General features: G+C 68.4%; 51 protein-coding genes (2 of these 51 cut by a window edge). 23 read left to right on the top strand and 28 right to left on the bottom strand.

Translation table 11 applies throughout. The annotated features are described in order from the left end of the window. The 3 genes in view from ELQ94_RS10150 to ELQ94_RS10160 are tightly spaced (at most 43 nt apart) and all read right to left on the bottom strand, a layout consistent with a single transcriptional unit that may run on beyond the window. Positions 1 to 494, bottom strand: partial view of a dipeptide/oligopeptide/nickel ABC transporter permease/ATP-binding protein gene (locus ELQ94_RS10150; protein ID WP_127049704.1) — the 5' end (the start) only. The gene continues 1,273 nt to the left of window position 1, outside the view; only the first 494 of its 1,767 coding nucleotides appear in the window; the start codon lies at positions 492 to 494; the stop codon falls past the left edge of the window. Continuing rightward, on the bottom strand, positions 491 to 1,432 hold the full coding sequence (locus ELQ94_RS10155; protein WP_127049706.1) for an ABC transporter permease: 942 nt from the start codon (positions 1,430 to 1,432) through the stop codon (positions 491 to 493). The genes ELQ94_RS10150 and ELQ94_RS10155 overlap by 4 nt, the downstream gene beginning before the upstream one ends. Before the next feature lie 43 nt (positions 1,433 to 1,475). Continuing rightward, on the bottom strand, positions 1,476 to 2,999 hold the full coding sequence (locus ELQ94_RS10160) for an ABC transporter substrate-binding protein (protein ID WP_127049708.1): 1,524 nt from the start codon (positions 2,997 to 2,999) through the stop codon (positions 1,476 to 1,478). Between the two features lie 217 nt (positions 3,000 to 3,216). Between ELQ94_RS10160 and ELQ94_RS10165 the strand changes: the two genes are divergently transcribed. Genes ELQ94_RS10165 through ELQ94_RS10175 form a run of 3 tightly spaced genes read left to right on the top strand, consistent with a single transcriptional unit; the run spans position 3,217 to position 5,994 of the window. Further along, on the top strand, positions 3,217 to 4,650 hold the full coding sequence (locus ELQ94_RS10165) for a GH1 family beta-glucosidase (protein ID WP_127049710.1): 1,434 nt from the start codon (positions 3,217 to 3,219) through the stop codon (positions 4,648 to 4,650). 28 nt (positions 4,651 to 4,678) lie between these two features. After that, the gene (locus ELQ94_RS10170) at positions 4,679 to 5,710 is read left to right on the top strand and encodes a LacI family DNA-binding transcriptional regulator (RefSeq protein WP_243696953.1); all 1,032 of its coding nucleotides are present in this window, start codon (positions 4,679 to 4,681) and stop codon (positions 5,708 to 5,710) included. Beyond that, positions 5,707 to 5,994 carry a hypothetical protein gene (locus tag ELQ94_RS10175; RefSeq protein WP_127049712.1) on the top strand — a complete coding sequence of 96 codons (288 nt, stop codon included), beginning with the start codon at positions 5,707 to 5,709 and terminating at the stop codon, positions 5,992 to 5,994. The genes ELQ94_RS10170 and ELQ94_RS10175 overlap by 4 nt, the downstream gene beginning before the upstream one ends. 195 nt (positions 5,995 to 6,189) lie before the next feature. On the opposite strand, the gene ELQ94_RS10180 is transcribed toward ELQ94_RS10175, so the two are convergent. The 4 genes from ELQ94_RS10180 to ELQ94_RS10190 all read right to left on the bottom strand — a co-directional run bounded on the left by ELQ94_RS10180 (position 6,190) and on the right by ELQ94_RS10190 (position 10,533). Next, entirely contained in the window at positions 6,190 to 7,554 is a 1,365-nt protein-coding gene (locus ELQ94_RS10180; RefSeq protein WP_166404721.1) for an HNH endonuclease signature motif containing protein, read from the bottom strand. Between the two features lie 208 nt (positions 7,555 to 7,762). Next, the gene (locus tag ELQ94_RS17685) at positions 7,763 to 8,047 is read right to left on the bottom strand and encodes a hypothetical protein (RefSeq protein WP_166404723.1); all 285 of its coding nucleotides are present in this window, start codon (positions 8,045 to 8,047) and stop codon (positions 7,763 to 7,765) included. An 83-nt stretch (positions 8,048 to 8,130) separates the two neighbouring features. Then, complete coding sequence (locus tag ELQ94_RS10185) at positions 8,131 to 9,831, bottom strand: hypothetical protein (RefSeq protein ID WP_127049716.1); 1,701 nt, start codon at positions 9,829 to 9,831, stop codon at positions 8,131 to 8,133. Between the two features lie 159 nt (positions 9,832 to 9,990). Further along, entirely contained in the window at positions 9,991 to 10,533 is a 543-nt protein-coding gene (locus tag ELQ94_RS10190; RefSeq protein ID WP_127049718.1) for a TetR/AcrR family transcriptional regulator, read from the bottom strand. A gap of 61 nt (positions 10,534 to 10,594) precedes the next feature. Between ELQ94_RS10190 and ELQ94_RS10195 the strand changes: the two genes are divergently transcribed. The 3 genes from ELQ94_RS10195 (at position 10,595) to sufU (ending at position 13,180) form a co-directional block, all read left to right on the top strand. Continuing rightward, positions 10,595 to 11,365 (top strand): SDR family NAD(P)-dependent oxidoreductase, encoded by a 771-nt coding sequence (locus ELQ94_RS10195; RefSeq protein WP_127049720.1) that lies wholly within the window; start codon positions 10,595 to 10,597, stop codon positions 11,363 to 11,365. Between the two features lie 61 nt (positions 11,366 to 11,426). Next, positions 11,427 to 12,737 (top strand): cysteine desulfurase, encoded by a 1,311-nt coding sequence (locus ELQ94_RS10200; protein ID WP_424977125.1) that lies wholly within the window; start codon positions 11,427 to 11,429, stop codon positions 12,735 to 12,737. Further along, positions 12,737 to 13,180, top strand: a complete 444-nt coding sequence (sufU, locus tag ELQ94_RS10205; protein WP_127049722.1) for a Fe-S cluster assembly sulfur transfer protein SufU — start codon at positions 12,737 to 12,739, stop codon at positions 13,178 to 13,180. Before ELQ94_RS10200 ends, sufU begins: the two co-directional genes overlap by 1 nt. A 192-nt stretch (positions 13,181 to 13,372) precedes the next feature. Here sufU and ELQ94_RS10210 read toward each other — a convergent pair whose 3' ends face one another. Both ELQ94_RS10210 and ELQ94_RS10215 read right to left on the bottom strand, forming a co-directional pair. Further along, positions 13,373 to 13,879 (bottom strand): methylated-DNA--[protein]-cysteine S-methyltransferase, encoded by a 507-nt coding sequence (locus ELQ94_RS10210; RefSeq protein WP_127049724.1) that lies wholly within the window; start codon positions 13,877 to 13,879, stop codon positions 13,373 to 13,375. After that, positions 13,876 to 15,477 carry a DNA-3-methyladenine glycosylase 2 family protein gene (locus tag ELQ94_RS10215; protein ID WP_127049726.1) on the bottom strand — a complete coding sequence of 534 codons (1,602 nt, stop codon included), beginning with the start codon at positions 15,475 to 15,477 and terminating at the stop codon, positions 13,876 to 13,878. The genes ELQ94_RS10210 and ELQ94_RS10215 overlap by 4 nt, the downstream gene beginning before the upstream one ends. Before the next feature lie 220 nt (positions 15,478 to 15,697). Here ELQ94_RS10215 and ELQ94_RS10220 point away from each other — a divergent pair, with 220 nt between their 5' ends. The 3 genes from ELQ94_RS10220 (at position 15,698) to ELQ94_RS10230 (ending at position 17,680) form a co-directional block, all read left to right on the top strand. Then, positions 15,698 to 15,901 (top strand): hypothetical protein, encoded by a 204-nt coding sequence (locus ELQ94_RS10220; protein ID WP_166404725.1) that lies wholly within the window; start codon positions 15,698 to 15,700, stop codon positions 15,899 to 15,901. 150 nt (positions 15,902 to 16,051) lie between these two features. Continuing rightward, complete coding sequence (locus ELQ94_RS10225) at positions 16,052 to 17,080, top strand: aldo/keto reductase (protein ID WP_127049730.1); 1,029 nt, start codon at positions 16,052 to 16,054, stop codon at positions 17,078 to 17,080. 216 nt (positions 17,081 to 17,296) lie between these two features. Next, entirely contained in the window at positions 17,297 to 17,680 is a 384-nt protein-coding gene (locus tag ELQ94_RS10230) for a DUF2185 domain-containing protein (RefSeq protein ID WP_127049732.1), read from the top strand. A 67-nt stretch (positions 17,681 to 17,747) separates the two neighbouring features. Here ELQ94_RS10230 and ELQ94_RS17750 read toward each other — a convergent pair whose 3' ends face one another. The 6 genes from ELQ94_RS17750 to lplAB all read right to left on the bottom strand — a co-directional run bounded on the left by ELQ94_RS17750 (position 17,748) and on the right by lplAB (position 26,888). Continuing rightward, a complete protein-coding gene (locus ELQ94_RS17750; RefSeq protein ID WP_424977128.1) occupies positions 17,748 to 18,506 on the bottom strand; it encodes a DNA-methyltransferase in 759 nt (252 codons plus the stop codon). A gap of 32 nt (positions 18,507 to 18,538) precedes the next feature. Beyond that, positions 18,539 to 22,363 (bottom strand): 5'-methylthioadenosine/S-adenosylhomocysteine nucleosidase, encoded by a 3,825-nt coding sequence (locus ELQ94_RS10240; RefSeq protein WP_166404727.1) that lies wholly within the window; start codon positions 22,361 to 22,363, stop codon positions 18,539 to 18,541. A 484-nt stretch (positions 22,364 to 22,847) separates the two neighbouring features. Beyond that, the gene (locus tag ELQ94_RS10245; protein WP_127049736.1) at positions 22,848 to 23,771 is read right to left on the bottom strand and encodes a hypothetical protein; all 924 of its coding nucleotides are present in this window, start codon (positions 23,769 to 23,771) and stop codon (positions 22,848 to 22,850) included. Between the two features lie 54 nt (positions 23,772 to 23,825). Then, a complete protein-coding gene (locus ELQ94_RS10250) occupies positions 23,826 to 24,368 on the bottom strand; it encodes a hypothetical protein (protein ID WP_166404729.1) in 543 nt (180 codons plus the stop codon). A gap of 472 nt (positions 24,369 to 24,840) precedes the next feature. After that, complete coding sequence (locus tag ELQ94_RS10255) at positions 24,841 to 25,794, bottom strand: DNA-methyltransferase (RefSeq protein ID WP_127050283.1); 954 nt, start codon at positions 25,792 to 25,794, stop codon at positions 24,841 to 24,843. A gap of 44 nt (positions 25,795 to 25,838) precedes the next feature. Continuing rightward, positions 25,839 to 26,888 (bottom strand): lipoate-protein ligase LplAB, encoded by a 1,050-nt coding sequence (lplAB, locus tag ELQ94_RS10260; RefSeq protein WP_127049740.1) that lies wholly within the window; start codon positions 26,886 to 26,888, stop codon positions 25,839 to 25,841. Positions 26,889 to 27,061: 173 nt separating this feature from the next. Here lplAB and bla point away from each other — a divergent pair, with 173 nt between their 5' ends. The 5 genes from bla (at position 27,062) to ELQ94_RS10285 (ending at position 31,493) form a co-directional block, all read left to right on the top strand. Next, positions 27,062 to 27,994: a class A beta-lactamase gene (gene bla / locus ELQ94_RS10265; RefSeq protein WP_127049742.1), complete on the top strand. Its 933-nt coding sequence runs from the start codon at positions 27,062 to 27,064 to the stop codon at positions 27,992 to 27,994. A gap of 94 nt (positions 27,995 to 28,088) precedes the next feature. After that, on the top strand, positions 28,089 to 28,670 hold the full coding sequence (locus tag ELQ94_RS10270; protein ID WP_127049744.1) for a hypothetical protein: 582 nt from the start codon (positions 28,089 to 28,091) through the stop codon (positions 28,668 to 28,670). A 75-nt stretch (positions 28,671 to 28,745) separates the two neighbouring features. Next, positions 28,746 to 29,669 carry an ROK family protein gene (locus ELQ94_RS10275; RefSeq protein WP_127049746.1) on the top strand — a complete coding sequence of 308 codons (924 nt, stop codon included), beginning with the start codon at positions 28,746 to 28,748 and terminating at the stop codon, positions 29,667 to 29,669. 147 nt (positions 29,670 to 29,816) lie between these two features. Next, positions 29,817 to 30,794, top strand: coding sequence for an NAD-dependent epimerase/dehydratase family protein (locus ELQ94_RS10280; RefSeq protein WP_127049748.1), 978 nt, complete (start codon positions 29,817 to 29,819; stop codon positions 30,792 to 30,794). Positions 30,795 to 30,887: 93 nt separating this feature from the next. Beyond that, positions 30,888 to 31,493: a hypothetical protein gene (locus tag ELQ94_RS10285; RefSeq protein ID WP_127049750.1), complete on the top strand. Its 606-nt coding sequence runs from the start codon at positions 30,888 to 30,890 to the stop codon at positions 31,491 to 31,493. A gap of 75 nt (positions 31,494 to 31,568) precedes the next feature. Here ELQ94_RS10285 and ELQ94_RS10290 read toward each other — a convergent pair whose 3' ends face one another. Beyond that, a complete protein-coding gene (locus tag ELQ94_RS10290; RefSeq protein WP_127049752.1) occupies positions 31,569 to 32,141 on the bottom strand; it encodes a TetR/AcrR family transcriptional regulator in 573 nt (190 codons plus the stop codon). Positions 32,142 to 32,239: 98 nt separating this feature from the next. Between ELQ94_RS10290 and ELQ94_RS10300 the strand changes: the two genes are divergently transcribed. From ELQ94_RS10300 to ELQ94_RS10310, 3 genes are all read left to right on the top strand, one after another. After that, positions 32,240 to 33,511, top strand: a complete 1,272-nt coding sequence (locus tag ELQ94_RS10300; protein WP_208007605.1) for an MBL fold metallo-hydrolase — start codon at positions 32,240 to 32,242, stop codon at positions 33,509 to 33,511. After that, positions 33,508 to 33,903, top strand: a complete 396-nt coding sequence (locus ELQ94_RS10305) for a carboxymuconolactone decarboxylase family protein (protein ID WP_127049754.1) — start codon at positions 33,508 to 33,510, stop codon at positions 33,901 to 33,903. Before ELQ94_RS10300 ends, ELQ94_RS10305 begins: the two co-directional genes overlap by 4 nt. 61 nt (positions 33,904 to 33,964) lie before the next feature. Further along, entirely contained in the window at positions 33,965 to 34,207 is a 243-nt protein-coding gene (locus ELQ94_RS10310) for a YkvA family protein (protein ID WP_127049755.1), read from the top strand. 81 nt (positions 34,208 to 34,288) lie between these two features. Here ELQ94_RS10310 and ELQ94_RS10315 read toward each other — a convergent pair whose 3' ends face one another. The 6 genes from ELQ94_RS10315 to ELQ94_RS10340 all read right to left on the bottom strand — a co-directional run bounded on the left by ELQ94_RS10315 (position 34,289) and on the right by ELQ94_RS10340 (position 39,285). Further along, a complete protein-coding gene (locus ELQ94_RS10315) occupies positions 34,289 to 34,930 on the bottom strand; it encodes an ABC-2 transporter permease (RefSeq protein ID WP_127049757.1) in 642 nt (213 codons plus the stop codon). Further along, complete coding sequence (locus tag ELQ94_RS10320; RefSeq protein WP_127049759.1) at positions 34,927 to 35,778, bottom strand: ABC transporter ATP-binding protein; 852 nt, start codon at positions 35,776 to 35,778, stop codon at positions 34,927 to 34,929. Before ELQ94_RS10320 ends, ELQ94_RS10315 begins: the two co-directional genes overlap by 4 nt. After that, positions 35,771 to 36,148, bottom strand: a complete 378-nt coding sequence (locus ELQ94_RS10325; protein WP_127049761.1) for a GntR family transcriptional regulator — start codon at positions 36,146 to 36,148, stop codon at positions 35,771 to 35,773. The genes ELQ94_RS10320 and ELQ94_RS10325 overlap by 8 nt, the downstream gene beginning before the upstream one ends. A 151-nt stretch (positions 36,149 to 36,299) precedes the next feature. After that, positions 36,300 to 37,130: a carbohydrate ABC transporter permease gene (locus ELQ94_RS10330; protein ID WP_127049763.1), complete on the bottom strand. Its 831-nt coding sequence runs from the start codon at positions 37,128 to 37,130 to the stop codon at positions 36,300 to 36,302. Continuing rightward, a complete protein-coding gene (locus ELQ94_RS10335) occupies positions 37,127 to 38,026 on the bottom strand; it encodes a carbohydrate ABC transporter permease (protein ID WP_127049765.1) in 900 nt (299 codons plus the stop codon). Before ELQ94_RS10335 ends, ELQ94_RS10330 begins: the two co-directional genes overlap by 4 nt. 8 nt (positions 38,027 to 38,034) lie before the next feature. Further along, positions 38,035 to 39,285 carry an ABC transporter substrate-binding protein gene (locus ELQ94_RS10340; protein ID WP_127049767.1) on the bottom strand — a complete coding sequence of 417 codons (1,251 nt, stop codon included), beginning with the start codon at positions 39,283 to 39,285 and terminating at the stop codon, positions 38,035 to 38,037. Between the two features lie 161 nt (positions 39,286 to 39,446). On the opposite strand from ELQ94_RS10340, the gene ELQ94_RS10345 reads away from it, so the two are divergent. The 5 genes from ELQ94_RS10345 (at position 39,447) to ELQ94_RS10365 (ending at position 47,680) form a co-directional block, all read left to right on the top strand. Further along, the gene (locus ELQ94_RS10345; protein WP_127049768.1) at positions 39,447 to 40,511 is read left to right on the top strand and encodes a LacI family DNA-binding transcriptional regulator; all 1,065 of its coding nucleotides are present in this window, start codon (positions 39,447 to 39,449) and stop codon (positions 40,509 to 40,511) included. Positions 40,512 to 40,901: 390 nt separating this feature from the next. Further along, on the top strand, positions 40,902 to 42,665 hold the full coding sequence (locus tag ELQ94_RS10350; protein WP_127049770.1) for a class I mannose-6-phosphate isomerase: 1,764 nt from the start codon (positions 40,902 to 40,904) through the stop codon (positions 42,663 to 42,665). 74 nt (positions 42,666 to 42,739) lie between these two features. Further along, complete coding sequence (locus ELQ94_RS10355) at positions 42,740 to 45,934, top strand: glycoside hydrolase family 38 N-terminal domain-containing protein (protein WP_127049772.1); 3,195 nt, start codon at positions 42,740 to 42,742, stop codon at positions 45,932 to 45,934. Positions 45,935 to 46,059: 125 nt separating this feature from the next. Beyond that, the gene (locus tag ELQ94_RS10360) at positions 46,060 to 47,253 is read left to right on the top strand and encodes a M20 metallopeptidase family protein (protein WP_127049774.1); all 1,194 of its coding nucleotides are present in this window, start codon (positions 46,060 to 46,062) and stop codon (positions 47,251 to 47,253) included. A gap of 169 nt (positions 47,254 to 47,422) precedes the next feature. Continuing rightward, on the top strand, positions 47,423 to 47,680 hold the full coding sequence (locus tag ELQ94_RS10365) for a hypothetical protein (protein ID WP_127049776.1): 258 nt from the start codon (positions 47,423 to 47,425) through the stop codon (positions 47,678 to 47,680). A 108-nt stretch (positions 47,681 to 47,788) separates the two neighbouring features. Here ELQ94_RS10365 and ELQ94_RS10370 read toward each other — a convergent pair whose 3' ends face one another. Further along, entirely contained in the window at positions 47,789 to 48,571 is a 783-nt protein-coding gene (locus tag ELQ94_RS10370) for an aldo/keto reductase (RefSeq protein WP_243696954.1), read from the bottom strand. Between the two features lie 195 nt (positions 48,572 to 48,766). On the opposite strand from ELQ94_RS10370, the gene ELQ94_RS10375 reads away from it, so the two are divergent. After that, positions 48,767 to 50,452 (top strand): dipeptide ABC transporter ATP-binding protein, encoded by a 1,686-nt coding sequence (locus tag ELQ94_RS10375; protein WP_127049782.1) that lies wholly within the window; start codon positions 48,767 to 48,769, stop codon positions 50,450 to 50,452. A gap of 772 nt (positions 50,453 to 51,224) precedes the next feature. Here the strand turns inward: ELQ94_RS10375 and ELQ94_RS10380 are convergent. The 5 genes from ELQ94_RS10380 to ELQ94_RS10400 form a co-directional block, all read right to left on the bottom strand. Continuing rightward, positions 51,225 to 52,130 (bottom strand): DNA-processing protein DprA, encoded by a 906-nt coding sequence (locus ELQ94_RS10380; protein WP_166404731.1) that lies wholly within the window; start codon positions 52,128 to 52,130, stop codon positions 51,225 to 51,227. 84 nt (positions 52,131 to 52,214) lie between these two features. After that, positions 52,215 to 53,090, bottom strand: coding sequence for an ABC transporter permease (locus tag ELQ94_RS10385; RefSeq protein ID WP_127049786.1), 876 nt, complete (start codon positions 53,088 to 53,090; stop codon positions 52,215 to 52,217). Then, complete coding sequence (locus ELQ94_RS10390) at positions 53,087 to 54,100, bottom strand: ABC transporter permease (RefSeq protein ID WP_127049788.1); 1,014 nt, start codon at positions 54,098 to 54,100, stop codon at positions 53,087 to 53,089. Before ELQ94_RS10390 ends, ELQ94_RS10385 begins: the two co-directional genes overlap by 4 nt. Before the next feature lie 96 nt (positions 54,101 to 54,196). After that, on the bottom strand, positions 54,197 to 55,813 hold the full coding sequence (locus tag ELQ94_RS10395; RefSeq protein WP_127049790.1) for an ABC transporter substrate-binding protein: 1,617 nt from the start codon (positions 55,811 to 55,813) through the stop codon (positions 54,197 to 54,199). Between the two features lie 114 nt (positions 55,814 to 55,927). Continuing rightward, positions 55,928 to 56,680, bottom strand: partial view of an aminotransferase class III-fold pyridoxal phosphate-dependent enzyme gene (locus ELQ94_RS10400; RefSeq protein ID WP_127049792.1) — the 3' portion only. 498 nt of this gene lie beyond the right edge of the window; only the last 753 of its 1,251 coding nucleotides appear in the window; the start codon falls outside the window, past its right edge; it ends in the stop codon at positions 55,928 to 55,930.

The raw sequence follows: 56,680 nt of genomic DNA on the forward strand, positions 1-56,680 counted from the left end.
ATGCCGAACATCGCCATGACGGGGATCGTCTGCGGCCCGATCGCCGCGATCACGGCCAGGAGGAGCACCATTCCAGGGATCGCGATGACGATGTTCGCACCCCAGCTCGACACGCTGTCCCACCACGAACCGTAGTAGCCGGCCAGCATCCCGGCGGGAACGCCGACGACGACGGCCACCACGAGCGTGACGACGGTGCCGATGAGCGTCAGTCGCCCGGCGAAGAGGAGCCGTGAGAGGACGTCGCGGCCCGCTCCGTCTCCCCCGAGGAGATGGCCGGCTTCCGGACCCTGACGCGCGAGACCGGGGACGACCTCGTTGGGTCCGAACGGCGCGAGGAGGGGTGCGGCGATGCTGACGACCACGACGAGGACCAGGACGACGAGCGACGCGAGAGCGAGCGGATTGCGCAGGAGCACGCGCAGGACACCGCGACGGGCAGGATCGGTGGCGGTCGCGGCGACCACTCCGGCGATCGGGGACGGGGAGGTCATGCGACACGCACCTTCGGATTGAGCCAGCCGTTCAGCAGATCGATGGCGAGGTTGACGACCACCACGACGAGGACCATCATCACGACGACGCCGATGACCTGGGGACTGTCGCCGCCGACCGTGGCGTCGAGCACCATGGAGCCGATCCCCGGCAGCGCGAAGATCCGCTCGATGACGACGGTACTGCCGAGAAGACTGATGAATTCGAGCGAGAGCACGGTGAGCCCCGCTGGAGCGGCGTTGCGCAGGGCATGCTTCAGCACGATGCTTCGCTCGGGGAGACCGCGGCTGCGCAGGGTCCGCACGTAGTCCTGGCTGAGCGTGTCGATCATCGCGCCGCGCACCTGCTGCGCTGTGGATGCGACGGAGCTCACAGAGATCGCCGTCACGGGCAGCACGAGCGCGAGCGCCCACCCGTCGGCCGATCGGGCGAACGGCACGTAGCCGGTCGCCGGGAACCAGCCGAGTGTGATGGCGAACGCGAGCACGAGGATGAGCGCGAGCCACACGCCCGGCATCGCGAAGCCCGCGATTCCGACGATCTGGACAGCACGGTCGATCCATCCTCCGCGGTACGCCGCGAACACTCCGAGGAGGACGCTCACGACCCCGGTGACGACGACAGCCGCGACGGCCAACGACAGCGTCACCGGGAGCCGGTCGAGCAACGCGTCCGTCACCGGCTGGAACGTCAACCAGGAACTGCCCAGATCGCCCCGGATCGCGTGCTGCAACCAGTCGACGTAGCGCGTGAAGATGTCGCGGTCGAGACCGAGCTCGGCGAGCTTCGCCGCGATCTGCTCGTCGGTCGCGTTCTCCCCGAGGAGGGTCCGAGCAACGTTCGTGCCGTTCGCGTTCAGGAGGAAGAACGTCGCCGTCGCGATCACCCACACCATCACGACTCCGGCGAGGAGTCTGCGCACGAGGTAGGTCAGCATGCCGCGTCGACCTCCCCCACCGTCGACGTGATCGTCGTCCCGCTCACGATGCTGGTGCGTAGTTCGCGATCGACGGGACGATCTGCAACGCCTGTGCATCCACGTCGACGCCCGCGGTCGAGAAGTAGACGGCGTCGGGGAAGTAGGCGGGGACGAACCAGGCCTTCTCCACGAAGAGCGTGTCGAGCGCCCGGTAGGCCTCCACCTGCGCGTCTCCCGACGTCGTCCGGATCAGGTCGACGGCAGCCTGGATCTCCGGGTCGGTGTTGCCGAGGGGGTTCCACGGCGCGTCGGACGCGCCCCAGAAGTTGATTCCCTGCCACGGGTCGCTCGACTGCAACTGGTACCAGACGGCGGCGTACTTGCCGGAGAGGTATTCGTCGTTGGTCTGCGCCTGCGGGACCTGCGCCCAGTCCACGGTGATCCCCACGGCGCCGAGCTGCTCGGTGAGAAGGGGCGAGAGGTTGGCGTAGACGGGTTCGGGGATGGTCATCGAGAATCCGTCGGCGTAGCCCGCCTCGGCGAGGAGCTCCTGAGCACGGTCTGGGTCGTACTCGTACGCGCCCTCGAGCGACTCGTCGTACGGTTCGGACTTCGGATTGAACACCTGGTTCGTGATCGTGCCGGACCCGTCGTAGAGGGTGTCGAGGATCGCCTCGCGGTCGATCGCGTAGTTCAGGGCCTGACGCACGCGCTCATCGGCGAGAGCGGGCACCATCGTGCCGTCACGGTCGAAGAGGAACAGGCCCTGGAAGCCGGGACCGGGGGACGTGGTGACCGTGAGGCCCGCGCCCTCCGCCTGTTCGGCGTTGATCGCGTCACCGGTGGCACCGTCCACCTCGCCGCTGCGGACGGCGTTGAACCGTGCGGTCGCGTCCGTGATCGGCTTGATGACGATGCGATCGTACGGATACGCCTCGGCGTTCCAGTAGTCGTCATTGCGCACGAACGTGTACTGCACCGTCTTGGTCGTCTCGGCCTCGTCGAGGACGTAGGGTCCGGTGCCAACCGGGGCGTCGGCGAGGGTCCCCGCATCGATCGAGTCGGGGCTGGCCATTGCACCACCGGGAAGCGCGAGCTGCCGGATGATGCCGGGATCAGGCTGCGTGAAGACGAGGTCGACACTGGTCGCCGAGTTCACGACGATGTCCGAGATCGCGGCGAATGCCACACTCGAGGTCCCCGTCCCCTCCCGGGTCGCCTCGATGTTCGCCTTCACTGCATCCGCGTCGAAGTCGCTGCCGTCCGTGAAGACGACGTCGTCGCGCAGCGTGAGGCTCAGCGTGGTCTGGTCGTCGTTCCACTCCCACTCGGTGGCGAGGTCCGCGACGTACTCGCCGTCCGGTGCGATCTGAATGAGCGTGTCGTAGACGGGCTGGTAGTACTGCACATAGTGCGCGTCTCGCGAATCTGCGGGTGCGAACGAGTTGATGTCCACGGCGCTCGCGAGCGTCAGGGTCTGTTCACCTCCCTCCGCTGAGTCGCTACCGGTCGAGCAACCGGCGAATGCGAGCGAGAGGGCGGCTGCTGCGGCGATCGTTGCTGCAGCTTTCCGACGACGAACCATGACGTACTCCTTCGTACAGGTGTGTGGCTTGCAGCCACCATAGGGGACATGTCCTTTAGGTGCAACGACCTATATGCCTTTTGTGCCGAGCGGCGAGGGGCAAGCGGCGAGCGGCGAGCGGCGAGCGGCGAGCGGCCGCACGATCCCGCACCCCTCCCGTGAGAGCGCTCTCCCGCGCGGTAGGCTTCATCCCAGATCACCGACAGCTGGAGCACCCATGAGCGACGACGCCCGCCGTTTCCCCGACCACTTCCTCTTCGGAGCGGCCACCGCCGCCTACCAGATCGAGGGAGCCGCCCACGAGGACGGTCGCACCGACTCCATCTGGGACGCGTTCAGCCGCGTACCGGGGGCGGTCATCGATGCGCACAACGGCGACGTCGCGACGGACCACTATCACCGCTACCGCGACGACGTGGCGATCATGAAGGAGCTCGGCCTCCAGACCTACCGCTTCTCCACGTCGTGGGCGCGCGTGCGGCCCGACGGCGGACCGGCGAACCCGAAGGGGCTCGACTTCTACTCGCGCCTCGTCGACGAGCTCCTCGGCGCCGGGATCAAGCCGTGGCTCACCCTCTACCACTGGGACCTTCCGCAGGCCCTCGAGGAGCGTGGCGGCTGGACCAACCGCGACACCTCCGAGGCCTTCCGCGACTACGCGATGACGGTGCACGAGGCCCTCGGCGACCGCGTCGACGTGTGGACGACGCTCAACGAGCCGTGGTGCTCCTCGTTCCTCTCCTACACGGCCGGCGCGCACGCCCCGGGTCGGCAGTCGGTGGAGGACGGCCTCGCCGCCGCCCACCACCTCATGCTCGGACACGGACTCGCCGTGCAGTCCCTCCGCGAGGCGGACCCGGCGCTCGAGATCGGGATCACGCTCAACCTCACGGTCGCGAAGCCCGTCGATCCGAGCAACGAGGGCGACGTCGACGCCGCGCGCCGCATCGACGGCCAGTTCAACCGCTTCTTCCTCGAACCGATCTTCCACGGCGTCTACCCGCAGGATGTCATCGACGACGTCGCCGGGAACAACTTCGAGTCGTATGTGAAGGACGGCGACCTCGACATCATCTCCACGCCGATCGACGCCCTCGGCGTGAACTACTACCACGGCGAGCACGTCACCTCCACGAAGCCGCCGGTGGAGACGGGCGGTCAGGCGGAGACCGAACGCCCCATCCGTTCCCCCTTCCCGGCCGCCGAGAACGTGTACTGGCAGCCGCAGGACCTCGAGACCACGTCCATGGGCTGGGAGATCGAGCCGTGGCTGCTGCGCGACCTGCTCGTGCACGTGGACGAGGAGTACACGGGACCCGCTGGGACCGCGATCTGGGTCACCGAGAACGGCGCGGCGTTCGACGACGTGCTCGAGGACGGCGCCGTGCACGACGACGACCGCTCTCGCTTCCTCGCCGGCCACCTCGAGGCGATCCTCGACACGATCGACGACGGTGTGAACGTGCGCGGGTATTTCTACTGGTCGCTGCTCGACAACTACGAGTGGGCCTGGGGGTACCACAAGCGCTTCGGGATCGTGCGCGTGGATTACGACACCCAGGAGCGCATCATCAAGGACTCCGGGCTCTCGTACCGGGACATCATCGCAGCGCGCGCTCTGCCCGCCCGCGCCCTGCCCGCCCGCCCGTAGCCCGACCTCGACCCGGACGCCGATCGCCGTGAGCACCGTCACCCCCCGCCACACCGTGCGTCATCCGCCGACGCTCGAGGCGGTCGCCGAGGCCGCCGGTGTCTCGCGCGCCACCGTGAGTCGCGTGGTGAACGGGTCGCCGCGCGTGCGGGGCGAGGTCGTCGAGGCGGTGCAGAAGGCGATCGCCGAGCTCGGCTACGTTCCGAACCGCGCAGCCCGCTCGCTCGCCTCCAGTCGCACCCATTCGATCGCGCTCCTCGTACCCGAGGAGGTGTCGCGCTTCTTCGGCGACCCGTACTTCGCGAGCTTCACGACCGGGCTCGACCGCCGTCTCGCCGCCAGCGAGTACGTGCTCAACCTCGTCGTGGCGCGCGACGACCCCGATCGCAAGGCCGTGCGCTACGTGCGCGGCGGCAACGTGGACGGCGCGATCGTGGTGTCGCACCACAGCGGCCACGAGTTCCTCGCGCAGCTCGAGGGTGTCGTCCCGATCGTGTTCGGCGGGCGGCCCGAGGCCGGCATCAGCGCGGAGCCGTACTTCGTGGACGTCGACAACGTCGCGGGCGGCCGACTCGCCACCGAGCACCTGCTCGGTCTCGGGCGTCGACGCATCGCGACGATCGCGGGACCGGTCGACATGACCGCCTCCATGGATCGACTCGCCGGTTTCCGCGCGGCCATGGACGACGCCGGCCTCCCGTCCACCGCGATCGACTACGGCAACTTCACCGCGCCGGGTGCCGCCGCTGCCATGCGCCGCCTCCTCGAGGAGCAGCCGGATCTCGACGGCCTCTTCGTCGCATCGGACCTCATGGCGACGGGCGCGCTCCGTGTGCTCGCAGCCCGCGGCATCCGTGTGCCGGACGACATCGCGATCGTCGGCTACGACGACAGCCCCGCCGCGACCTGGGGCGAGATCGGTCTCACGACGGTGAGCCAGCCGTCCGAGCTCATGGGCGCGACGACCGTCGACGTGCTGCTGCGGCTGCTCGGCGGCGACCCCGACGTGCCGCACGCGAACATCGTGCCCACCGAGCTCATCATCCGCGAGTCGGCGTGACGCGCGGGCAGCGGCGGACCGGGCTGCTCGTGATCGCCGGGCTCGCGCTCCTCGTCGTCGTGGTCGGGATCATCGCGGTCCCGATGATCGCGCAGACGATCATCAACGCCGACCACCTTCCCGAAGCGGTGGGCTCGGAGGTCGTCATGACGAAGGAGCAGGCCGAGCTGATGGACCGCGGCGACGGCTTCCCTCTCTGGGGTCCCGTGTTCCTGCTCTCGGTGGCCGCGCTCGTCGTCGCGATCTTCGTCGTGGCGCTCCGCTGGCCGGAGAAGCGCGGCTAGACGCTGCGTGGGCTCCCGACACGCGGGGCTCTCGACGCACAAGGCTCTCGACGCACAGGGCTCTCGACGCGCAGGGGTCTCGACGCACGGCACCGGGCAACGCCCGCCGGTCACCGACCCGACGCGCCCACTAACGTCATGGCCGAGTAGGCCTGGGCAGGCGGATGGCCCACACGCCCCGGCTTGTTCTCGGCGTCACGGATTCCCACCCGCAAGGTCCGCGGGCGGTCTAGATCTGCTCTTGGTGGTGTGCGTCCACTGCCAGTGGCCGGGGCCTCGGACATGCGGGACCCCGTCCGGCATGGACAACTCCCACGGCCCCGAATCGATGCTCTGATGGTGGCCCCAGCAGAGCAGTACCCCGTTGTCGGTGTGGGTTCGGCCGCCGTCCCGCCAGGGGATGACGTGGTGCACTTCGCACCACCCCGCCGGGGCGGTGCAGCCCGGTATCACGCAGCCACCGTCCCGGGCGGCGATCACTCGGCGCTGCGAGGGGGTGAAGCAGCGTTGCACGGACCCGAGGGCGAGCGCTCGGCCTTTGTCGTTGAAGATGATCTGTTGCATGCCGCGGGAGTCGATCAACTTCTCGATCGCGTCGACGGAGATCGGGGTGTCCATACCGTCGATCGCTCCGACGCCCCAGCCGGTATCGAGCGCCGCCTGCGTGACGGTCACGGAGATCGCGGGAGCCGACCCGGCGAGCTCGGGAGCGTCCTTCACACGCGCCGCAGCGCTGAGGATATCGGCGAGGGTGTCGTGTCGCTTCTGCTGCGGGAGTCGGTCGTCGACGTGGTCGACGAGGGAGTCCGGGTCGGCGAACGATACCTTCCGCACGTGCGCTTCGAGGAGCCGCTTGAACGATGCGCCGATCTCGAGGGTGAGGAGCCCGTGCACGGGAATCAACCCTTCCGGAGTCTCGCGCCCGATCGTGAACCGCCGCTTCCTCCGAGCCACTTCCTCCCGCGGGCAGGCCCCGTCGGGGTCGATGGTCTCGAGGAACAGTTGCACCTGCCCACGGACCAGATCCGCGCGCAGCGGGGGGTGATCTGGAGTGCCGGCGGCGAGCTTCACAAGCGACTCCTCCGCCTGAATCAGGACGGCATTATCCACACGGTTCCCGACCCCGTCGAGGGCGTCGATGATGATCGTCGCGACGTCGATGCTCAGGTTCCCGGCGAACACCGCCGCGGCGACCGCGGGATGCGCCGATCCTGTCTCAGCGCCCGTCAGTGACGCTCCGCAGTTGAGCGATTCGCCCACACGGATGCGCCGCTTCGCGTCCCGATCCGCCGCCGATGTCAGCATCGCGACGGCATCCACGGCGGACGCGTAGCCGAGAGCGCCGAGGGTGTCGATCGGTCCCTGCGTGCGCTTGTCAGCCTCCCCCGCCAGAGCGACACGGGCGGCGTCCACGAGACGGCCGAGGTGCTCCACATCGCGCAGCGCCGTGATGTATTCCGGGGCGGACAACCGTGCCGGGGCGAGGGCGGCGACGGGGCCGGCGAGGAGCTCGATCGCGTCCCCGATCCGCTCCTGGAGGACCTCGCCCTGTCTGCTCATACGTCTAGTGAACAGCACACCACCGACATTCGGACGGTATCCGGAAAGGGAGTCGGTTTCTTCGTCGAAGCCGGCCTGTGGACGACAAGCGGGAAGCGCCGACACAGTTTTCGAGGGCGACAGATGTGGCACGAGGGCGCCACCTCTACGTGGCGCCCTCGGTCGGGAGTAGCACTCTCGACGGACGCGACCGGATTCTCGAAGACGGCTAGTCGCCGCCTCCGCCGCCGCCGCCGTCTCCACCGCCGCTGTCACCGCCGCCACCGCTATCTCCGCCACCCCCGTCGAAGGAACCACCGCCGTCGTTCGAGTCGCCGTGGTGCCCATGGCGGTCGTCTGCCGAGGAGCCTCCCACGTACACGCCCCCGTCGCTTCCCGAACCGTCACCCCGGCGGCGCTTCCCGGCACCTCCCGAGACCGACCCCACGATGATCAGCACCACGACCACGATGCCGACGGCACCCGCGATCATCCACCCCAACGTTCCGTCCACACTCAGCCCCGTTCCGTCGTCGATACGAGCGACTCTAGAGCCCGACGGCCAGCAAGGACATGGGCACCCGTTCCCCGGAACGCCTACTGGTAGGTGACCAGGTCCACCTCGGGCGTCACGTCGCGCATCGTCTGCTCCGGCGTGAGCATCGGGAGATCCTCGTCGTAGAAGTTCTTCCACCCCCAGGCCATGCCCGCCGGGGCGTCGGCGTGGAGGGCGCGCCAGGTGGCCTGCTTGTCGGGTTGGCCGCCCTGACCGTCCGCGTGGATGAGCAGTTCGAGCTCCGGGTGGGACATGTCGACGTCCTGGCGGTTCTCGATCATGTCGAGCCGGAACTGGTGCAGCACGAACATCTTCGGCGGCAGGCTCTCGCGGTTCACGAGGTCGGCGAGCCAGTCGGAGACGGTGTTGATCTCCTGTGCGGAGACCGAACCGATCTGGGTGAGGTGCTTCTCGTCCGGCGCGAGGCGCCACTCGGGGTCGAGGGCGAGGCCCACGTTGGGCTTCGCGAGCAGCGACTCGTAGAGCTTCGCCTGGGTGAGGAAGTCGGTGCGGCCGGGCTGCAGGTCGATCACGACGTACACGCCGGCGTCGGCCGCCGCGTCGATGTACGGCTCGAGCCGGCTCGTCGCGAGTTCGTTGGAGAAGTTACCGTCGTCTCCCGCATCCCCGGCCGCGACGGTCGCGATGATCTCGAGCGTCGGCACGACGGTGCGGTCCGTGAGGCCCGCGTACTCGGCCGCCGTCGTCCTCGCACGTTCGATCGTCGCCGGCACGTCCTGCTCGCCGAGCACACCGAGCACGGGCACCTCGGGTGCCCCGTAGAGCGCCACGTACAGCCGGTCGGCGAAGAGGTGCTGGCCGCCTCCCGGCAGCTCGAAGCCGGTCGCGGCAGTGCGGACGGCCCAGTCCGGATCGGGAAGCGTGCCGAAGGCCTCACCGAGGAGCAGGGTGGACGCGGCCCCGGCGTCGTGGAGCGCCCCGATCGCGGCGGTCGAGCCGAGCGGATCGGCGGCGCCCGCCGGGAGCACGGTCGCCGGAACACCGGCGGCACGAGCAGTGGCGAGGGCCGCGGCGTCCCCCGCAGCGTCCGTGCTGAGCGCGATCGTTCCCTCGAGGGGCGCGGCGGGCTCGGGCATCGGATGGATCGGGGCGGCCGAGGCCGAGGGTGTGGAAGTGGAGCGCTCGGGGGCTGGCAGGGCGGCGATCGCCGCGGGGGTCAAGTCGTCGGGGCTGTCCGAGACGTCCATCCCCGTCGCCTCGCGGAGCGCCTCGGCGTCCGCGTCGCTCGCGACGACGTCGAGGTCGCCGAACGACTCCGCATCCACGTCGCCGACGGCGATCACGGTGGCGGCACCGAGGCGTTCGATCTCGTCGTCGAGCGCCGAGGCCTCGGGCTCGGCTGTGGAACCGCCGGCCGGCTCGTCCGGCGCGCCCGTCGAGGACGGAGCCGGCGAGGCGGACTCGGCCACGGCTTCGCCTCGCCCGTCGAGCAGGAGGGGAACGCCGAGCTCCACCGCCACCTGGGCGGCGAGGAAGCTCGCGTCGTCGTCGTCCGCGCTCACGACGACCAGCGGGGTGGATTCGAAGAGCGAGCGACTCGTCTCGATCGCCCGGGTCGCGGCGTCCGCGTCGGTCACCGCGGTGGTGCCGTCGGCGGGCCGCACGGTCGTGACGGTCGCGTCCGCCTCGGGCTCCGGGGCGGTGGTCGTGCAGCCGACGAGTGCGAGCACCCCGGCGAGGGCGACGGACACGGAGACGGAACGGACGACGCGAGAGGGCATCGGTTAAGGCTAACCGAGACGCCCGACGCGCAGCACCGAGAACAGCGGACCATCGGATGTCGAGGGCGTGAAGAGTCGTCCCGTCATTCGAGGGCGAGCGCCGTCGCGTCGAAGCGGCGATGACCGCGACCAGGACGAATGCGTGCAGCCGTCCGCCTGTCAGGCCGCTCGCAGGCCGTCGAAGGCCACCCGAAGCAGCGAGCGCGCCAGAGCACTGTCGATGCCGGCACCGGAGGCGCGGATGCTGTGCGCCAGGCCGCACGTGAGGTGCAGCACCGTAGGGGCGTCGACGTCCGCTCGGAGCAGCCCGTCCTCACGCGCTCGACTCATCAGCTCGGCGAGCTGGGCGATGAGCGCGTCGCGCGCCGTGGCCGTCTGAGGAAGCACGACCTCCGACCGCAGGGTCACCTTCTCGAACAGGGCATCCTCCACGAGGAGAGCGATGTGGGCCTCGAGCGCCCGCTCGAGCTGCCCTGGAGCGGTCTCCTGCAGGATCGCATCGAGCGCATCGAAGCGATCCCAGACGAGCGTCTCCTCGAGCTCCTCCACCGTCGCGAAGTGTCGGTACACGGTGCCGACTCCGACGTCCGCCGCGCGGGCCACCGCATTGAGGGCGAGGACCTCACCACGGGATTGGAGGTCGCGGGCCGCGTCGACGATCCGCTCGCGATTGCGAGCGGCATCCTTCCGCATCTCCGTCATGACACCACTATATCCGGATGAGTGATCCAATCGGATTACTTATCCGTATAGAGTCGACGTCATGACCACATCCCACCGCCCTCTCGCCGTCATCACCGGAGCCAGCTCCGGCATCGGAGAGCAATTCGCCCGTCGATACGCCCGCGAGGGCTTCGATCTCCTCCTCATCGCCCGTTCGGAATCGACCCTCCGTGTGATCGCAGACGACCTGTCCGCGCGACACGGTGTCGGCGTCGATCTGTTGGTCGCGGACCTCTCTCGCGCGGCCGACGTCACCCGCGTCGCCGAGCATCTCCTCACCGGGCTCCCCCGCCTCGACCACCTGGTGAACTGCGCGGGTGCCTCCGTTGAGGGCGATCTCGCCGACGCCGACGAGACGGCCCTCCGACGAATGATCGACCTCAACATCACCGCCCTCACCCTGCTGACGAGAACGGCGATCATCCGCATGCGTGCGGCCGGCTCCGGCACGATCATCAACGTCGCGAGCGCCGCCGCCTACCAGCCCATTCCGCATCTCGCGGCCTATTCGGCATCGAAGTCCTTCGTGCTCATGCTCACCGAGGCGATGTCCGAGGAGAACAGGCCGTTCGGACTGAGGATCCTCGCGGTCTCGCCGGGCGACACCGAGACACCCATGAACCCGGGGGCTGCGCGGGGCAAGCGCGCACCGGAAGAGGTGGTCGAGACGGCCTGGAAGGCGCTACCCGGACGCGCTCCGTCCGTCGTCGACGGACGCGCCAACAGCATCCTCGCCGCGGTCTCGACACGACTCCTCCCGTCGCGGACCCGCCTCCGCGTCGCCGAGCGCATGATGCGCGACAAGGCCTGAGCTGCGCGATTCACGGACGGCGCGGAGAACCCGACGATGAAATCCGACGGACAATAGAGGAGTGACGATCCACGACCTCCCCCCGACCCAGGCGACGGACACCCTCGGCGACGATCAGGCGCTCCGCCTCCGGGCCGACTTTCCCGCCCTCGCCCAGTCGGTGAACGGGCACCCGCTCGTCTACCTCGACTCCGGTGCCACATCGCAGAAACCCACGGCCGTGCTCGATGCGGAACGCCGCTACCTCGAGACCACGAACGCGGCCGTGCACCGCGGCGCCCACACGCTCGCGGCCAATGCGACCGAGCTCTACGAGGACGCGCGCGCGACCGTCGCCGCCTTCGTCGGGGTGGACGCCGACGAGATCGTCTGGACGTCGAACGCCACGGAGGGCATCAACCTCGTCGCCTATGCGTTCTCGAACGCGAGCGTCGGGCGCGGGGGCGCGGCGGCCGAGCGCTTCCGCCTCGGGGTCGGTGACGAGATCGTGGTCACCGAGGCCGAGCACCACTCCAACCTCGTGCCGTGGCAGGAACTCGCGTTCCGCACGGGGGCGACACTGCGCTTCGTCCCCGTGGACGACGACGGCGTTATCCGCGCCGAGGCCGCCGCCGAGGTGATCGGGGAGCGCACGCGAATCGTCACGTTCACGCACGTCTCGAACGTGACGGGAGCCGTGAGTCCCGTCGCGGAGATCGTCGCCCTCGCGCATGATGTCGGCGCTCTCGTGGTGCTCGATGCGTGCCAGTCCGCGCCGCACCTGCCACTCGATCTGCGCGCGCTCGACGTGGACTTCGCGGTCTTCTCCGGGCACAAGATGCTCGCGCCCACCGGCATCGGCGCGCTCTACGGCCGCAGCGAGCTACTGAACGCGATGCCGCCCTTCCTCACCGGCGGATCGATGATCACGACCGTCACGATGGAGGAATCCGCCTACCTCCCGGCGCCTCAGCGCTTCGAGGCCGGCACGCAGCGCGTCTCCCAGGTGATCGCCCTCGCAGAGGCCGTGCGCTACCTCGACGCCGTCGGCATGGAGCGGATCGCCGCTCACGAACACGCGCTCGGGGAGCGCCTCCTCGCCGGCCTCGCGGACATCCCCGGGGTGCGCGTCCTCGGCCCCCCGGACTCGGCGGGCCGCGCCGGTCTCGTCGCAATCGACGTGGAGGGGGTGCACGCGCACGACGTGGGCCAGTTCCTCGACGACCGCGGTATCGCCGCCCGCGTCGGACACCATTGCGCCCAACCGCTGCATCGTCGGCTCGGGGTGACCGCGTCAACGCGCGCGAGCACCTACCTGTACAACACGACCGCCGACGTGGACGCGTTCCTCGAGGGCGTCGCGGGCGTCCGCTCGTTCTTCGGGGAGGAGTGATGGGATCCCCCGAGCTCGCGAGCCTCTACCAGCAGGTCATCCTCGACCACTCGAAGCGCAAGAACGGCTTCGGGCTGCTCGACGGCGCAGCGGCCGAGTCGCACCAGTTGAACCCCACGTGCGGGGACGAGATCACCCTGCGGCTGCACCTCGCCGACGACGACACGATCGAACGCATCTCTTGGGAGGGCGCCGGCTGCTCCATTTCGATGGCGTCAGCGTCCCTGCTCCACGACGTCGTGGCGGGGCTCACTCGCGAGGAGGCCCGCGACCGCATCGCGCTCTTCCGCGAGATGATGCGCTCGAAGGGCGCCGGCGTGGAGGACGACGAGCCGCTCGGCGATGCCGCGGCGCTCGAGGGCGTCTCCCGCTACGTCGCCCGCGTGAAGTGCGCGATGCTCGGCTGGGTCGCCTTCGAGGACACCCTCACCCTCTCCTCCTGACCCCTCCCCCCCCTCTACCGCGAAGTGCGGACTTTCGTCCCCTCCGACGCGTTTTGGACGACGAATGTCCGCACTTCGCGGGAAGAGTGAGCGAAAGTCCGCACGTCGCGACCACACGTTCCCTGAGCCTGTCGAAGGGTGACGACCAGAGACGGCCGCGACACGCTTCGACAAGCTCAGCGACCGGCACGGTCAGGCGGTCGCGAACGCGGCCTCGCGGGCGAGGAGGGCGCGCTTGACCGGGATGCCCCACGCGAAGCCGGCGAGTCCGCCCGCGGTGTTGATGACGCGGTGGCACGGGACGAAGAGCGCCGGGGCGTTGCGCGCGCACGCGCTCGCGGCGGCGCGCACGGCTCGTACGTTCCCGGTGCGTGTGGCGAGCTCGGTGTACGTGATCGGCGCTCCCGGCGCGATGCGGCGCAGCTCGGCCCAGGCGATGTTCTGCAGCGGCGTGCCGAAATGATGCACCGGTACGGCGTCGATCGCGCGTACGTCGCCCGCGTAGAACGCGTGCACCGCCGACGCGTTGTGCGACGGCCCGGACAGCACCTCCGGCCGGTTCTTCGGGGCGAGGCGAGCGAGCACCGCCTCCGTGGAGTCGGTCCAGCCCGACGACAGCACGCGACCCTCGTCGTTCTCGAGCAGGGTGAACGCACCGTCGGGGGTATCGATCGTGTGGACGAGCGCGGTCGCGGTCATGCGTGTTCCTTCGAGGTCGTGGAGGGGTCGGGGATCGATGCGGCGCGGCCCGATGCGGGGGCACGGGCGGACGCATCGGATCGTCTGACGGGCGCGGCATCGGCCGCCGCCCGCCAGAGGTGCATCGAGAGGTAGCTGCGCCAGGGGGCGAACGCGGTGGACTCGGCGGCGAGCGCCGCATCCCCGTCGGGCAACCCGAGGGCACGAGCGCCCGAGCGGATGGCGACGTCGCGGCGGACGAAGACGTCGGGGTGGCCGAGCGCCCGCATCACGACGTAGTCCGCCGTCCACGGTCCGATCCCGCGGATGGCGGTCAGGCGTTCCGTCACGTCGTCGCGCGTATCGGCGAAGTCGATCGTGAGCGAGCCGTCGGCGAGCGCGGCCGCCACGCGTCGCACGGTGTCGGTGCGGACGGCGGGACCGCGGAGGATCTCGTGGGCGTGTTCCGCGATCGCCGCCGGGGCGGGGAAGAGCCGGTGCGGCCCGGCGTCGTCCGTCCCCAGGACGGGGTCACCCGCAGGTGCGGCCTCGAGCGGCACAGCCTCACCGAGGGTCTCGACCAGGCGCGTCAGCTGCGTGCGCGCGGATGCGACCGTGACCTGCTGCCCGAGCAGTGCGCGCATGAGCATCTCCCCCGCGTCGAGCGCGCCGGGGACCCGGATGCCGGGCACGCGCGCGACCGACGGGGTGAGACGCTCATCGCGTGACAACACGCCGTCGACGGCCGCAGGGTCCGCGTCCAGGTCGAGCAGCCTCCGCACCCGACCGAGGAGCGCCGGCAGATCGCCGAGGTTCTCGAACCGGACGACGGCGTCGATGCGCGGGCGACCACTCGAGCGCTCCGGCGCCGTGAGGTCGACGATCGCAGCGCCCCGCGGCAAGCGGACGGTTCGTGCGTAGCGACGCGGTCCCACGAGCTCCATGCCCGGCACGGCGCGTGGCACGAACCAGCCGAAGAGCCCGTCCACGTCGAGCGGCTCGCGATACGGGAGCGCGAGGCGGATCGAACCGGCGGCCTGCTCCGCTCCGCGCTCGGGGACGGCCCGTGATCGGCTGCGCAGCGCCGACGGCGTGAGATCGAACACCTCGGCGACGGTGTCGTTGAACTGGCGGATGCTCGAGAATCCCGCGGCGAACGCCACGTCCGCCATCGGCATCGCCGTGCCCGTGATGAGGGCCCGCGCGTTCTGTGCGCGTTGGGCGCGAGCGAGCGCGATCGGCCCCGCGCCGAGCTCGGAGACGAGGATGCGGTTCAGCTGGCGGGCAGAGTACCCGAGACGCCGGGAGAGGCCGTCGACGCCGTCGCGCTCGACGACCCCGTCGGCGATGAGGCGCATCGCGCGGGCGGCGACGTCCTCGCGGAGGTTCCACTCCGGGCTACCCGGCGTCGCCTCGGGCAGGCAGCGCTTGCACGCGCGGTAGCCGGCGAGGTGGGCGGCGGCACTCGTGGGATAGAAGGTGACGTTCGCCTCCTTCGGGGTGCGCGCCGGGCAGCTCGGGCGGCAGTAGATGCCCGTGGTGCGAACCGCGGTGACGAAGCGGCCGTCGAAGCGCGCGTCGCGCGACTCGATCACGCGGTACCGCTCTCCGAAGTCCATGCCTCCACCCTGCCGCACGCAGTCGACACTGGCTAGCGGAAATCGGACACGGCCGTGGGGCACGAGCCTGAAGCTGCCGCGACACGCTTCGACAAGCTCAGCGACCGAGCATCCCGGAGCCTGCGAGGATGGCGGCATGTCCGCCGAGCGTCCCGACGTCTTCCGTGCCGTGGCGTGCATGGAACCGTCTCGGTGGTGGTGGATCACGAGGCCCCGACGGATGCTTCACTATGACGCCTTCTGGGACGACGGGCGCATCGAGTACGACGTGGATCTCGTCGAGTACATGTACCGCCGCGCCCCCGCCGACTACAGCGTCGTCAAGAAGGCGATCGACGACGCCTGTCCGCCGGAGGGCACGGGAGCCTGGGTGGAGTACCCCTACGGCAACATCCTCCCCGACCCGTCGAAGCGCGTCTTCTGACCCGGACCGCATCCGACTGTCGCCTGAGGCCACTCGCGTAGCCGATCGCTGGAGACTGTCGAGGCCTTGCACCGCTGTAAACGCGAGACGAGACTCGAAGAGTGTCCGCGGTTCACACCGCGCGGCCGTTCAACGACGAAAGGGATACGCATGCAGTTCCGCACACTCGGAGGATCCGGCGCCGCCGTGTCCGAGCAGGCTCTCGGCACGATGACGTTCGGGGCCGAGGCCACCGAGGAGACGTCCCACGAGATCCTCGACGCGTTCGTCGAGGGCGGGGGAACCTTCATCGACACCGCCGACGTCTACAGCGCGGGGGTGTCCGAGGAGATCATCGGTCGCTGGCTCGCCCAGCACCCCACGGAGGCCGCGCAGACCGTCATCGCGACGAAGGGCCGTTTCCCGATGGGCGACGGACCCAACGACATGGGTATCTCGCGCCGTCACCTGCGCACCGCGCTCGACGCGTCGCTCACCCGCCTCGGCGTGGAGCACGTCGACCTGTACCAGATGCACGCGTGGGACGCCTTCACACCGATCGAGGAGACACTCCGCTTCCTCGACGACGCCGTCACGGCCGGCAAGATCGGCTACTACGGCTTCTCGAACTTCCTCGGCTGGCAGCTCACGAAGGCCGTGCACGTGGCGAAGGCGAACCACTTCGCGGCTCCCGTCACGCTGCAGCCGCAGTACAACCTGCTCGTGCGCGACATCGAGCACGAGGTCGTCCCGGCGTCCCTCGACGCGAACATCGGGCTGCTCCCGTGGTCACCCCTCGCGGGCGGCTGGCTGAGCGGCAAGTACGAGAAGGACGTGTCGCCGACCGGTTCGACGCGTCTCGGCGAGAACCCGACGCGTGGAATGGAGGCGTGGAAGGAGCGCAACGAGAACCCGCGCACGTGGGCCGTCGTCGACGCGCTCAAGGAGATCGCGGACGGGCACGGAGTGTCCTCCTCGCAGGTGGCCCTGCGCTGGCTCGGCGACCGCCCGGCCGTCACGAGCGTCATCCTCGGCGCCCGCACCGTCGCCCAGCTGCATGACAACATGGGCGCGACCGAACTGGTCCTCTCCGAGGAGGAGACGCAGCGCCTCACCGACGCGAGCGCCCCGACGCCGGACGACTACCCGTACGGCACGGCCGGCGTCGCCCAGCGCGAGCGGAAGCTCACCGGCCGCTGACCCGCCCTGGCTCCGCCCCCCTCCCGCCCCGCGAAGTGCGGACTTCTGTCCCCGGATCACCCGATTCGACAGCAAAAGTCCGCACTTCGCGGTGAGAGGGGACGGAAGTCCGCACGTCGCGGAGTCGTCGACACCTCACGAGGGTGGTGGGGGGGTGGGGGGGGTGGGGACGTGTGCCCATGGACCCGGGGCCGGTCCCGTTCCTAGGGTGGGGCCATGGCTGACTACCCCGAATTCATCCCCCAGTCCGGTGCGTGCCTGGTCTCGAAGAACGTCGTCACCGGCGCCGGTCGAGTGCGCTGGATGGTGCGCGAGGAATCGAAGGCGCCGGCGGACAACGGATGGCGTATCTTCAGCGACGTCGACTCCAGCGAGTACCTGGCGGACTCGGGCAACCTCCAGATCGTGTCGTTCAACCAGGCCTGCGCGATCGAACCCGCACTTATCGGTATCTACGACTTCCCCGTCGGAACCGACCTGCAGCTCGTGAGGGACGCGTCGGGCCTGCACATCATCGACGCGACCACGGGCCGCGAGATCCCCTCCGAGAACTTCTACGTCGCCGAGGCGATGCGAGCAGCAGCCCCACCGAAGAGCTGAGCCCGCCCTCCCTGAGGTGTCACAATCTGTGGTCATCCGTCCCTGGAGGGGGACAGATTGCGACACCTCAGGGACGTTGGAGGCGTTTCCGCATGACCTCGATCGCGGCGGGGTTCGAGTCCACGAGCACGTAGTTGCGGCCGAGCTCCGCCGCCGCCGCTCCCGTGGTGCCGCTGCCGGCGAAGAAGTCGAGCACCCAGTCGCCTTCGCGGCTCGATGCCTGCACGATGCGACGCAGCACGCCGAGCGGCTTCTGCGTGGGATACCCGGTCTTCTCGTTGCCCGTCGGCGAGACGATCGTGTGCCACCACACATCCGTCGGGAGCTTGCCGCGCGCCGCCTTCTCGGGCGTCACGAGGCCCGGCGCCATGTACGGCTCGCGATCCTCCGAGCCCAGGAGGGCCTCAGGCGGGTGATCTTGAAGGAGCATGCGTTTTTCTCTGCGACGCCTATCGACATTGGGCCGATGAACCCGCCCGCGGACATGGTGATCGGCGCCGATCAGACTTCGGTCTAGCAGGATGTCCAGCGTGTTCACGTCGCGACAGAAACGGCACGTTGTCGAGGAAGACGGACGTTCACTCGTCGACCCTCTGGATGTCCTACCCCGTGCTAGATGCCTACCCCGTGGAAACACGATCGGGCAGGCAGACGGGTCGGGCTGCGTCCGTCGCCACCGGAAAGTCGGATAGCCGGAGCAGAGGCGCGCCTCGAGCCGGTGGTAGTTCTCTGGCGGCTGGACCTGAATGGAAGGTTCGCTGAGTCGCGAGGGCTTCCGCAGTCCGCCCGAAAGACTAGCCGCGGCCCTCGACCTAGAGTCCGCCAACCGCCGGCTAGGCGAGCTCCTTAAAACCCGCCCTACGTCTGGAGGCGATTCTCGGTGCGGCGTTCCAGGAGAGTCGGCTCCCATATGCGGAGACCGTCATGCGTGAAGGCTAAGAACCCACGGATGTACTCATTTTCATGTCGGCCACGGACGACGCCGGCACGCTGTGGCACGAAGAAGGCCTCCATTCCCCGTACGTCTGCGACACCGGCCTGCGGCCCCCGAATGTTCGTGACTCGCGCTTCGATGGTCCTCAATCGCCGAGTGTCGGCCCAGAAATCCAAGGCCGGATCCCACTTTCCGAGTTCCGAGTGGTGAACCAGCGACGCCATCCCCTGACCTTCTCCGTACCAATCGACCGAACGCGTCCGCGTCCCCTCACTGCGTGCCATATCCGCGCACTTTCGGGCGTGTCTTGCGGCCTCAGCTGCGGACGCGGGTAGGTCGTCCAGGACGTCGAGCGCGTAAGCGACGAACGAGCAATATTCCGCGTCGAGCGTCGGATTCGAGGACCGCCAATAGGCGAGGACCTCCTTAACTCTCTCGTGCGACACGGACGGGTTCTTCATCCGAACGGCACGCCACCAGGCTAGAGCGTCGGATGACGCGTATCCGTCAACAGCTAGGTTCTCGTCTAGCAATGAGACGACTCGGTTCACGTCCTTCGGAGCAAGCGCTCGCCAGTCACGATCGACACGCGCTAGGTATGTCCACACCAGCTGCCGTCTTACGACCGGCAAGGGCACACTACCCCTTACAAGGAGAGCGTCCAAGAGCTGAAGGGACGTGGCGTAGTCCCCGTAGATCCGCTTCAGCTTCGCTCGCTCTGTCTGTTCGAAACTGCTGGGCTTCCGTGGGTCACCTCTGTAGCGCAGGGTTGAGATCAAGTCTTCCGCCTTCTCCAGACTTGAGACGACAAGCCGGTGTGGCGCTCCCGCCAGATAATTTGCGAGCGTCTTGTCACGGATCCCATACTCGACGAGCTTGACTCGCATCTGGATCTCACTGACGAATCCGTGGTCCTTTGAACTAGCTGCGAGTTCGCGGGAGGTCGCAAACTCGGCAGCAGCATCCTCCACCCAGGGAACGAGTTCGTCGAACGAGACATGACGACCCAGGCCGTCGTACACGCGCGAGCGATAAACCATGCCGAGGATGTGATGGAGTGTCGAGCTGTCTGGCGACAGAGCACTCGCACGCTTCGCGTAGGTTTCCGCGGTCGCAAAGTCGACCATGCGGAAGGCGTAATAGCGAGCAGCATGCGCCCAAACGTGCGGATGGTCGGGTTGCCGGTCCGCCACATAGGCCAAGAGTTGCGCGGCACCATCCAGGGAGGGAATCTTCTCGATCAGGCGCGCGAAACTCTCCCTGCCCGGCCCCGATTGAGCAAAGTCGTCATCACGGTCGACAAATACACTTTCTAGAAGTTTCTGCATCGCGTCATCACCCTCGGCCTCAAGGCAGAAATCTGCGAAGAGCCTTCCCCAGCCGGACAGCGCCTGTGTCCATAGGTCGCTCCCACCGCCGAGCTGTCTAAGTATCTCCTCTGCCACCAATGGGTGGGTTGTTCTCCATTCCCCCTCGTTTGATCGCCACAAGAGACCTCGGAGTTCCGGTGCGAGTGTGCGAGCGAAGCCGCCGGCCCGCGAGGATGGAAGCCCGACAAGGCGTGCAAGCGCATACTCAGGTATCGACGATTGCCCGAAGAAGTGGGCAATGCTGCAAACAAGCATTACCTGCCGCTGAGCGCCTTCCACACCAGTGAGACGCCCGTGCACGAACGGCTCAAGCCCTTGGAAGTCTTCCTCGAAGGCGACGAGCCCAAAGAAGAAGGCATTACGGCGGTGATCGTGATGGCTTGCGATCGCCTGCAGCGCCCCCCGAGCTGCGTAGGCGCGCGCACTGTAGGCGTCGACAAAAGCTTCGGCTTCACTGTCCCCAAGTACTTCCGGGACATAAGGGGACGATGACTGCAAAGAAGGGGGGCTATAGGCCCGGGACACGGCCAACACGACAGCAGGTAGTGAGACCGCATGGAGTTCGTCAATCAGGGCCGCGATCTGATCGTCACGAACGTCTGCGGCCTCAGCGACTACCAGTACCGTGTTGCGCGTTTGTCGGCTGATCGCCTCAATACGCTGAACCGTCTCGCCAGCTCGAATCTGTGTTAAAAATATGACCGGGAACTGGCTTCGAATATTGAACCCTATCCGGCGTGCAAGTGTCGTCCCCCCAGAACCAGGCGCATGGAACAGGTTGAGGCGGAGCGTCCGGCGGTTGGACAGCATACCGAGCAGTTGCTTCTGCAGGGCAGCTGTCTGTGTGCGCGTGACATCAGCGTCAACTCCGAGCGCCGCAAGCGTGATTTCTCCACCTCTCAGGAAATCAAGCGCCTCAGCCTCGGCACCACTCGTTTCAGGGTCGGCGGACCAGTAAATGGTGGCATCCTCGCCAATCCATCCTGCATCCGCAGCAGTCATTTCGACTGAACCCTCGGCGCCGGGTAATTGTCTCGCATCAGACGGCAATTCGGGGGGCATCAACCCTTCGAGCGCCCGCGCCAACACGTCTGGCTGCTGGGCAAGACGAAAGTCTGAATCGATCGATCGTCCTGGTCCCAGGATGCCCACGAGAGCTTGTTCGCCGAACTCCGTCAGGAGATCATCAACGAGCGGGGCTCGCCATACGTTCCACGCGCCGTCTCCGTCGTCTGTCACGAGGACGACAACGTGTCGCCCTCCTATCGTCGAAGCCAGCGTCGAGAGCATAGAGCGCCACGACCGTCTCACCGTTCGCGTCCAGGTTTGGACCTCCATTGCCGGGTCATCGAAGCCTTGAACGCGAACCCACCCTGTAGAGCTTGTGCCGAAGGGCGGAGGACTTGACGGCGCGCCGAGATGGACTGGCCGACGATCCTCAAGAGCGGAGCGTGAGCGAGCAAGTAGACCGTCGACGTCTGAGTTGGGATCGAGGTCAGCGACCATTGCCAACGGGAAACCGCTCTTGACTACAGCCTCGGCGTGAGGAGAGTTTGGGCTTGCAATGAGAATGAAGCACTCCGTCGGAGACGGTAGCGGGAGTCCCGCTGCAAGGAGGTCAGATTCTACTTGCGCTACTGGGAAACTCGCTTCAGCACTGGCATCCCACGCCCTAATCAGGCGCATCGCGGCATCGCGGGCATTCCGTATGGCGAGTTCTTGGCCGCCATTCTCATCAGCCTCCGACTTGTTAAAGATGAGGTCCGAGATTCCCCGAACCAGGAAGTAGTCCGGATTAGCGTCAACCCGGTCGATGGCACCTAGAATCGACGCCCCCTCCATCTCGACCGCAAGCGAGTCACCGCCGAGCGCCTTGATCCTCCCCAGTTCCTCGGCGTTTCCGTCCGCCAATACTTTCTCCCCACTGGCGATGGCGCCTACAAAAAGCCGATACTCGTCGGCGACGTGGCTTGCGCGGAGTTTCCGGGCAATGCCGTCGAGTGCCGAGGAAACCACGCGCGTGTCCGAGCGCGACTGGAACTGTCCGTCCTTCACCTTCCCGACTTCGTACGAATACACCTTGTCGGCAACCACGACGTCGCCAACTCGCACGTCCTTCACGCCTCCAGCGATCCCGACGAAAGCGACCAACGCGGGCTGGTACTTCTCGATCGCCTTAAGCGTGGCCATCGCAGAGGGCGAAAGTCCCATCCCCACTTCCACCAGCGCCACCGTCAGTGCGCGCCCGTCGAACTCGAGACGCCCCCTAATGGCGGGGTCCGTTAAGATCGGATCCTCGACGGGATCGACAATCATCTCCTTGAGGGATTCCCACTCCACCGGTACCGCGCACAACATAAGGACATCCACACCGTCCACTTGCATCACCCTCCATTGTCTTGTGATGGCACCCTTGCAACCGCAAGACGATGAGGTCTTCGGACGGCCTGGGTCTGAGTATGTCTCACCTGGGTGATCCTCCGCACCCTTCAATTTGGCGGAGCTCTTCTCATCGGCTCCTAGCGCACTACCTGGCCGGCATCAAACTTCGGGAGACCTTCGATGCAAGGAGACCCGGCGTTGCAAGAAGCAACAGTGGCACCGCGGCATGGGTATCGTGAGCGGAGAGTCCGAGACAATGCTCCTGTGCGAGACTGCCGTTGGGTTCGGCTTCGACATGGCGTTCGCGGATGACTGAGGTCTCCATCAAGTTCCCTCGACCGCGAGCCGGTTGCCTTGGCGCTCGTCCAGGGTAGAGGACGCACAGAGACGGCCCCCAACGTCGAGCGACGCGAACATTGGTCTGCTTCCGTGGTCGCCCCTCGCGGGCGACTGGCTGAGCGTCGTTTCGGTGAGGTGCTGACTACTCGGCGGGGCCGCGCCGGTACTGCCACAATCCGACACCGAGGAAGACTTCGGCGCCGAGGAAGATGGCCGTCATGACGTTGTCGGGCAGCATGTGGTCCGCGAGGATGAACCCGACGGTGGCAAACAGAGCGAGCAGGTACTCTCCGGGGCTGCCGTGCGCGAGGGTGCTGCGCGTGTCGTCATACAGGGCGGCGAGATCGTGGAGGTCGTGATATCCGAGACCGGAGGTCTGTCGGAAGAACGCGACCATCTCGGGAGTCTGGTCCTCGATGCGGTCGGTGAGATCGGGATCGGCGTCGACGACGTCGCGGACCTCTGCGAGACGCTCGCGTATTGCTGCGTCGCTGGGGATGCCGAACGTTCCGGGCTGGGAGGCTGCGCGTGCCGCTTCGGTGACCGCCGCGCGGAACGTTGAGGATGAGTCGATCGTGGTTCGGGCGCGGCCGAGAGTGTCGAGGGGCCCGCCGGTCAGCTGATCGAAGCCCCTCGCGATCGAGGTGAGCCGACCAACATTCGCGATCGTGTCGGCGCCCAGCATCGTCGCCACCCTCGGAAATTTCGGGATTGCGTTGACGGTCTTGAGGATCTCGGCGCCACGGAGAGTGAAGACGTCGGTCATGTGTGTGTCGAAGGGCGGCGCCATCGACCATGTCAGTGCCGGTGGGACGATCGGGTGGACGCCCGAGAGGGACTTCGCGAGATTACCCACCGGGTCGATGACAGCGTTGATGTTCGCGAAGGTTTGAAATTGAGTGCCGACGATCGAGTTGATGTCGAGGATGGGTTTGATCGTCGTCGTGACGTCGAACACCGGAGCCAGCGACTTGATGATCTCTCCCCCGACTGACCAGCTCTGGACGAAACGATCGGTGTCGATCAGACGTCGCTGGTTGCGGGTGATGGAGGCGATATCGCTCATGCGCCTTATCGTGCCAGGAACACCCGACACTGGTGGCTGTGTGACGAGGACGTGTCAGGCGGTCGCTCGCGCGTAACGGTGCCAGCTCTGTCGCGTGAGTGTGAGGAGTGCGCCTGCGGGGTCGGTGAATGCGAGGACACTGTCGGGGTTGCTCATAATCATGTCGGATCGTTGGGTGCGGTCGGAGAGCTGAAGTACGGACGTCAGCGCCCCGTGAGCAACGGAGCTCGTCATCGACCACGCGGTCGAGAATCCGTACTCGACGCCGTCAGTTGTCGCTCGACCCGCACTGTTGAGGATCTTGGGCATGATGATCTTCGCGGACGCGGCTGCCGGGATCCCGGCGGCGTCCATTTCAGCGCGAAGCTGTTTCGTGAGCTCGCGGATTCGATCGAGCGCCTGTTGCCGGGTCTGCCTCGATGCCGCCGTGCGGAGTTGCGGGATCGATTTCGCTTCGCGGCTGTCGGCCTGCTCCAGCTCGTCGAGGACGATCCGGAATGATCTCTTGATGCGTTCCTCTCGGGTCGAGGCGGAGGTGACCCACCATGCGCTGCCGGCACCTTCGAAAATCACACGGATGAGCGCATAATCGGCCACGTGATGGACCTCGCCTTGGTTCCCGGGCGGCGTCATACGCCGCCATCATCCGAGCGGAAGCGACATAGGCGGGCGCGAGCGGCGACGGCGACCGGAGGTCCTCCGCGTCGCGGAGTGCCAGAGAACCGGCGACGGGGTGCACGTCGCTGGTCATGAACTCGTCGCCTTCACGACGCCACGTTGATCCCACCTCGAGGAGAGCGTGTCCATCGAGCGCTCCGGATAGGTCCATCCCGTCATCGTGTCAGGCGCACCAGGCATTACGGCGTCACCGCAGCAACCTACACTCCACATCAGCGATTGAACTTACGTTCAAAAGGAGGTGGCCCTGTGATGCCGACGCTTCATAGCGGAAAAAGCCCCCTTCGACCCGACGCCGGTTGGTTCCTAAGCTCGACGTTTGGCTGACCACCCAGATTTCGGCTCCATCACGGGGCTGAGCTCGCCCGCTCCGAGGTGTCACAGTCTGTGGTCATTTCTCCCTGAAGGGGCGTTGGAGGCGCTTCCGCATGACCTCGATCGCGGCGGGGTTCGAGTCGACGAGCACGTAGTTGCGGCCGAGCTCCGCGGCCGCCGCTCCCGTGGTGCCACTGCCGGCGAAGAAGTCGAGCACCCAGTCGCCCTCGCGGCTCGACGCCTGCACGATGCGGCGCAGCACGCCGAGCGGCTTCTGCGTGGGATACCCGGTCTTCTCGTTGCCCGTCGGCGACACGATCGTGTGCCACCACACGTCCGTCGGGAGCTTGCCGCGCGCCGCCTTCTCGGGCGTGACGAGCCCCGGCGCCATGTATGGCTCGCGGTCGACAGCCGTGGAATCGAAGTGGTACCGCGCCGGATCCTTCACGTAGACGAGGATCGTGTCGTGCTTCGTCGGCCAGCGCGAGCGGGACTTCGCGCCGTAGTCGTAGGCCCAGATGATCTCGTTGAGGAAGCAGTCGCGGCCGAACAGCGCGTCGAGCAGCACCTTCGCGTAGTGCGCCTCGCGGTAGTCGAGGTGGAGATAGAGGGTGCCGTCGTCGGCGAGCAGGCGCCAGGCCTCCGTGAGCCGGGGCTCGAGGAACTCCCAGTAGTCGTCGAACGCGTCGTCGAACACGCGCAGCTCGCCGCGCACGTGCCGGTACGTCGCACCCTTGAAGCCCGTGACCACCCGCGTGCTCGGGTCGAGCGCGCCGCGACCCTCCGGGGCCTCGGGTGCGTTCGCGTCGAGGGGAAGGCCCGCCGGCTCAGCTGTCGTCTCTGGCACGGCAGCAGCCGCCGCCTCCTCCGCCACGACGGGCTTGATCCGCTCGCTCGTGACCGACTGTCGACGCTGCACGCGTCCCGTGTTGAAGGGCGGATCGAGGTACACGATCGTGAACGCGCCGTCGGGCAGCGTCGCGATCACGTCGAGGTTGTCACCCTCGATGACGGTGCTCTCGGCGGGCATGCCGCCGAACCCCGATCCACCCGACGACGCCTCCTCCGCTCCCGTCACGGAACGCGGTGGAGCCACGCGTCGCTCGCGAACTTCGACTCGGCGAGCTCCTCGGCCGCGGCGAACTCGGCGTCCGTGATGTGACCTTCGCGCGCCCCGGTGAGCGTGCGGAACGACTGCAGCATGCGGTCGATGATCTCGGTGCGGGCGAGTCCGGTCTGGCTCTTGAGGGGGTCGACGCGCTTCGCGGCGGACTTGGTGCCCTTGTCGCTCATCTTCTCGCGGCCGATGCGCAGCACCTTCGTCATGAGCTCACCGTCGATGTCGTAGCTCATGGTCACGTGGTGGAGCACGGCACCGGACCCGAGGCGCTTCTGCGCGGCGCCGCCGATCTTGCCCGCGGGGCTCGTGATGTCGTTGAGCCCCTGGTAGGTCGCGGCGATGCCGAGCGACTGGAGCGCCTGCAGCACCCACTCGTCGAGGAAGGCGTACGAATCGGCGAAGGTCATTCCCTGCACGAGTTCGGCGGGGACATAGAGGGAGTAAGTGATGACGTTGCCGGAACCCATCATCATGGCGCCGCCGCCGGAGATGCGGCGCACGACGTCGAAGCCGTACTTCGCGGCGTTCTCCACGTCCACCTCGTTCTTCACGGACTGGAAGCTGCCGATCACCACGGCGGACTCGTTCCACTCCCAGATGCGCAGCGTCGGGCCGCGGTGTCCCTCGCCGACCTCGGCGGTGAGGACCTCGTCGAGCGCGAGGTGCATGCGCGGCGAGATCGAGCCGGAGTCGACGATCTCCCAGTCGAAGTCGCGCCAGTCGGCGGCGTTCGTGAGCGCGCGGCGCACGACCACACCGACGGCCTCGGGACTGAAGCCCAGCAGCGTCGCGCCCTCAGGGAGCGCAGCCCGCACGGCGGCCGCGATCCGCGCCGAGTCGGACTCGGCGGGGAGCCCCTCGACGGCCGCGTTGATCGCGTCGAGCGCCTCGTCGGGCTCGAGGAAGAAATCGCCGGCGATCCGGACGTTCGTCAATCGGTCGTCGATGATCTCGAGGTCGGCCACGACGAGCTTGCCGCCGGGAACTTTATACTCACCGTGCATGCGTCCACACTATCCGCGCCCACCCGGAGACCGACCCCGCCCGGGCACCATGATCCTTCGAAAGCACCCGCGTACTCGGGTAGTCTCGACGGATTCTGGTACCGGGGCAGGGGGTCGCTCGATCCGTCCGGGTAGGGTCGTCGGGACGCCGATCGACTGGAGGACGACAGCCCGTGACACGCACCACCTCTCGATCCCGGGGCTCGTTCATCGCCTCCTTCGGCCTGGCGCTGCTCGTCCTCGCCGGTTGCACCACCGAGCCCGAGCAGGGGTCGACGGCGCCGTCGTCGGGCGCGCCGACCTCGTCGCCCTCCGCGCCCGCGCCCGCGACGGACGCCGCCTTCTCCGCACTCGAGTCCGAGTTCGACGCGCGCCTCGGGGTCTATGCGCTCGACACCGGCACGGGCGAGGAGGTCGTGTGGCGGGCCGACGAGCGCTTCGCCTTCGCCTCCACCTACAAGGCGCTCGCGGCGGGAGCCGTGCTCGACCAGGTGGGCATCGAGGGCCTCGACACGTCCGTCATGTACGGCGGAAAAGCCCTCGTTGAGTACTCCCCGATCACCGAGAAGTACGCGGACATCGGCATGACGATCGGGGACCTCGCCGACGCCGCACTCCGCTACAGCGACAACACGGCGGGGAACATGCTCTTCGAGGTCCTCGGCGGACCGACGGGCTTCGACACCGCCCTCGAAGCCCTCGGCGACGACGTCACCGAGTCGGTCCGCGAGGAGACCGAACTGAACGCGGCCGAGCGGGACGAGACGCTCGACACGAGCACGCCGACGGCGCTCGCGACCGACCTCCGCGCGTATCTCCTCGGCGACGTCCTGAGCGACGACGAACGCGCCGTGCTCACCGACTGGATGGTGCGCAACACCACGGGCGACACCCTCGTGCGCGCCGGCGTCCCGGACGACTGGACCGTGGCCGACAAGTCCGGGTCGGCGAAGTACGGCACCCGTAACGACATCGCGGTCGTCTGGCCGACGGACGGCGACCCCATCGTGCTCGCGATCCTCTCCGACCGCGACACCGAGGACGCCGAGAGGGACGACGCCCTCATCGCCCGCGCCACCGAGGAGGCCGTCGCGGCGCTGCGCTGACGGCCCACCACCTGTCAGGACCTCGGGTTACGCTGTCCGGGATCGATGCGTCACCGCGACCGTCGACGCGCCGAGCCATCCTGAGGGGGAGCCGATGTCGACACCTCTGAACGAGCTCTTCCCCGAGGAGCAGGCCGTCGACGCCCCGACGAAACCGCGCGGCGCGCTCATGAAGCTCGCCTTCACCCTCGTCCTCCTCATCGCCGGGTCGATCCTGTTCGTCCTCGTGGGCTCGAGCGCCGTCGTCGGGGCCGCGAACGCGTTCGGCATCGCGCTCGACTCCCGTTACTGCTCACTCGAGACCGCGCTCGACTGCACGTCGGTCTCGGTCGGCGAGATCGACCGGGCGACGGGAGTGGACCTGCCGGAGGACGCCGTCGTCGCCGAATCCAGCTGGCACCGGATCGGCGAGGCGGGGCGACTCGAGGCGCTCGTCGAAGCTCCGGGAGACGGCTGGTCACCGCCAGCGTCCGCCTTCGAGCAGTGCGGCGCGGTCGCACCCTGCACCGGCGAGACGCCCGCGCTGTTCGAGGCCAACGGCATCGAGGTCACCGCGGAGCTCGTTCCGCGACTGAACCTCGGCGACGGCTCCGAGCGGTCCGTCTTCCTCGGCCGCGACGACAGCGGTCAGGACTGGGTCTTCGTCGGATTCGTCTCGGCCCCTTCCGCCGGCTGAGGTCTCGGCCGCGCACCACCGGTCTCGTGCCCGTCTTTCGATTGATATCGTTATCAACCGCGCTAGGCTGACCCCGTGAACGAAGCGCCACCGACGTCGCCGAGCGCCCCCACGACCCGCACACGCGTGCTCGATGTGGGCGGGTCGCACGTGACCGCCGCGATCGTCGAGGCCGACGGCCGAACGGCGCGCATCGTGAGCCGAGAGGACCGCGACATCGACCCGCACGTGAACGCGGACACTCTCCTCGACAGCATCGCGCAGCCCGCGCGCGACGTCGACCGGCACCCCCGCGAGTGCATCGTCGCGATGCCCGGGCCGTTCGACGACGACGCCGGCATCGGACACTTCGCCGACGTCGGCAAGTTCGCCTCCCTCTCCGGAGTCCCCCTCCGGCCCGAGCTCGCCCGTCGCCTCGGCGTCGATGAGGGCGACGTGACCTTCCTGAACGACGCCGTCGCCTACGGCATCGGCGAGTGGGCACACGATGGCACGGCCCGGGCCCGGCGGTTCGTCTGCATCACCCTCGGCACGGGGGTGGGCTCGGCCTTCCTCGACGGCGGGACAGCGGTGACCACCGGGCCGGACGTGCCGGCCGACGGCTACGCCTTTCGCCTCGAGGTGAACGGCGGCCCGCTCGAGGACACGGTGTCGAGCCGCGCGATCACGCGGGCGCTCGCGGAGCGGACGGGGCGCACGGCCACGGTCGCGGAGATCGCCGCCGACGCGCGCGCGGGCGGCGGCGACTCCCTCGCCGTGCTCGACCACGCCGCACACTCCCTCGGCGTCGCGCTCGCCCCATCGCTCGAGCGCTTCGACACCGATGCGCTCGTGATCGGCGGTTCGATCTCCCGCTCGTGGGACCTGCTCGAGGCACCGCTGCGCGCAGGACTTGCGACGGGTGGATTCACACCGGCCGTCGTGCGCCACTCGGCTCTGCTCGCCGACGCCCCGTTGCTCGGCGCGGCCGCACATCACCTACGGCACTCCTCCCCCTGAGCGCGTAGATCCCGGTCCAGAGTGCGTGAGTGACGGAACGCGCGACCAGCACAGCGGGCGCGCTCTGCCAAGGCCCCGCGAGCGGCCCGACGAATGTCTAGCGTGGAGTCACGGGCAGAGCAGCCCGACCGAGCACCGAGGAGTCGCATGAAGATCGTCGTCATCGGAGGGACCGGCCACGTCGGAACCTTCCTCGTCCCCCGACTCGTGCGCGCGGGCCACACGGTCGTCTCGCTCAGCCGCGGGAAGAGCTCCCCCTACGCCGATGCCCCCGAATGGCGTGAAGTCGAGCAGATCGTCGCCGATCGCGAGCAGGAGGACCGCGACGGCACGTTCGGCGAAACGGTGTTGGCGCAGGAGCCGGAGGTCGTGATCGACCTCGTGTGCTTCACGCTCGAGTCCGCGACGGCCCTCGTCGACGCGTTGCGCGGGAAGGTCGACCACCTCATCCACTGCGGATCCATCTGGCGCTTCGGCCGGAGCCGGAAGCTCCCCATCGTGGAGGGCTCCGACTCGGCCGAAGACCCGGTCGACGAGTACGGGGTCGAGAAGAAGCGGATCGCGGCGATGCTCGCCGAGGAGACGCGGGCGGGTGGTCTCGTGACGACCTCCCTCCACCCCGGCCACATCGTCGGGCCGGGTTGGCACCCGATCGGCCCGCTCGGCAACCTCGATCCGCACGTGTGGAGTGTGCTCGCATCGGGGCAGACCCTCGGCATGCCGGGAGTCGGCGCGGAGATGATGCACCATGTGCACGCCGACGACGTGGCCCAGGCCTTCGAGCTCGCCGTCTCCCACCGCGATGCGGTCGCGGGCGAGGATCTCAACATCGTGGCGCCGACGGCACTCAGCGTGCGCGGCTTCGCGTCGATCGCGGCGTCGTGGTTCGGCCAGGAGGCGACGCTCCGGAGCGTGGGCTGGGAGGCGTTCCGCGCGTCCACACCGGCCGAGCACGCCGAGGCCAGCTGGGGGCACCTCGACCGCAGCCAGGTGTTCTCCATCGAGAAGGCCCGCCGGCTCCTCGACTACACGCCGGCGTACGAGCCGGAGACGGCCGTGCTCGAATCGCTGCACTGGCTCGTCGACCACGACGAGCTCGACCCCGGGGCGCCGCTCGTCGTGTGATGAGGGCACGGGCCCTCCCCGAGCGTCACGTCGAGCGCACCGGGACGGCCGCCGTCGGTGCGACGATGTCCGAGGAGAAACGGGAGGCCGACCATGAAGCTGTACTCGGATGTGGCATCGCAGCGGACGCGCCAGATCATCGCCGATGTGCTCGGCGTGCTGGTGCTCGTCGTCGGAATCGTCGTGGCGGTGACCGTCCGCAACGGCATCGCCGCATTCGATGCGATCGGACGCGACGTCCAGACGTCCGGCGAAGGACTCGCGTCGACGATGAGCGAGGTCGGCGAGAACCTGTCCTCCACCCCGCTCATCGGCGAGGGCATCAGCGCACCGTTCGACGCGGCGAGCGGTGCCGCCACGACACTCGCCGAGGCCGGCGAGAACTGGCAACTCGGCGTGCACACGCTCGCCGCGATCGCCGGCTGGACGATCGCCGCGATCGCGATCTCGATCCTCGTGTTCGCCTGGATCCGCCCGCGGATCGTCGGGGCCGTCCGCCGCGGTGCGGTCGCCCGGCTGACGCGAATGCCCGGCGCCCTCGAGCTGCTCGCCTTCCGCGCCCTCGTGGAGCAGTCGCCGAGGGACCTGCTCGATGTCGATCCTGCCGTCGTGGAACGTTGGCGCGGCGGCGATCCTGCCGTCACGCGGCAGTTGGCCGCTCTCGAACTCCGCGCCGCGGGCATCCGTCTTCCCGGCTGACGCCCCCTCGTTCGGGCCAGTGCAGCGACCGGCGGTGCGCCGACCCACGTGATGGTTCGCTATCGCTCCGATGATTCACGCGACGGAGCGGCGGGCCTCCACGGCGCTGAGCACACGGGTGACGAGGTCGTCGACGAAGGCCTCGGTCGCCGGTACACCCTCGAACGTAACGCGGACGAGCAACGCCCCGGTCAGCAGGGCGAGCGACGGCTCCACGTCGACCGCGTCCAGGTGCGCACCGAGGATCGACCGCAGTCCCGCGGTGCCCGTCTCGTAGAGGCGGGTGCGGAGCGCGCGGACGACCTCGCTGGTGTCGGCGCGCTCGACGACACCGGCGAGTAATCGATCGAGATGGCCATCGCTCAGGTCGGTCGCGAAGTCGAGGAGTGAGGTCCGGAGATCGGCACGCAGGTCGCCGGTAGCGGGAGGGTGGTGCTCCACGTCGCAGATCTGCTCGATGGCCGCACTGATGAGGTCGAGTCGCGTAGGCCAGTGCGTGTACACGGTGGCCTTCGAATACCCGGCATGACGAGCGACCTCGGCGTGGGTCACGCCGTCCCACCCCCGTTCGACGAGGAGGGCGGCGGTCGCATCCACGACGTCGCGCCGTGTGCGGGCGACGCGCGGGTCGGAAGCCTCGGAGGTCATGGACCCATCCTACGACCTTCTGGACAAGCAAGGCAGTGCTGTACATACTGTTCAGTAGTGACCGCAGTGGTCATAACGCGTAATTTTCTGGAAAGGTCATGATGTCCGCCTCCCCCTTCCCCGTCGACGCCCACCGGCACCGTAGACTCCACTACGCACTGTGGGCCGCGCAATGGCTCCTCGGTGCCGCGCTCGTCGTGGCGGGTGTCATGAAACTCTCGCTCGCCGCTGATCAGGCGGTCACGATGTTCCCCTGGTCCGCCGACGTGCCGCTGCTCTACACGATCACCTCGGTCCTCGACGTACTCGGTGGACTCGGCGTGATCCTGCCGTCTCTCACTCGGATCGCACCTCGGACGACCGTCGTCGCCGCGGTCGGTGTCGTCCTGCTGATGCTCTCGGCCGTCGCGTTCTACCTGATCCGCGGTGAGGCGTCCGAGATCGTCGCCAACCTCGCGCTGGCCGCCGCCGCCGCCGTCATCGCCTGGGGGCGCGGGCGCGTCGCACCCATCACGGCCCAGCTTCCGGATCCCGAGCGGATGACCGGCACTCTGCCCGTCGCGTCACCTCCCGCCGAGATGATGATCTTCCAGCTCCCGACGGGTACCTACCTGACACGAGCGGCGTTCGCGGTGACGGGCGGCGCCTTCGCCGACCAGCGGTCGTTCGCATCGACCGCGATCCTCGTCCAGCATCCGAAGGGCGACCTGCTGATCGACGCGGGCTTCGGTGCCGGCGCGGACGCGCACATCGAGAGCCTGCCCTCGTACCGCCGTTCGCCGCACGATCGTGCCGAAACCGCGAGCGCGCAGCTGGACGCGGTGGGCTACGACAGGCAGCGGCTGCTCGGGGTTCTCCTCACGCACTCGCACTGGGACCACGTGAGCGGTCTCGACTCCCTCGATGTGCCGATCTGGATGACGGCGGAGGAGAGAAGGTACGCCGCGGACTCCACGAGCGACTCCGTCTTCGACTCCGTCTCGCGCAACCATGAGATCCGCGAATTCACGATCGATGGGCCCGCCTACCTCGGGTTCCCGCGCAGCCTCGACATCCACGGCGACGGTTCGGTCGTCGTCGTCTCCGCCGCCGGTCATACGACGGGCTCGATCATCGTCTTCATCGCCCTACCGGACGGTCGCCGCTATGCGTTCATCGGCGACCTGACCTGGCAGCTCGACGGCATCACCGGGCGGCTCGAGAAACCACTGCTGATGCGCAAGCTGGCCGACAGCGACACGAAGCAGGTCCGCCGCGATATGGAACGCATCATCGCCCTGCAGGACCGCCTGCAGGTGGTGCCGGCGCACGACGCGCGCGGGTACGTCGGCATCCCCCTGCTCGTCACGTCTCCGGTCGGCAGCCGATGAGCGGGGACGGCGCAGCGCAGAATGAACGTGCCCGACGGGGACGAGCCGTCTACGCACGGAACTTCGGTCTCGACGAGGAGGCGGCGGAACGTCTCATGACCGAGACGGCGGGGGCGATCTACACCGCCGAGGCCTACGAGGCCGCCGGGGGGCCGGGGTGGCACGGGGACGCGCTCACCGATCGCGACCGAGCCGTCGCCGTCATCAGCGCCCTCGTCGCGAGCGACGTCAACGACCGGCGACTCGATGTCTATCTCGGACTCGCCCGGAGGAACGGTATCGGCGACGAAGGCCTCGCTCAGCTCATGGTCCTCCTCACCGCCTATATCGGGCAGCCGTACCCGTCCGCGGCGATGCACGCGGTCGAGCGCTCCCGGCCGCCGCTCACGTGAGCCGACTCCGACGCCGAATCGTGATCCCGGTATCGGCATCGGCCCGCGTATCGTGGATCCCATGCAACGCGACCACTCGAAGCTCAAGGCCGTCCTGATCGGTCTCGGCGCGCTGCTCTACACCGCGTCGCCGATCGACCTCATCCCCGAGATCATCGCCGGCCCGCTCGGGTTCGGCGACGACGCGGCGGTGCTCATCGGCGCGGGCGTAGCGATCTATCGCATCCTCAAGGCCCGCGCCGACCGCCGCCGCCACCCCACCGTCACGGTCAACGAGGGCGATCCGGCCGCCAACCGCCGCTGAGACGGTCCGCCACCGGCCTGACACACCGCACGGGACCGTCAATGGATGACGATCCCGTGCGCGCGACCGCGAGAGTGGAGCTCAGATCTCGCGCGTGCGGTAGAGACGTGAGGACACGGCCGCCGCGACGATGAGGCCGACCACACCGAGCGCGACGCAACCGCCGACCACGACGGGCGGCGAGATGCCGGCTGCAGCCGAGGCCACCGCGTCGGTCGATTCGGTCGCCTGCAGGAGCCACAGGACACCCACCGTGACGAGCGCCGGCGCGTAGCTCATGAGCCGACCGCGGGTGTAGCCGATCCGGAAGAACACGGGGAACTGCAGGACCGCGGTCACGCCGACGAAGGCGAAAGCCGCCGCGTGCACGGTGAGGAGGAGTCCGGCATCGAGGACGGAGCCGCGAACGGTCGCCATCACCAGGGTCACGGCGGTGGCCAGTGCCGCGGCGGCGAGGTAGTAGACGACGATCGAGAGGACCCGGCCGACCACGACCGTGGAACGGGAGATCGGCAGCACCCCGTAGAGCACATCGAGGCGCCCGCGCTCGTCGCCGAGGAACGGCGTCGAGATCATGAGGGACGTCGCGAGGGCGGCGGTCATGATGGCCATCCCGGGTACCGGAAGCAGCACCCCGATCAGGACGACGAAGGCGAGGACGAGCAGGGCCTGTCGACGCAGGAACCAGGACATCAGATCGAATCGGACGAATGCAGCGATCATGCGTGGACCTCCTCGTGCTCGGCACCCAGGTGGATGATGATGTCGTCGACGCTCGCGGCGTCGATCACGGCCTCGCGGCCGAACGAGGCGGTCTCCTCGATTCGGATGAGGGCGGTCCACCGGTCACCGCGGCGCTGCAGTCCGAGAACCCCGCCGGTCGGCGGGGGTCCGTCGCCGCGCACGACCGCGAAGTCGTCGACGACATCGGTCAGCGCGCCGCGCACGGCGATGCGTCCGCGGACGACCACGACGAGCTCGTCGGCCAGGTCGGTGAGATCCGAGGTGATGTGGGTCGAGAACAGCACAGCATGGTCGGGGTCGACCATGAACTCGCGGATGATGTCGCCGATCTCCCGGCGGGCCGCCGGGTCGAGTCCGCTCGAGGGCTCGTCGAGGATGAGGAGTTCCGGCGACTGGGCGAGCGCCGTCGCGAGGGAGAGTTTGACGCCCTGCCCGCGGGAGAGTTCGCCCACCGTGCGCTTGGTCGGAACCGAGAGCCGGGCGAGCAGGGCGTCGAAGCGACCCTGATCCCAGCCGGGGTAGAACGGCGAGAGGCGACGGCCGATGGAGCCGACCGTCCACTCGGGAGCCGCGGTGGGCTGGTCGAGCACGATACCCGTCCGCGCGAGCCCCTCGGTGGAGCCGGCCAGGTGGCCCGCGAGCTCGATCCGGCCGGAGTCGGGGACGATGAGGCCGAGCAGCGCGCGGATGATCGTGGTCTTGCCGGCGCCGTTCGGGCCGACGAGGCCCACGACGGTGCCGCGGGCGATGTCGAGGGAGACCCCGTCGATCTCGAAGTCCCGTCGCCTGATGCGCAGATCCTCGATCCGCGCCATGTGGTCAGTCATCTTCTCTCCAAATCTGGTCGAGACGGTGGTGGACGTCCCCCGCGCTGAGTCGCGCGTGGATCGCCGCTGAGCGGAGTTCGGTCAGGATCGCGTCGACCCGGTCGTTCAAGGAGGCTCTCGCCGTCTCCGGGTCCACCTCGAGCACGACGAATCCCCGCCCGTGCTCGCTCTTGACGAGGCCTTCGGCGGCCAGGTCGTTGTACGCCCTCGTCACGGTGATGATGCTCACCCGCAGATCGGCTGCGAGCTGACGCAACGAGGGAAGGCTCTGCCCGGCCGCGATCTCACCGGACAGGATGGTCGACCGCAGTTGCGACGAGATCTGTTCGTAGATCGGTGTACTCGAACTCGTCGACACCACGACACTCATGTCTGCTCCTTCTGTATATACACACCATAACAGTAGAACAGTTGGCGCGCTAGCGCCCCCTCCCCTCCCACCCCACCGACCCCACTCGCGGAAGTGCGGGGCGAGGGCCGAAGTCCGCACCTCGGCGGGGCGGGCGGGGCAGGCGCGGGCGTCAGTACTGACCGAGCGAGAGCCCCCTCTGGAACACGCGCTGCGTGAACATGAAGAGGAGTGCGGTCGGGATCGAGACGATGAGCGCCGCCGTGAGCACGACCGTGTACGCGGATCCGCCGCCCTCCGTGGACTGCAGCGCAGCGAGGAGCGGCATGACTGGCCGCGTCGACGCACTCTGCGTGAGCACGAGCGCGAGGAGCAGGTCGTTCCAGACCCACGTGGCCTGCAGGATGAAGACCACGACGAGTGCGCTCCGCGACATCGGCAGGTAGATGCGCGTGAAGATGCGCCACGCGCTCGCCCCGTCCACGACCGCCGCCTCGAAGACCGTCTCCGCGATGCCGGCGAAGAAATTCCGCATCACGAACGCGGAGAACGGCGTCGCGACCGCCGCGTAGACGATCGTCATGCCCGCGAACGTGTCGAAGAGACCGATCTGCGAGAAGGACGCGAAGAGCGGGATCACCATGATCTGCAGCGGGAAGACCGTGCCACAGAAGACGACGAAGAACCAGAAGAAGCCGTGCTTGAGCTTCAGCACGATCACGGCGAAGCCGATCCCGGCGCCGAGGATCACCGCGATGAGCGGCGCGATCGTCGCGTAGAGGAAGGTGACGCCGAGCCCCGACGGCACGTCCGTGGTCGAGAACACCTCACCGACGTTGGAGAGCAGCGCCGGCAGATTGCCGGGCGACCACAGCTCCGAGCCCGAGTACTCGCTCGTGAGCTTCCCCGCGTTGGCGAGCAACAGGTAGATGGGCAGCAGCCAGATGATGCCGAGACCGCCGAGCACCACGTACCGCGTGATCAGTCCGATCCGTCCACTCATGAGCGCACCGCCTTCTTCACGGGCTCGCCGATGGTGAGCTGGCGACGCAGGTAGATGATCGACGCCGCGAGCGTGATGACCGTGAGGAAGAGGGCCACCGCAGCGCCGAGCCCGTACTCGCTGTTGAGGAACGTGTTGCGGTACATCGTCACGCCGAGCGTCTCCGACACGCGGTTCGGCCCGCCCTGGGTCATGGACTGCACGATGTCGAACGTCTTCAGACTGTTGACGATCGAGAGCCCGACGACGATCGTCGTGGAGGGCCGCAGCAGCGGCCAGATCATGAAGCGGAAGAGCCGCCAGCCCACCGCGCCGTCCACCTTCGCGGCCTCGAGCGGCTCCTTCGGGATCGACTGGAGCCCCACGGTGAAGAGGAGCGCGTTCACCCCGACGCCCTGCCACGCCGACGCGATGATCATCGCGAATGTGTTGAGCGGAGCGTCCTGCAACCAGCGCAGCTCCGACCCCGGCAGGTTCAGGAACGCGAGCGCTTGCGACAGCGCTCCCCCGTTCTGCAGCACGAACGAGAACACGACACCCACGGCCACACCGGAGAGGGCGTACGGCACGAGGAATGGGACCCGCAGCCACGCGCCACCGGGCAGCCCGAACGCGAGATACGCGACCACGAGGCCGAGTCCCACCGGCACCACGAGCGTTCCGACCACCCAGAGCAGCGTGTTCGTGATCGACGTGAGCACCGCCGGGTCACGGAACATCCGCACGTAGTTGTCGATGCCGATGAACTCGGGATCCCCGAGACCGTTGAAGTCGGTGAAGCTGAGGAAGACGGTGTAGAGGACGGGGAGGTGGAGGACGAGGACGACCGCCACGACGCCCGGGGCCAGGAAGCCCCAGGCGGCGCGTTGGTAGTTCGTCGAGGAGCGGCGCGACATCCTGCGCGTCAGTTGCCGGCCCAGTACTCGTCGGCGACCTGCTGGATGCCCTCGAGGTACGGAGTCGGGTCGCCGGGGTTCGTCATGAAACCGGTGAACTGGTCGAGGGAGGCCGTGAGGATCGGCGCGGGGGCCGCCTCGTACCAGCGCAGGTAGAACTCGTAGCTCGGGTCGGCGAACTCGGCGCCGATGGCCTGGAACTCCTCCGTGGACGCCTCGGCGTTGGGGTTGTACGGCAGGTTGCCCTCCTGCTCGCTCCACGCCGTCTGCGCCTCGGACGACATCCACCATTCGGCGTACTCGAGGCCGAGGTCCTTCTGCGGCGAGTTCTCGGCGGTGCACGCCGGGGCCGTCTCGATGGCGACCGGAGTGGTCTCCTGGTCGGGATTCACGTTCGGGATGGGGAAGACGCCCCAATCGGTGCCGCTCTCGAGGCCCACCGTGGTCAGCGTGCTCGCGTACCAGGTGCCGAACGGGATCATCGCGACCTCCTGGTCCTTCATCTGGGTCTCCGCCGCGACCTTCGATCCGGGGTCCGTGAAGTAGCCCTTCTCCTTCATGTCGAGCCAGATATTCATGACGTCGACGACCTCGGGATCGGTCCAGTCGACCTCGCCCGTCGTGAGGCCCGTGTAGAGGTCGAGGTCGGTGCCCGCCGCGAGGATCTGGAACCAGACGAACGCCCACGGGTTGCCGCCGGCGTTCCAGAACGGCGTGACGCCGTTGTCGACGAGCGTGTCGGAGACGGTCATCATCTCCTCCCACGTGGTGGGGGCGGTGAGGCCGTACTCCTCGAAGGTGCGCTTGTCGTAGTACATGACCCAGTCGTCCACGCTGATCGGCGTGCAGTACTGCTCGCCGTCGACCGTGTAGAGGTCGCGGACGGACTCCGCGACGTCGCCGTTCTCGACGGCCTTCGTCCAGATGTCCGTCGTCGGGGCCACGAGGTCCTCCGCGACGAGCTCCTCGAGCTGGCCGCCGGTGTGCCACGTGAAGAGGCCGGGGCTCTTGTTCGTGCGGAACGACTGCTTCACGAAGGCCTGGAAGGCCTCCTGGTCGGCGTAGGCCGTGGTGGCGAGGGAGACGTCGATGTCCTTCTTCGACTCCGCGGAGAAGGTGTCGAAGTCCCACGTCTTGTCGGTGATGAAGGTGAGCTCGCCCGAGTCGGCTCCGGAGGAGCCTCCCGCCGAGCATCCCGAGAGCGCTGCGGCTCCCAGGAGGAGGACGGCCGCCGCGGCGGCGCTTCTGGTCGGTCTCACGCTGAACTCCCTTGTTCGAGCAGGTGGTGCGCTGGGGTGAAGGTGGGGAACCGGTGATCGCCGGTTGTTATCGTTACCAAGCAACGGCACAGTAACACGCGCTCAGGAGGCCCACAAGAGCCCCGGCGACCGCCCGCGCCACTTCGGTATACCGTGGCGTCATGACATCGGAGGACATCGCAGGCGGCCGGGCAGCGGCCCGCCGCTCGGTGAATCCGACGGTCCACGACGTCGCCCTCGAGGCCGGCGTGAGCCCGATGACGGTGTCGCGTGTGCTCTCCGGCGGTAAGAACGTGCGCACCGAGCTGCAGGACAAGGTGTGGCGCGCGGTCGAGACGCTCGGCTACCACCGCAACGAGAACGCCCGCAGCCTCCGGCCCGGGCACCGCTCCGGCCTCGTCGGCGTGACCATCACGAACATCGCGAACCCGTACTACGCCGAGATGCTCCGCGGTGTCGAGGAGATCGCGTCGGCCAACGGGCGCCGCATCCTCGTCGGCAACTCCAACGAGGACGCGGACCTCGAGCGACAGCTCGTGGCCGACTTCATCGGGCGACGGGTCGAGGGCCTGATCGTGGTCCCGTCGAGCACGGGTGACGGCGCGCATCTGCAGGGCGAACGACTCGGCGGCGCACCCCTCGTGCTCGCCTCGCGCGCCGTCGCGGGCGTCGATGTCGACACGGTCCTCATCGACGACGTCGCGGGCGCGCGGGCGGCGACCGCCCGCCTGCTCGCCGAGGGGCACCGCCGGATCGCCTTCCTCGGCAACCGCTCCTCGGTGTTCACGGGACGCCGGCGCCTCGACGGGTTCACGCTCGCCCACCACGACGTGGGGGTCGAACCGCTCGCCGATCTCATCCGCCTGGGGCAGCAGGACGTGGGCGCGGCCGAGCACGCGATGGCCGACCTCCTCGACCTTCCCCAGCCACCGACCGCCGTGTTCGGCGCCAACAACCGCAACACCGTGGGCGCCATCCGCGCGATCGTCGCCCGGCGTCGCTCGGCGGATGCGGCGGGGGCGACCTCGGCCGAGATCCGCGTCGCCGGCTTCGACTCGTTCGACTTCGCCGACATCGCACCCGTGCGACTCTCGGTCGTCGATCACGACGCGGGCGACCTCGGACGCCGAGCGGCCGCGATGCTCTTCGAGCACCTCGACGGTGCCCCCGCCGCCGGGTCCGCTCGCGTCGTCGAGCTCCCGGTCACTCTCCGCGACCTCTTCTGACGCACCCTCTCCGACTCCCCCACCGCCCCTCCCCTCGGCTCCGCCCCCTCCCCCCGGGTGGACGCGAATCGTCGCCTCGAACGCAACCCCACGACACATCGCGCCCACCCCAGGCGCCCCCTCCCCCCGGGTGGACGCGAATCGTCGCCTCGAACGCAACCCCACGACACATCGCGCCCACCCGAAGCAGGCATCCCTCTCGCGGGGCGTTCCCGGACGGCTCCTCCGAGAAGACCCGACCCGCCATCCGGCTTCGATCAGGGACGGGTGTAGCGCCCGTGTCGATCGGCTGATATCGTTACCAACGCTTCGGGCCCGAGCACGTCATCGCCGCACGGCGAACGGCATCGACCCCGTCTCTTCAACGATGAATCAGGCGAAAGGGAGGCCATGGCTTCTCACCCCTCCGCGTCACGACGCGGCCCGGCATACGATGCGAGCCCCACCATCCCGCTGCCCGACGGACACCGCGTATGGCGCGGCGCGGCGGTCTGGACGGAGCTCGCGGCGAGCCTCCCCGACGGCGGCACGATAGCGATCGACACCTATCCCGGCGTCGATCTCACAGCCCTCCGCGCCGAGCTCGCGCGGCACCTGCCCGACGCGACCGTCGTCGACGTCGAGGACGCCGCGGCGCTGCCCGCCGAGCGCATCGAGGCGCTCATCGCCGGCAACCTGACCGACGACCGCGTCTTCGGGGTCCTCAGCCATCACACGCTCTACGACTTCTACGACTCCGCCGAGCTCGACCGCGTCGCCGCCGACGTCGAGTCCGGCAGCGGGCTGCGCATCGTCGTCGGCTGGGGCGCGACCCTTGCTCCCGTGCTCTACGACGTCGTCGTGCTCGCGGACCTCGCACGCTGGGAGATCCAGAAGCGACAGCGCGCCGGCGCCCCGAACTGGCGCGCGGGCAACGGCGGCGAGGACACCATCCGGAAGGTGAAGCGCGGCTTCTTCGTGGAGTGGCGTGTGGCCGACCGTCACAAGCGTGGACTCTTCGACCGGATGGACTTCGTGCTCGACACCAACGGCTCGGTCGACGACGCCCGCCTCCTCACCGCCGACTCGTTCCACGCCGCGCTCGACCTGGCCGTCTCGCGCCCCTTCCGCGTCGTCCCCTTCTTCGATCCCGGGGTGTGGGGCGGGCAGTGGATGAAGGAGAACCTCGGCATCTCCGGCGAGGACAACTTCGCCTGGTGCTTCGACTGCGTGCCGGAGGAGAACAGCCTCCTCATCGCCGCCGACGGCGAGGTCGTGGAGATCCCCTCGATCGACCTCGTCTTCCGCCACCCGCGAGCCCTCCTCGGCGAGCGCACCCACGCGCGCTTCGGCGCCGAGTTCCCCATCCGCTTCGACATGCTCGACACCGTCGGCGGCGGCAACCTGTCGCTGCAGGTGCACCCGCTCACCGACTACATGCAGAACACCTTCGGGATGCCGTACACGCAGGACGAGAGCTATTACCTGCTCGACGCGTCCGACGACGCCGTCGTCTACCTCGGCGTGAAGACGGACGTCGACCGCTCGGCGATGCTCGCCGATCTCCACACCGCGGCGTCCGGGTCCGGGTCCTTCCCCGCCGAGCAGTACGTCAACACCTTCCCGGCGCGGAAGCACGACCACTTCCTCATCCCCGCCGGCACCGTGCACTGCTCGGGGGCGGACTCGATGGTGCTCGAGATCTCGGCAACGCCGTACCTCTTCACCTTCAAGATGCACGACTGGGGACGCCTCGGACTCGACGGCCAGCCCCGCCCCATCCACCTGGAGCACGCGGCCGCCAACATCCAGTGGGACCGCGACACCGCGTGGACGGAGCGGAACCTCGTGGGTCGCGTGGACCGCACCGCGGAGGGCCCCGGCTGGATCGAGGAGCGCACGGGGCTCCATGAACTCGAGTTCATCGAGGTACGCCGGCACTGGTTCACCGAGATCGTCGCTCACGACACGCTCGGCACGGTCAACGTACTGAACCTCGTGGAGGGCGACGAGGCGATCGTCGAGAGCCCGACGGGCGCTTTCGAGCCGTGGGTCGTGCACTACGCCGAGACGTTCATCGTCCCGGCCGCGGTCGGCGCGTACACGATCCGCCCCCACGGCCCGAGCGTCGGACGGCGCCTCGCGACCGTCAAGGCGTTCGTCGCCGGCACCTGACCACCATCGACCCCACACGACCGACTCGCACGACCATTCCGATCGACCATCAGATACGCAGAGTGAGGACAGCAATGAGCAAGGTAAAGGCACTCATCGCCGCACGACCGTGGACCGACACGGGGGCACGCGCCGGCCTCTTCTCGGCCGCCGCCGCCATCACGACCGTCGTGGGCGGGGAGAACGTGCGGGTGATCGCCGAGCAGCTGGTCCGCTCGGACGGCCGGGGCGGACGCCAGCAGGCCATCCGCCTCGAGATCGGCGACATCCACCGCCCCGTCTCCCTCGGTTCGGCCGTGCAGCACGGCGGCATCGCGCTCGACGTGGAGGTCGGCACCGTCGACGACGCGCACACCGTCGACGTGAGCGGGATCACCCTCCGCACGGCGGACGGCGAGGACGTGCCGGTGCAGGTCGAGGACGGACCGCGCGGCGCGTACCGCCTCTACATCGCCGCCGTGGAGACGGCGACGGCGCTGCGCCTCGTCATCCCCTCGCTCGACCGGGACGTCGAGCTGCCCTTCGAGGTGCTCCCCGTGCGCGACTGGACGATCCACGTCGTGCACCACTCCCACTTCGACATCGGGTACACCGACCCGCAGGCGATCGTCCTCGCGGAACAACGCTCGTTCCTCGACTCGGCGCTCGAACTGCTGCGCGATACCGCCGACGAACCGCAGGACGAGCGCTTCCGCTGGGTCGTCGAGTCCCTCTTCACGTTCGAGAGCTGGGCCGAGACCCGGCCGCAGCACCTCGTCGACGAGTTCGTGGGGTTCGTCCGCGAGGGGCGTGCTGAGCTCACGGCGCTGCCCTACAACCTGCACACCGACACGTGCACGACGGACGAGCTGCACGAACTCCTCCGCACGGCCCGGCGCATCGCGACGCGCTACGACCTGCCGATCCCGTCCGCCATGCAGACCGACGTGCCCGGGACGGTCGTCGGTCTGCCGGACGCCCTCGCCGAGAACGACGTGAAGTACCTCGCCGTGGCCCACAACTGGGCCGGCCGCTCGATGCCGCAGCTGAACGGCGGGCAGCTGCTCCCCCGTCTCTTCCGCTGGGCCGCGCCGTCGGGGAAGTCCGTGCTGGTGTGGCTCACCGACAGCCCCCACGGCATGGCGTACATGGAGGGGCCGCTGCTCGGTTTTCACCAGGACTACTCGGCCGTCGAGGACCACCTGCCCGTCTACCTCGAGTCGCTCGCGGCGAACCCGTACCCGTTCCCTCCTGGCGTCTTCGGCTGGCATGGCACCGCAGAGGCGGTCGACCGCACGCCGTACCCGTGGGACATCGTGCACCTGCGCACGCAGGGTTACGTGGGCGACAACGCTCCGGCGAGGCGACGCGCGGCCGACATCGCCCGCGAGTGGAACGCCACGTGGGAGTCGCCGAAGATCCGCATCTCCACGAACACCGACTTCTTCGAGGATGCCGAGGAGCGTCTCGGCGACGAGATCCAGACGTTCGAAGGCGACTGGGGCGACTGGTGGGTCGAGGGCGTCGGCTCCGCCGCGTACCCCATGACGCTCGTGCGCGACGCGCAGGCGAAAGTGACCGACGCCCAGACCGTGTCCGCCGTGCGATCGCTGCTCACCGGCTCGGAGCTCCCCGGAGAGGCCGAGCAGTCCGAGGACACCTTCCGCACGATCTCCATGTTCAACGAGCACACGTGGGGCGCCGGCAACTCGTGGCGGTTCTCCGACCACGGATTCGACTCCGGCGAGGTGCAGTGGCAGTGGAAGGTCGCGAACGCGATCGTCGCACAGCAGAAGGCCGGCCAGTACCTCGAGCGCGCGTCCGCGTTCCTCGGCGCCGACCTGGGGCGCGCCGCCGACGCGCACGCGAGCTACTACGTCGTCAATACCACCGCCATCGAGCGCGACACCGCCGTGCGCTTCTTCGTGCGCGAGAGCACCGTGCCGCTGGGCACCGCGTTCGCCCTGTACGACGGTCGCTCCGGCGAGACGCTCCCGTACGTCGAGGAGGCGCAGTCGAACCACGAGCACCGCGAGGCCGGGCGCTTCGTCACGGCGCGCGTGCGCTCCCTGCCGCCCGTGGGCTTCGTACGGGTGGATCTGCGACTCACCGACGTCGACCGCGTCGACGCCGCGGCCGACACCGCGTCCATCGCCGGCCCGCTCGTGCTCGAGAACGAGCACCTCCGCGTGACCGTCGACCTCCCGGGGGCGCGGATCGCGTCGATCGTGGAGCTCGCGACCGGTCGAGAGCTCCTCAATCAGGACTCGCTCTTCGGCGGGAACGAGTACATCTACGACCTCTACACGAGCGCCGGCGGCTTCAACCACCAGTCGAACAAGACGTCGACCTCCGACGAGCTCGAGCTGCTCGGCGACCGGTGGCGGGCGCGTCCCGCCGCCGTCATCGCACGGGAGTCGGACGCCGTGGAGGAACGACTCGTGTACGAGTACCCGGCGAAGGGCGCCGAGTGGGTGCGCGTCACGCTGCGGCTCCGGCACGGGGAGCCCGCGCTCCTCATCGAGAACCGCATCGCGAAGGAGTCCACCGACGCGAAGGAGAGTGCGTTCTTCGCCTTCCCCTTCGCCGGCGAGGACCCCGTCGTGCGGTTCGAGGTGAGCGGCGGCGTCACGGGCGACGGTCTCGAGCACGTCCCGGGAGCGCCGCAGCACATGCGCGCCGTGCGGGAATGGGTCACCGTCGACTCGGCCGACGGGCCGGTGGCCTGGGTCACGAAGGACGTGCCGCTCGTGGAGCGGGGCGTCATCGCCCTCCCGTACGCGCCGTTCCCGGCGAGCACCTCCCCGTACGAGCCGGGCACGGTCCTGTCGTGGGTGCACAACAACGTCTGGGACACCAACTTCCCGGTTCGCCAGGCGTTCGAGACGACGTTCTCCTACGCGATCGGCGTGCGGACGGCGACCGAGGTGTCGGCGGAAGAGGTCGCCGTGGCGGCCACAGCCGCGCTCGTGCATCCGCCGGTCGTGGTGCCGGCCAACGGAGCCGCGGGGGCGGAGGCCCCGGTGGAGAGGTCGTTGCTCACGGTGAGCGACCCGCGCGTGAAGCTCGTGGCCGCGCACTGCCTGGGCGAGGGCCGGATCCTCGTACGGCTGCAGTCGTTCGTCGACGGCCCCGTGTCCGTGGAGGTCGGCGTTCCCGGCGGCATCGCGTCGGCCGCGGCGGCCACGTTCCTCGGCGAGGAGCGCGAGCCACTCGACGTCGGGGGCACCACGGTCACGGTCGACATCCCGCGCCTGAGCCCCCGCGCGGTGATCCTCACCCTCCCCTGACCATTCTTCCTCCGCGAAGTGCGGACTTTCGCGGTGGGGAAGACACATGTCCGCACCGTCCGTGTGCGCGGGAGTGCGGAAGCGACGGGAGGGACGGGTCGCGCGCGGTGTGGAAGCATTGACCCATGTCGATCACCACGGATGCACAGGCGCTCCTGCCCGAACTCGTCACCCTCCGTCGCGCGCTCCACGCCGCACCCGAGGTGGGACTGCAGCTTCCGAACACGCAGGCCACCGTGCTCCGCGAGCTCGAGGGTCTCGGGCTCGAGATCACGACGGGTACGGACACGACGAGTGTCGTCGCCGTGCTGCGCGGCGCGCACGAGGGGCCGGTCGTGCTCCTGCGCGGCGACATGGACGGGCTGCCCGTCGTCGAGCAGACGGGCCTGCCGTTCGCCTCGACGAACGGCGCGATGCACGCGTGCGGGCACGACCTCCACACCGCCGGTCTCGTGGGCGCCGCGCGACTCCTCGCCGCCCGGCGCGACGAGCTGCACGGCTCCGTGATCTTCATGTTCCAGCCCGGCGAAGAGGGCTACGGCGGCGCGAAGATCATGATCGACGAGGGCGTGATCGACGCCGCGGGCACCCGCCCCGTCGCCGCCTACGGCATCCACGTGATCCCAGGCCCGAACGGCGTCTTCTCGATGCGGCCCGGGCCCGCGATGGCCTCGTCGAGCACCCTCCGCATCCGCATCGTGGGCGAGGGCGGCCACGGCTCGCAGCCGTCGAGCGCCTTCGATCCCGTGCCAGCGCTCACCGAGACGGTGTCCGCGCTGCAGTCGATGGTCACGCGCCGCTTCAGCGTGTTCGACCCGGTGGTCCTCACCGTCACGCAGCTGTCGGCGGGCGAGGCGATCAACGTCATCCCGGACTCAGCGAGCCTCGGTGCCACCGTCCGTGCGCTGTCGGACGAGTCGCTCGCGACTCTCGCCGTGGAAACGGAGCGGATCGCCTCCGGGATCGCCGCTGCCCACCGGTGCCGCGCCGAGGTGGAGTTCGTCACCGTCTACCCGGTCACGAAGAACGACCCGGGCACGACGTCGGCCGCCATGATGACACTCACCGACACCTTCGGGCCGGGTCGCGTCGAGACGATGCTCGAGCCCCGGATGGGCAGCGAGGACTTCTCGTTCGTGCTGCACGAGGTGCCGGGCACGTTCATCTTCCTCCAGACGACGCCGTGGGACCTCGCGGGCCAGACGGTCGCGTACAACCACTCGCCGCGCGTGATGTTCGACGACGCCGTGCTCGGCGACCAGGCCGCGGCCCTCGCCTCCCTCGCCCTCTCCCACCTCGGCACCCCTCCCGCCCTCTAGCTCCCGTGAGGTGTCGCAATCTGTTGCCTCGTGCGAGGAAATGACAACAGAATGCGACACCTCCGGAGGGGTTTTGGTGCGCGAGCGCCGGCTCACTACGATGACGGACGTGCATTTCCGTCATGATCCGTCGATCCCGTCGTCTCTTGCCTCAGGAGGGGGGCCGATCGTGGGCACACACACCGGGGACGTCGTCTGGCTGGCGACGATGAAGGCGGACGCGCTGCTCGGGCGCATATCGGACGAGCACCGCGTGCAGCTCGGCGCGACGTTCGACTGGGAGGTGTCGGACGACGACGTGCGCGTTGCGCGCACCGCGCTGTCGCCGCAGCGTGTGGACGCGCTCGTCCGCCGCCGCGCGGACACGCACCCTCCCGCCACGATCGCTCCCGACTGGGACGCCTCGGCCGACCTCCTCGCGCTCTAACCGCCCCCAACCCCCGTGAGGTGTCGCAATCTGTTGTCATTCAGGGCGCTGAGGCAACAGAATGCGACACCTCACAGGAGGTAGAGGGGTGGAGAGAAGGGGCGGGGGTCAGGCGAGGCGGTAGTAGTCCGGCTCGACGTGCTCGCCGCGGTCGAGGGCATCGATCGCGGCCATGTCGGCGGGCTCGAGCGCGAAGGAGAACACATCGAGGTTCTCCGCGAGTCGCCTCGGATCGGATGATTTCGGAACCGTTACGAGGCCCGATTGCACGTGCCACCGCAGCACCGCTCGCGCGACGGAGACTCCGTGCGCCGCCGCGATCCGTTCGAGCGTCGGGTCGCCGAACACACGGCCGCGGGCGAGCGGCGACCACGACTCCGTCACGATCCCGAGGGCTTCGTGCGCCGCACGTTCGAGCCGGCGGGTGTGGAAGGGGTGCAGTTCGATCTGATTCACCGCCGGGATCTCCCCGCCGAGCTGCACGAGATCGGCGAGCTGGGCTGGGGAGAAGTTGGAGACCCCGATGTTGCGCGCCAGCCCGGCTCGCTTCGCCGCTTGGAGCCCCCGCCACGCCTCACGATGGCGGCCGGCGGCGCTGTGCGGCCAGTGCACGAGGTAGAGGTCGACGTGCTCGAGTCCGAGCCGTTCGATGGACTGCTCGGCGGCGCGGACGGCCGCCACCTCGTCGTGCGCATCGATCCAGAGCTTTGTCGTCACGAACAGCTCCTCGCGCGCGATGCCGGACCGCCGGATCCCCTCGCCGACGCCCCGCTCGTTGCCGTAGATCGCGGCGGTGTCGATCGAACGGTAGCCGAGGTCGATGGCCGTCGCGACCGTGCGCGCGGTGGACTCGTCGTCCATGTCGAAGACGCCGAGACCCAGAACAGGCATGTCGAGGGCCGTAGCGACAGGCACGCGCGACGGGGTGGGCATGAGACCTCCAAGCGTTATCGGACATTCGTCCGAAATAAGGTGTAGCACGAACGCCGTCGTCGAGGGCTTCACAGAAATCGTCGAGCCGCCACATTAAACGCGCTCGAAACACGAGCCCACACCGCTGAAACATGCGGAGTTTATTTTGGACCTATGTCCGATAACGCGTTGCTCGTGCCATCGACCGCCGCCTCGACACCGGCCGAGCCCGCGCCCCTGTTGAGCATCCGGGACCTCAGCGTCTCGTTCCGCACGACCCGCGGACGCCACACGGCCGTCTCGGACGCGTCCCTCGACCTGGCCGCCCATCGCACACTGGCGGTCGTCGGCGAATCGGGCTCCGGAAAGTCGACGCTCGCCGCCGCGATCAACCGCCTCCTCGCCTCGAACGCGAGCATCGACTCCGGGAGCATCCTCTTCGACGGTCGCGACCTCGTCACGGCGAGCGCCCGCGAGCTCACCCGCGTCCGCGGCGCGGGTATCGGCCTCGTCCCCCAGGACCCGATGTCGAACCTCGACCCCGTGCACCGCGTGGGCGCGCAGATCGTCGAGGCCCTCGAGGCGCACGGCACGTCGTCCCGCGACTCGACGAAGCGAGCGATCGAGCTCCTCGACATGGTCGGCATCCCCGAGCCGAAACGTCGCTTCCGCCAGTTCCCCCACGAGTTCAGCGGCGGCATGCGGCAGCGCGTACTGATCGCGATCGGGCTCGCGTGTCGGCCCAAGCTCCTCATCGCCGACGAACCCACGAGCGCCCTCGACGTGACCGTGCAGCGGAAGGTCCTCGACCGGCTCGACGAACTGACCGCGGAGATGGGCACGGCCCTGTTCATGATCACGCACGACCTGGCACTCGCCGCCGAACGTGCGAGCGAGGTACTCGTGATGTACCGAGGGAAGATCGTGGAGCACGGTCCGGCCGCACAGCTCCTCGGCGACCCGCAGCACGAGTACACCCGACGTCTGCTCGACGCGGCCCCTGCCCTTGCGGCCCGTCGCGGCATCGCCCGACCTGAGACCCCGTATGCCGCGGCCGGCGAGGTCGGGGAGCCGATCGTGACGCTCACCGACGTCGTCAAGGAGTACTCCGTCCGCGACTCCGTCTTCGGCAAGCCGCGCACCTTCGCGGCCGTCGCCGGGTCGACGTTCGAGATCCCCCGCGGCAGTACCGTCGCGATCGTGGGCGAGTCAGGGTCGGGAAAGTCATCGACGGCCCGCCTCGTCCTCGGCCTCGACACCCCGACGCGCGGCACGATCTCCTTCGACGGCCGTGATCTCGCCTCGATGTCGAAAACCGAGATGACGGCCTTCCGCCGCCGCGTGCAGCCCGTCTTCCAGAACCCGTTCGCGTCCCTCGACTCCCTCTTCACGGTCGGCAAGACGATCGCCGAGCCGCTCGTCGTGCATGGGATCGGAACGCCGACGGAACGAGCGGAACGCGTTCTCGACCTCCTCGAGGAGGTCGCACTCCCCGCCGACACCGTCGATCGCTACCCGCACGAACTCTCCGGCGGCCAGCGTCAACGCGTCGCGATCGCGCGGGCGCTCGCCCTCCAACCCGAACTGCTCGTTCTCGACGAGGCCGTCTCGGCTCTCGACGTGGTGGTCCAGGCGCAGATCCTCGATCTGTTGGCCCGCCTGCAGCGCGAGCACGGACTCACCTACCTGTTCATCAGCCACGACCTCGCCGTCGTGCGGCAGATCAGCGACGACGTGCACGTCATGTCACGCGGCTCCATCGTCGAATCGGGCACGCCCGACGAGCTCTTCGAGTCGCCGCGCGAGGAGTACACGCGCGAGCTCCTGAGCGCGATCCCCGGCGCCCGCCTCACCGTGTGACCCGCCCATTCATGGGCACGCGTCCCCCGTCACAGGGCAGATTGCACGCGACCATGGCTGGCGCGTAGTCACCTCCGCGAGCAGCGCGCGTGTCTTCCCATAGCCGGGGCTCAACCAGCGCGCCACAGGAAGTATCGTGACCTCTACCGCTCCCAAGCGCCGGGCCGCGATACCCACAGATTCAGCCTTCGCCCCCTTCACCCAAGCGTCGTCTATGACGGCGAGATGTGCACCGGTGAGGTCAGTTCCATCAGTGAACCCCACGCTCGCCGAATCGATGGCCGAGCCGGTTGGACCGAGCCGTTGGCTATCGACGCGACTCCATCGTGCGGGTGCGGATTGAGCAATCCGCTCGAGCGGATGCTCACCAGATCTTCCTCTCCCCGATGGGACAATGCAGACCGCGTCGATCGGTTGGCGGGACACGCGGTCGATACAGTCGGCATGGTAGACGGAGAAGCCCCACATGATCGGGACTATCTCGAGAAATGCCTTCTCGCGAATCCGCTCGTCATATTCGGGATCCTTGTAGTTATAGAAGTTTCGACCTGACTGCTCTCCCGCAACCGCGTAGGTGAGCGGGACTATTCGATCAGCCGGTTCTGAGGTCGCGGCCCTCACGTCATCACATCCCCGGCATCTACTTTCGCTCAGGGCGCCACAACAACGGGGGCAGACGAAAGAGCTGTCTCGCGTCGGGTTAATCGAGATCGCGGCACAACGAGTCAGGAAGTCGGACTTCTGTCCAGCGTTTCTAGCGACGTCATCCGGCTCAAGCAAATACAGCTCCGGCTGACGACGTGGTGCGCAGTATTTGGAGCGCAAGCTCTACGCCGTCGTCTTCCCCAATGAATGGCTCCGCCAGCCCCTTCTCGACAAGATCGTTGCCCCACGATGTCTGACGAACAACTGATTCATGGAGTAGCACTCGGCGTCCGTGACGAACCGCAGCTGCCGCCTGGTGCCGTGTGCCGCTCTGCTCAGCGGCATCCACAATCGCCGTGACTGCGCTGAGGCCGCTCATCGTGACGTTCCGTATCGGAAATGTCTGCTTTGTCGGCGATGAACCGGGCCAGAACTGAGAGAGAGTCTGACCCTCTTCCGACAGGATCTGTCGGGCGAGTGCCGCGTTCTCCTTCGGATAGATGGGCGTCCCGGCTCCTTGACCAAGGACTGCCACTGTCCGTCCACCAGCCTCGAGAGCCCCGAGATGTGCTGCTGTGTCGATTCCTCTTGCAAGTCCAGAAACTACAGTCACACGTTCGATAGCCAACCTGCGCCCTAAGGCCCGGGCTAGATTGAGGGACTTCGTTGACGCAACTCGGGACCCGACTATTGCTATCGCGTCAAAATCGTTCGCATGGGTCCCCCGCCCGAATATCACCGGGGGATAGTCGTAAACCTGTAATAAGGGTCGTGGGTATCGCTCGTTGAACGAGAACATGACATCGAGGCCAGCCTCTCGCCAATTGACGATTTCCTTCTGAGCATCGTCCAGAGGTGAATCGAAATCAGCCAGCTGGGCCACAAGATCCGCAGACTCACGCAGTACCTCGACCGGGTTGCGACCCTCTTCCAAAGCCGCTCTTACCTCGGACGGCGACAACTTCTTGATCGACGCCGTGCCTCGAAGTGCGACGACCACAGCGGCTTCAAGCCGTTCCTCTGGGATGGTCATGCGCCAATGATAGGCCCCGACCACCGACATTGCAGTGAGCTCGAGACGCCGGACTTCCGCTCGCACCGAGTCCTTCCGGACGGGCTAGCGGCGGGCCTTGACGTCGAGGGCATCGCGGAGGCCGTCGCCGATGAAGTTGATCGCGAGCACGATCGAGACGATCGCGAGGCCCGGCGCGGCGGCGATCCACGGCTGGTAGAAGTTCTTCGCACCCTCGGTGATCATCGCGCCCCACTCGGGCGTCGGCGGCAGCGCCCCGAGGCCGAGGAAGGACAACGACGCCACGAGCAGCACGATCTGTCCGAGGTCCATCGTGGCGTTCACGAGGGTGGGCGTCGACGCGTGCGGGATGATGTGGCGGAAGAGGATCCGACGCCGCGAGGCTCCTATCGCGACGGCCGACTCCACGTGCTCTCGCTCCTTGATGGACAGGACCTGCCCACGCATGAGGCGCGCATAGATCGGCCACCACACGATGATGATCGCGATCCCCGCGTTGTTGAGGCCCGGTCCGAGCGCCGCGGCGACCGCCATCGCGAGCAGGATTGCGGGGAACGACATCGTCACGTCGGCGATCCGCATGATGACGGCGTCCACGATCCCGCCGACGTAGCCGGCGACCGCCCCGAGCACGCTCCCGACGGCCACGGAGGCCACGATCGACACGAAAGCGATCGGGAGCGAGTACCGCGCCCCATGGAGCGCACGGCTGAGCACGTCACGCCCGAGCGCGTCCGTGCCGAACCAGTGCGCTGCGCTCGGCGGCGCAAGGCGCTCGCCCACCGAGGCGAGCGGGTCGAAGGGGGCGAGCCACTGCACCGCCACGACGAGCACGAGCCAGAACGCGACGACCACGTACCCGAAGACCATCTGCGGCCGCATCCATGCCGACGAGCGCGCGGTGCGGAGGGCGGCGAGGGACGTGGTCCCGAAATCGGCGATACCGGTGGCGGCGCTCATGCGAGTCTCACTCTCGGGTCGATCGCGGCGTACACGAGGTCCGTGACGAGGCTCGCGAGCAGGAAGATGATGCCACCGAGCAGCGTGACACCGTTGATGGCGGGGTAGTCGAGCGTGCGCGCGGCCTCCACGGCGTAGGAGCCGATGCCGTTCCAGGAGAAGATCTGCTCCACGAGGACCGCGCCCATCAGGAGCGCCCCGAATGCGAAACCCACCACCGTGACGACGGGTGTGAGGCTGTTGCGCAGCACGTGCCGACGCATGACCGCCGTCTCCGCGATCCCCTTCGCCCGCACCGTGCGCACGTAGTCCGAGTGCAGTTCGTCGAGCATCGCGGCGCGGACGAGCCGGCTGATCGTGCCCATGAGGCCCCACGCGAGCACGAACGCCGGAAGGAGCAGGTGCGCCCACGCGTCGAGGAAGAGCGGGATGTTCCCGGCCACGAGCGAGTCGATCGTGTAGAAGCCGGTCACGTGTGGGGGCGGGTCGACGCGAGCCGAGAGCCGACCCGGGCCCGGCATGATCCCGAGCTGCGCGTAGAAGACGAAGAGGAGGATGAGCCCCGTCCAGAAGATCGGGAGCGACGATCCGAGGAGGGCGAAGACGCGAGCGGCGTTGTCGGCGAACTTATCCTTCCGGCTCGCGGAGATCACCCCGAGGACGATCCCGCCGATCGCCCCGATGACGAGGGCGAGGAGCGAGAGCTCCATGGTGGCGGGCAGACGCTCCGCGAGGTCCGTCGAGACGCTCGCGCGCGTCTGGAACGAGGTTCCCATGTCGCCCGTCAGCAGCCGTCCCACGTAGTTGAGGTACTGGATGAAGACGTTCGAATCGAGCCCCCACCGCTCCCGGGCGGCCTGCACGACCTCCGGGTTGTTCATACTGCGCTCGCCGACGATCGCGGCGATCGGGTCGGAGGGCATGAGGCGCGAGATGACGAACGCGATCGTCACGATCCCGAGCAGCAGGAGCGGCACGATCGCCATGCGGCGGAGGACGAAGCGGGTCATGCGGTTCTCCAAGGAGGGAGGTGGGAGGAAAGGACGGGCGGGGCGGCGGTGGGCTGCGCCCCGCCCGTCGGTCGATCGGCCGGCGGGTCAGAGGCGTCAGCCGCCGAGGCCGAGCTGCCCGATCTCGAGGTTGCAGCACGGGCTGTAGGCGACGCCCGAGATGTCGCTCGCGTAGGCGAGGATCAGCTGCGGGTTCACCATCGGGAGTACGAAGGCGTCGGCCGCCATCGACTCGGCCAGCTCCTGGTACGTCGCCATCCGCTCGTCGCCGGACTCCGTGAGCGCCTGCGCGAGCAGGTCCGTCTGCTCCTGCGAGACCGATCCGGTCCACGGGTTGATGAGCCCACCCTGATCGATGTTGCCGAAGTACTGCACGTACTGGCTCGAGTCGGTGTGGTCCGGGGCGAAGTACACCGCGGTCACGGGCGTGCCGTCACCGCTCACGGTGGAGATCCACTGTGTGAAGTCGACGGGGTTGAGCTCGAGGGTGACCCCGATCTCGGCGAGGTCCTGCTGCACGGCCTGCATCTGCAGGTCGAGGTCCACGCCGTACGCGACGAGCTTCGGATAGGTCGCGCTCACGGTGAAGCCGTCGGCGTACCCGGCCTCCGCGAGCAGGTCCTTCGCGCCGTCGAGGTCGTAGCTCGGGAGCGCGACCTCCTTGCTGCCCTCGAAGCCGTTCGGGATCGGTGAGCCCTGGAGCTTGCCGTATCCGGCCACGAGGGTGTCGACGAGCCCGTCGTAGTCGACGGCCATACGGATGGCCTCGCGCACACGGACGTCCTCGAGCGGTTCGCCGCCCGGAGCCGCCGGGAGCAGCGCGATGTAGGTGTAGTTGTAGGAGTCGACGACCTCCGTCGTCACCGCCTCATCTCCCTCGAGCTGCGCGAGCGCATCGGGAGAGATCTGCATCGCCACGTCGACGTCGCCCTGCTGCAACTGCTGCAACTGGGAGCTCGAGTCGGTGACCTCCTTCATCTCCACCTCGGTGAACTGCGGCTCCTCACCCCAGTACTCCTCGTTGGCGGTGAGCTCGATCGATTCGCCCGAGCTGTAGGCCGCGAGCGTGTATGGCCCGCTTCCGGCCGAGTTCTCGAGGAACCAGCCCTCGGCGTCGTCCGTCGACGCCGCGTCCTCCGCAGCGCTGGCGCCGTTCTCCTCGGCGACCTCACTGTTGACGATGCCGAGGTAGGGCGCCGCCGTGATCGCGAGGAACGCGGAGTTCGGCTTCTCGAAGCTCACGACGACGGTCGACTCGTCGGGCGTCTCGATCCCCGTCATTCCGGCGAGGAGGAAGGAGGCGGATCCCTGGAGATTCACGAGGCGCTCGAAGCTCCACTTCACATCGCTCGCTTCCACCGGGGAGCCGTCGGAGAAGACCGCGCCGGAGTCGAGGGCGAACGTGAACTGCGTGTTGTCGGCATTCGCCTCCCAGCTCTCGGCGAGACCGGGGAGCACCGTCGAGGTGTCGGCGGGGTCGACGGTCACGAGGCGCTCGTAGAGCGCGGTGTAGATGATCTGACAGGTGTCGCAGTATCCGCGCTGCGGGTCCATCGTGGTCAGGTCCATCGCGCGGGCGATGACGAGCGGGCGGTCGCCCGTCGTGGCGGCGGGGGCGCCGCCGGCGCACCCGGTGAGGGCTACGGCCAGGGCGGCGGCCCCGGCGAGTACGGCTCTCCACCGTCGGTTCGTTCGCTGTCGTGCAGGGGTCACGGTGTGCTCCTCGTCGCTTTCATCGGGGTGGCGCGTTCGGGGTGGAACAGGCGGGTGGAACAGGCGGAACGGTGGAACGGTGGAACGGTCGGGGGGGGGGGGGGAGCGGGCGCGTCAGCCCAGGACGGACCTCGCCTCGGCGAACGCCTCGGCGGTGCGGTCGAGCGCGTCGGCGATGTCCTGCTCGGTGTGCGCGGTCGAGAGGAACCAGTTGTGCACGGGGTGCAGGAGCACTCCACGGGCCGCCGCCGCACCGGTGAAAGCGAGGGCCGCCGCATGCCCGGGGTCGTCGACGAAGCGCAGGTACGGCATCGCGGCGGGTCCGCTCTGGACCACCTCGAAGCCGTTCTCCTCAGCCTGCGCCTGGAGCCCGGTGCGGAGCAGTGTGCCGACGTGGTCCATGTGGGCGGGGGTGTCCGTCTCGCGGAGCAGACCGATGTTGGCGATTCCTGCCGCCATCGCGACGCCGGAGTACCAGAACGAGCCGGTCGCGTAGATGTCCGACGCGGCCTGAGCGAGCGCGTCGATGCCGACGACCGCGGACAGTGCCCATCCGTTGGCGATCGCCTTGCTGTAGGCGATGAGGTCGGGGGCGACTCCGAGCGGCTCCCACGCGCTGCCCGTCACGAGCCGGAAACCCGTGCGGACCTCGTCCATGATGAGGACCGCGTCGTTCCGGTCGGCGAGGGCGCGCACCGCGCGGGCGAAGTCCACCTCGGCGAGGCGCTGGTCGTCCACCGGACCGTCGTGCTTGAAGGGCGAGACGATGATGCCGGCGAGGTCGTCGCCGGCCTCTGCCGCTGCCGCCTCGAGGGAGGCGATGTCGTTGAAGTCGAAGAAGATGATGTTCGCGCGGTCCTCGGGGGT

This window comes from Labedella endophytica (assembly GCF_003990045.1).
GTDB lineage: Bacteria > Actinomycetota > Actinomycetes > Actinomycetales > Microbacteriaceae > Labedella > Labedella endophytica.

Excerpts from the sequence above, each read along its gene's own strand:
- ELQ94_RS10155 (WP_127049706.1), bottom strand. The coding sequence starts at position 1,432 with ATGCTGACCTACCTCGTGCGCAGACTCCTCGCCGGAGTCGTGATGGTG.
- ELQ94_RS10160 (WP_127049708.1), bottom strand. The coding sequence starts at position 2,999 with ATGGTTCGTCGTCGGAAAGCTGCAGCAACGATCGCCGCAGCAGCCGCC.
- ELQ94_RS10165 (WP_127049710.1), top strand. The coding sequence starts at position 3,217 with ATGAGCGACGACGCCCGCCGTTTCCCCGACCACTTCCTCTTCGGAGCG.
- ELQ94_RS10180 (WP_166404721.1), bottom strand. The coding sequence starts at position 7,554 with ATGAGCAGACAGGGCGAGGTCCTCCAGGAGCGGATCGGGGACGCGATC.
- ELQ94_RS10185 (WP_127049716.1), bottom strand. The coding sequence starts at position 9,831 with ATGCCCTCTCGCGTCGTCCGTTCCGTCTCCGTGTCCGTCGCCCTCGCC.
- ELQ94_RS10190 (WP_127049718.1), bottom strand. The coding sequence starts at position 10,533 with ATGACGGAGATGCGGAAGGATGCCGCTCGCAATCGCGAGCGGATCGTC.
- ELQ94_RS10195 (WP_127049720.1), top strand. The coding sequence starts at position 10,595 with ATGACCACATCCCACCGCCCTCTCGCCGTCATCACCGGAGCCAGCTCC.
- sufU (WP_127049722.1), top strand. The coding sequence starts at position 12,737 with ATGGGATCCCCCGAGCTCGCGAGCCTCTACCAGCAGGTCATCCTCGAC.
- ELQ94_RS10210 (WP_127049724.1), bottom strand. The coding sequence starts at position 13,879 with ATGACCGCGACCGCGCTCGTCCACACGATCGATACCCCCGACGGTGCG.
- ELQ94_RS10215 (WP_127049726.1), bottom strand. The coding sequence starts at position 15,477 with ATGGACTTCGGAGAGCGGTACCGCGTGATCGAGTCGCGCGACGCGCGC.
- ELQ94_RS10220 (WP_166404725.1), top strand. The coding sequence starts at position 15,698 with ATGCTTCACTATGACGCCTTCTGGGACGACGGGCGCATCGAGTACGAC.
- ELQ94_RS10225 (WP_127049730.1), top strand. The coding sequence starts at position 16,052 with ATGCAGTTCCGCACACTCGGAGGATCCGGCGCCGCCGTGTCCGAGCAG.
- ELQ94_RS10230 (WP_127049732.1), top strand. The coding sequence starts at position 17,297 with ATGGCTGACTACCCCGAATTCATCCCCCAGTCCGGTGCGTGCCTGGTC.
- ELQ94_RS10245 (WP_127049736.1), bottom strand. The coding sequence starts at position 23,771 with ATGAGCGATATCGCCTCCATCACCCGCAACCAGCGACGTCTGATCGAC.
- ELQ94_RS10255 (WP_127050283.1), bottom strand. The coding sequence starts at position 25,794 with ATGCCCGCCGAGAGCACCGTCATCGAGGGTGACAACCTCGACGTGATC.
- lplAB (WP_127049740.1), bottom strand. The coding sequence starts at position 26,888 with ATGCACGGTGAGTATAAAGTTCCCGGCGGCAAGCTCGTCGTGGCCGAC.
- ELQ94_RS10270 (WP_127049744.1), top strand. The coding sequence starts at position 28,089 with ATGTCGACACCTCTGAACGAGCTCTTCCCCGAGGAGCAGGCCGTCGAC.
- ELQ94_RS10280 (WP_127049748.1), top strand. The coding sequence starts at position 29,817 with ATGAAGATCGTCGTCATCGGAGGGACCGGCCACGTCGGAACCTTCCTC.
- ELQ94_RS10285 (WP_127049750.1), top strand. The coding sequence starts at position 30,888 with ATGAAGCTGTACTCGGATGTGGCATCGCAGCGGACGCGCCAGATCATC.
- ELQ94_RS10290 (WP_127049752.1), bottom strand. The coding sequence starts at position 32,141 with ATGACCTCCGAGGCTTCCGACCCGCGCGTCGCCCGCACACGGCGCGAC.
- ELQ94_RS10300 (WP_208007605.1), top strand. The coding sequence starts at position 32,240 with ATGATGTCCGCCTCCCCCTTCCCCGTCGACGCCCACCGGCACCGTAGA.
- ELQ94_RS10305 (WP_127049754.1), top strand. The coding sequence starts at position 33,508 with ATGAGCGGGGACGGCGCAGCGCAGAATGAACGTGCCCGACGGGGACGA.
- ELQ94_RS10310 (WP_127049755.1), top strand. The coding sequence starts at position 33,965 with ATGCAACGCGACCACTCGAAGCTCAAGGCCGTCCTGATCGGTCTCGGC.
- ELQ94_RS10315 (WP_127049757.1), bottom strand. The coding sequence starts at position 34,930 with ATGATCGCTGCATTCGTCCGATTCGATCTGATGTCCTGGTTCCTGCGT.
- ELQ94_RS10320 (WP_127049759.1), bottom strand. The coding sequence starts at position 35,778 with ATGACTGACCACATGGCGCGGATCGAGGATCTGCGCATCAGGCGACGG.
- ELQ94_RS10325 (WP_127049761.1), bottom strand. The coding sequence starts at position 36,148 with ATGAGTGTCGTGGTGTCGACGAGTTCGAGTACACCGATCTACGAACAG.
- ELQ94_RS10330 (WP_127049763.1), bottom strand. The coding sequence starts at position 37,130 with ATGAGTGGACGGATCGGACTGATCACGCGGTACGTGGTGCTCGGCGGT.
- ELQ94_RS10335 (WP_127049765.1), bottom strand. The coding sequence starts at position 38,026 with ATGTCGCGCCGCTCCTCGACGAACTACCAACGCGCCGCCTGGGGCTTC.
- ELQ94_RS10345 (WP_127049768.1), top strand. The coding sequence starts at position 39,447 with ATGACATCGGAGGACATCGCAGGCGGCCGGGCAGCGGCCCGCCGCTCG.
- ELQ94_RS10350 (WP_127049770.1), top strand. The coding sequence starts at position 40,902 with ATGGCTTCTCACCCCTCCGCGTCACGACGCGGCCCGGCATACGATGCG.
- ELQ94_RS10355 (WP_127049772.1), top strand. The coding sequence starts at position 42,740 with ATGAGCAAGGTAAAGGCACTCATCGCCGCACGACCGTGGACCGACACG.
- ELQ94_RS10360 (WP_127049774.1), top strand. The coding sequence starts at position 46,060 with ATGTCGATCACCACGGATGCACAGGCGCTCCTGCCCGAACTCGTCACC.
- ELQ94_RS10370 (WP_243696954.1), bottom strand. The coding sequence starts at position 48,571 with ATGCCTGTTCTGGGTCTCGGCGTCTTCGACATGGACGACGAGTCCACC.
- ELQ94_RS10375 (WP_127049782.1), top strand. The coding sequence starts at position 48,767 with ATGTCCGATAACGCGTTGCTCGTGCCATCGACCGCCGCCTCGACACCG.
- ELQ94_RS10380 (WP_166404731.1), bottom strand. The coding sequence starts at position 52,130 with ATGACCATCCCAGAGGAACGGCTTGAAGCCGCTGTGGTCGTCGCACTT.
- ELQ94_RS10385 (WP_127049786.1), bottom strand. The coding sequence starts at position 53,090 with ATGAGCGCCGCCACCGGTATCGCCGATTTCGGGACCACGTCCCTCGCC.
- ELQ94_RS10390 (WP_127049788.1), bottom strand. The coding sequence starts at position 54,100 with ATGACCCGCTTCGTCCTCCGCCGCATGGCGATCGTGCCGCTCCTGCTG.